We start from the raw sequence: 56,423 nt of genomic DNA on the forward strand, positions 1-56,423 counted from the left end.
TTTGTGAATAGTATTTTGGCTATCTGAAAATAAGCACACGTAATACATACCCATCCAACACCTACCATCTAGGTCAGGCGAGCTAGTGAATCCCAACGCTAAAAAAACATATTGATTAAAATTATAGTGTTCTTATTTCACGAGCAGGGTTACCCGCAACAACTGTATTTGCCTCTACATTTTTGGTAACGCCCGATCCCGCAGCAATAAAACTGTTACCCAAAATGATATGGGTTTGGTCTATTATCAATTTTTTTTAGAAAGTCTTTTAAGTATTCTGCTAATTATCAATTGGCATCAAGTACTATAGACTTACTCCATCTTGTATTTACATACCTCACAAAGGGGAGAAAAGCATGTCTCATCAGATTATTAAAGACTTACATAACCGTTATACGGCTAAAAAGTACGATGTGAACAAACGTATTTCATCAGCAGATATTGACGTAATTAAAGAAGCTATTCGCTTGTCTGCTTCTTCGATCAACTCTCAACCTTGGAAGTTTGTATTGGTAGAAAGTGACGAAGCAAAGCAGCGTTTACACGATACATTTGCTAACAAGCATCAATTCAATCAACTTCATGCAAAAGAAGCATCGCATACGCTGTTATTAGCTTATGATCCTAAATTTACTAAGGAGAAGTTTGTTAAACGTGTGGATGTCGAAGTGAGCTCTGGTCATTTACCAGCAGAGTTACGTGAGAGCTTTATGGGTGCTTATGCTTTTGCAGAAATGAATACAGATGAAAATGGCTATAATGGCAGCTGGACTAAAGCACAGGTTTACCTAGCACTGGGTAACATTATGCATACACTGGCGCGTTTAAATATTGCATCTACACCCATGGAAGGTGTTGACCCAGAGTTAATTGGCGAGAAGTTTAGCGAAGAGCTAGATGGCCATATTTGTGAAGTGGCACTTGCAATGGGTTACCCTGTTGAAGAAGAAGACTGGAACTTTGGCAAACCTAAAGCGCGTTTACCAGTTGAAGATATTATTGCTACTGTATAACGTGTTGCTATAAGTTAATTAGCCGAGAATCTTCTCGGCTTTTTATTTTTAGAATAAACCATACGCTTGTGTTTCTTCGTCTTCCTCTTGTGCTAATTGATCAGGTCTAAATATTGCGCTAGGATCTATTAAAACACTGTGTTTTTCGGCTAACTTTATTAGCCCTCGCATCATGCCTTTGGTTTGCGGGTCTATATCAAAGCCTACTTCGGTTAATTTATCGAGTGGCTTAATGTCTTCTTTTTTATAATCTATATTGTCCTCTACTTTATCTACTAGTAACCCGATATGTGGGTTGAGCCCGTCTTTAGTAGTAAAAACAATAATAGGTTTATAGTCGAGTGTTATTTGCTCTTTTGCCGCATCAAACACTCGTTGCAATTGCATAAAGCTATTGCGCTTTATACTCGCTACATATTTACTGGCTTGTTTATAGTCCTGCTCGCTATGAGCACTAACTGCGTGATCTGTTGCTGTAACTAGCGCTTGAAAAGGCTCATCAAATTTTTCTATGATAGTTTTTAGGTCACTGTTGTCGGTTTTAAACTCTTTATAAAATACGGCGATGTTGTGCAGCTGAATTTTATCGTTCGTTATTATCTGGCTCTGCTGCGCGATGCTTTTTTCAAATTGGCTAAACCAATCATTAAGCGAGGCTTGCCAGGTTCTTAGCTCATTAAGTGCTTTTTTATTACTTTGCTCTGTAGAGCTGCCATTTAAAATAACACCTAGGTCGAACACTGGCGTAGGTGTTTCCATGTAGTCTTTTACACCAATAAAGCTCTTATTGTTATTTGGCAATGTAGTAAGGTTATTATCAAACCGCTCGGTGAGTAAAATATCGAGAATTTTAAGTGAAATGGTTTTACAGCCCACTTGAAAGTTTATGAATTCCATACCTTTATCTTTAATTGCCTTGTAATGCTTTAAGGATAGAACAAAATGGATAAATAGCTTAAAGGTTGAGTGGTTTTTTAATTAGTGATTTAACAGCGAGTTTAAATTGCTGCTCTAATGCTTTTCTCCCACTTAGGCGGTGTTGTTTGATTAGCTGCTCATTATTGTGGTTTTGTAATACCATTTGTATCAGCAAGTGGCGATCTTCACTTTTAGTTGCCATTAGGCAGGACGGTGAGTGGTTAAATAAATACCATAGTTTTGGCGCGGTATTAAAGCGATTTATTGCACTAATTGCAGTGTTAATAGGTGGGCTGGGCACGCTAGATTCATCGAGAAATTTACTTATTAGCTCACTGACTAACTCACTGTCGAGTTGGCTAAAGTGCGTTAATAAACCATAAAACAAATCACTTTTAAATTGCTGAGCTAAGGTATGTAAGCCCTGCGGGGATGTGTCTAATGCTTTAACAACAAGGGCTGAGTGCTCACCGGTGCTTTTATCTCGCTGATAACCTAGCTTAACAGTACTAAAGCCCTGAGATTGCCAAAAACGTAAAAGCCCAGCTGTAGCCCCAAAACTTGCACCTATATAACTACAGGTGGGTGTTAGCTGATGCTGGCAATGCGCTAGCAATGCTTTACCTACGCCTTGTTGGTGCAGGTTAGGTGCAACAGCTATACGAATAACGCGTGCGCTTTGTTTTGTTAAATAGCTTGGCTGTGCGCTTAATTGCGCGAGTGATTGTGCCATTAAATGCCCTTGTGGGCGCCGCTCACCACTGATTACTTGCTTAGCTAACTCTGCATCCATACCGCCCTCAACAGCTATTAAACACACTCCCACAACATGCATGTCGCATCTACTAATAAACAGTCTTTGCGCTGGGGCATCAAGTAAGTGGCGTAAATCGTTAACACTGCTTTGATAATGGGCAAGTGCGAGCAGCGCAACTATTTGCTGCAGTAAAGACTCATTGTCAACGAGTTGCTGTTGAGTGACTTCAACGTGCTCAATGCTACTTAATGCGGGCGGGTATTCTTTATATTGTGCATCTAAAGCAAAGAGTGTGCGTACATGTTGCTCAAGAGGGTCGCTCTTGGCAAAACGTATAGGGTCTTCTAAGTTTACAACTTTTGCCGCTTTGTAATTTGCTTTAATATGTTGCGTAAAACGAATGGTATAGCCTCGGCCATTACCCTCGTAACCTACCAAGGTGCTTGCAAAGACTATACGCGGGTAGTGCTTTAACATGGCGAATAGTAGTGGTACAGGGATTGCGGCGGCTTCATCGACCAGTAATAGTTCACATTGCGGCAACTGATTAAGCAGTGCATCTGGGGCCATGTATTGTAAATTAGCTAAATGTTTTTGCTGAGCCTTGTATTCAACCTGTAAGGTTTTAGCTAAATGCTTAAAACAGCTATGGGTGGCTCTGAATTGTGTTGCGCATACAATGATTTTTTTATCATGTAATGCTGCGGCTGCAAGACCAAGCGCGGCTGATTTTCCTCGCCCTCTGTCGGCATTAATAATTAAAGGCCTGTTCGCGCGGCCTGTGGCCACCTTAATTATTTGTTCAACGCATTGTTGCTGCGCCTGATACTCAATTTTATTCGTTACATTGCTTTTGATCGGCGGCTGTTTAAAGTCAGTGTGTTCATCAAAGTGTATGACGGGTAGCGTTTGTAAAAGGCGAGAAAAACGTAAATTAAAATAGCTTTGCCGATTACTACTTCCATGAGATTGCACGCTTTTAAGTGCAGGGTCTTGCCAAGAGGCTAAACTTTGTAAGTCAGGCAGTAATAAAAATAACAAACCGCCTGCTTTTATGGTACCGGCAAGGGCAGCAAATTTATCGGGGTAAATGCCACTAAAGCCATCATAAACGGCATGAATAAACTCTTGTCCAAGTAGTTCATGGGTATGCTCAGGCCAACTTGAATTAGCAATGCCGCTGTTTGACAGCAGTTTTACATTATCTGAGTCTGTTAATGCGCTTAGTAGCTCGTAGCACCAATCGGCTTGGCCTGTGATAAGTACTAACTGACGATGTTTTGCGTCAGTTAGTTGCTGTGTTAATTGTTCAACATAGTGCTTATACAGCTTGAAGTCGTGCATATGCGGTCACTAGCCATTTGCTGCCAAGGTCGTCAAAGTTAACTTGTACACGCGATTGTGCGCCACTGCCTTCGTAATTTAGCACAGTGCCAATACCAAATTTAGCGTGCAGTACACGTTGACCTAAGTTAAACCCACTTTCTTCAAAAGCTGCATGGCTTACTGACGCGCTAAAGCGCCCAGCAGCAGGTGGTCGCGATACCTGCGTTTTAATACGAATTTCTTCTACGCAGTCTTCGGGTATTTCGCGTAAAAATCGCGATGGGCTGTGGTATTTCTCTTGGCCGTATAAACGGCGGCTTTCGGCATGGCTTATGTAAAGCTTGTCCATTGCACGGGTCATACCCACGTAACAGAGGCGGCGTTCTTCTTCTAAGCGCCCTGATTCTTCATTACTTTGCTGCGATGGGAACATACCTTCTTCAACGCCCACCATAAACACAAGTGGAAACTCTAATCCTTTAGCAGAGTGAAGAGTCATCATTTGTACAGCGTCTTCGTGCTCATCCGCTTGGCCTTCACCAGATTCGAGTGAGGTGTAGGCTAAAAAGCCCTGTAATGGTGAGCTAAACTCTTCTTCTTCAGGGAGCTCGTACTGATCGCATGCACTGATAAGCTCTTCTAAGTTTTCTACGCGAGCGCGGCCTTTTTCGCCTTTTTCAGCTTGATACATAGCCATTAAACCAGACGTTTGAATCGTGTATTTGGCTTGCTCTTGTAGTGTAAGGTCGCTAATTTTATCTTCTATGTGTTCGACCAACTCTACAAACTTTGTAACAGCGCTTGCCGCACGACCCGATAAATGCTGTTGTTCAACAATTGCTTTAGCCGCGTACCAAAGAGGCAGCGACTCAGCACGCGCACAGTCGCGTATATGGCTAAGAGTTTTATCGCCAATACCGCGCGCAGGGGTGTTAATTACACGCTCAAATGCGGCGTCGTCTTGGCGGTTTCCTACCAATCGTAAGTACGATAGCGCATCTTTAATTTCTTGACGTTCGAAGAAACGCATACCGCCGTAAATACGGTATTTTAAGCCTTCTTGAAGCATGGCTTCCTCGAGTACACGAGATTGCGCGTTACTGCGGTATAAAATGGCGGCGTCTTGCAGCGCATTACCGGCATTTAACCAGCTGCGTAGCTTACTACTTACAAAGCGGGCTTCGTCTAGCTCGTTAAAGGCTGCATAAATTGATATCGGCTCGCCTTCGTTGCCATCGGTCCACAAGCTTTTACCCATGCGCTCTGCATTGTTTTTTATAAGCGCATTAGATGCTTTTAGAATGGTTGCGGTTGAGCGATAGTTTTGCTCAAGGCGAATAGTTTCAGCATTAAAGTCTGTTAAAAAACGCTTTATATTTTCTATTTTAGCGCCGCGCCAACCGTAAATACTTTGGTCATCGTCGCCTACAATCATAATGCTTTGCGTATCGCCTGCAAGTAGCTTTAACCATGCGTATTGAATGGTATTGGTATCTTGGAATTCGTCTACCAGCATGTGGGCAAAGCGCTGCTGGTAATGGCGAAGTAGCGTAGGGTTATTTTTAAGAACCTCGTAGCTACGTAGCAGTATTTCTGCAAAATCGACTAAACCAGCGCGGTCACATGCTTCTTGATAGGCTGCATATACACGCAGCATCATTTGCTCGTTTATATCGTAGGCTTGAATATCTTTAGGACGCAGGGCTTCATCTTTCTTAGCGCTGATGTACCAGCCAAATTGTTTAGCTGGCCATTTTTTATCATCAATATTCATTGACTTTAATAAGCGCTTGATCATTCTTAGTTGATCGTCAGAGTCTAAAATTTGAAAGGCTTCTGGTAGGTTTGCTTCACGATGATGAGCGCGCAAAATACGGTGTGATAAACCATGGAATGTACCAATCCACATGCCTCCCACGGGGGCTTTTAGGGTTTCTTCAACACGGGTGCGCATTTCTTTAGCGGCTTTATTAGTAAAGGTAACCGCAAAAATACTATAAGCAGAAGCTTGCTCAACCTGCATTAACCACGCGATACGATGAACTAAAACACGTGTTTTACCCGAACCAGCACCTGCTAATACCAGCATGTTTTGTAGTGGGGCTGCAACGGCATCGCGTTGTTTGTCATTTAAGCCATCGAGTAATTCAGAAACGTCCATCGTTACGCCTTTTCAATCAATAATGAGAGGGAGTATAACAGGTGTTTTTGTTAGGCTAAATAAAATACTGTTTTTATGAACAGCTATTCTAAAAATACTTGTAAAACTAATTGCTTAGCTGTTTATTTATGCTGTTAAGTAACTGCAATTAAGAATAAAAATAATCAAATTGACCTATATTTAGTAAAAAACACTAAATCAGTTATTTTGTGCTAGTTTAACTAATTGATTTTTAAGCTTTAAAAAATTGGCATAAAGTGTGATAGTAAGTAAATAACTAAAATTTAAAATTAATTAACTACAGAGGTAAGTATGGCTGATCAAGGTTCTGGCGGTAATGTAATTGCGGCGTTGTGTAATATATTTTTTCCTGGTTTAGGGCAACTGGTACAAGGGCGTATTTTAGCTGCTATCTTCTTTGCGCTAGCTATTATAATTAGTTACGCACTTATTTATGTATTGGTAGGCTTTGTACTTGTGCCTATTATTTATTTATGGTCGATTATAGATGCTGCACGTTTTAGATCGCGAAGTTAGCTTTTATGCCACCTATTTAAATAGCGCCCATTGGCGCTATTTTGCGTTTTAGGGGCGGTGTTCAGGGCTATTTATGGGTATAATTAGTGCATTAGCGTTTTATAAGTAAAAATTATGGAATATCAATTTATACGTGACCCTATTAGCGGGCTGCGCATTAAAATAAGCAGCGAGCATGCCCTAATTGGCCGCTGGTTAAATGAAGAAATTGGCAAAGAAAAAGTGGCGATGGTACAAGCACTTATCAACTCAGTTAAAACAAGCTACGAGCCAATAACGTTAAAAGGCCAAGAAATAGACTTAATACTCTCTAAAGACGAAGCCTTATTTGAAGCCCATGCCCTACACCAAGACAGTGAAGACTTAGTTGCCTATCAAGATGATGACTTAATGCTTGAAGAAAATGGCCTAGTGAGTGGTTGTGGCTTTGAAGATTTTATAGATTTAATTGAATCTTGGGCTGACTTTAGCGGCTCAAAGTAAAACCAGAATTATTAAAATAGTGCTGATGCATTGCGCTTTTTTTATCTGTACTATTACACCAATCAAAAACGTCAGGAATGAATATGTCTGCCAATTTAAATAAGCTAGTCGTTATGCTAGAAATGCAAAATGCCATGAATACTAAGGTTCATGAGCAATGGTTTAGCCAAGGTTTTGAGTGGTATAGAGCCATTTGGGTAGAGTGTGCAGAAATGCTAGACCACTACGGTTGGAAGTGGTGGAAAAAGCAAACCCCAGATACTGAGCAAGTCATTTTAGAATTGGTTGATATATTTCATTTTGGTTTGTCATTAAGAATCGATGGAACAACACCCTACGAAGAATTAGCTAAACAGTTGGAGAAAGAACTTAGCGCGCCTCAAGCCGCAGAAGATTTTAAACAAACGCTTGAAGTATTAGCCGCTTCAGCAGTGGCTAACAAAACCTTTAACGCTGCTGCATTTGCAGGGTGTATGGCGCAAATAGGGATGGATATTGACGATTTATACCGGGGTTACGTAGGGAAAAATACGTTAAACTTTTTCCGCCAAGATCATGGCTACAAAGATGGCAGCTACATTAAAGTGTGGAACGGTCAAGAAGATAACGAGCATTTGGTTGAAGTCGTAAAAAGCCTTGATACCGAACATGCCGACTTTGCAAAGTTAGTATACCAAGGTTTGGAAGCTCGTTACCCAAAAAGCTAATTATATAATAGTGCGGTAGTCGGTTACGTTTAAGTAATCGGCTATTACATTATGTGGTTGCTTACTATCAGGGTTAGCAACCGCAAGTAAATGTTCTATGCCGTATTCTCGGGCTGCATTTAAAACAGGCACACTGTCATCAACAAACAAAGTGCGCTGCTTATTAAACCCTAAGTCTTTTTGTACTTGATGCCACAAACTTTGCTGCTCTTTACTCACGCCGTATTGGTGAGTCGACACCACGCCATCTAAATAATTATCTATCGCGGTGTGTTCAAATTTGAGCATGACGTTTTCAGGGTGGGCGTTAGTTAACAAAATCAGCTCTTTACCTGCTTTTTTTAACTCAGTTAAAAAGTGAGGCACATCTTCGCGTACTTTTATTAGGTGTTGGGTTTGACGTTTTAGTTCCATTATCGGCAACTTTAACTGTTCTTCCCAATAATCTAAACAATACCACTGTATTTGGCCACTTACCGCTTGGTAGCGTTTGTGCATATCGGCTTTTGCTTCATCAAGGGTGATATTGCGAGTGCGTGCAAGTTGTTCTGGAACAACGTTAAGCCAAAAGTGACTATCGAAATGCAAATCGAGTAATGTTCCGTCCATATCAAGTAAAACGGTATCGATTTTTGACCAATTTAGCATGGGCTTTTCCTTGTGAAAAGTTTATGATTAAGCACAACTGCCATGATAGCAAAATAACGCCAATGACACAGAAAAAGCACCCAACTCCACCGCAAATTATTAGTAATAATGTAGTTGCTAAAAGCCGTTTATTTACTGTTGAATCATTAGAGCTTAAGTTTTCTAATGACGAAGAGCGCCAGTATGAGCGAATACGCGGCGGTGGCCGTGGGGCAGTAATGATTGTGCCAATAACTGCGGACAACGAAATGCTACTGGTACGTGAATATTGTGCAGGCACGAACGACTACCAATTAGGTTTTCCTAAAGGCTTAATAGACCCAGGCGAAACGCCCCAACAAGCTGCAAACAGAGAGCTTAAAGAAGAAGTGGGTTTTGGCGCTGAATTTTTTGAGCCATTAAAAGTAGTATCAATGGCGCCAAGTTACTTTAACGCAACTATGCATATTTTATTTGCTAAGCAGCTATACCCGCAAACGTTAGAAGGGGATGAGCCTGAACCGCTAGTGGTTGTTAAGTGGCCATTAACAGATTGGCAGTCATTATTAGAGCAAGACGATTTTACCGAAGCTCGCAGTGTTGCCGCTTTGTTATTATTAAATAAGTATTTAGCGTCTGGAGCTGCAAATGAATAAACTACTAGAGCCTTGTATAGAGCTTGCACAACGAGCAGGCGATGCCATTATGGCTATTTATAAAAAAGATGATATTGGCCAACAAGAAAAGTCAGACGCTACGCCCGTCACAAAAGCAGACTTAGCGTCTAACGATGTGCTCGTTGCTGGTTTAAAAGACCTTGCGCCCGAGATTCCTATTATGTCAGAAGAGACGCCTATTCCGGCACTTGCCCAAAGACAAGACTGGCAACGCTATTGGTTATTAGATCCGATGGACGGCACGGGCGAGTTTATTTTAGAAAGTGGTGACTTTGCCGTTAATATTGCGCTTATTGAAAATAACCACCCCGTTTTAGGTGTGATCCATTGGCCAGCAAAAGGCATTACTTACTTTGCTACTGCTAATCAGGGGGCATTTAAACGAGAAAATGGTAGCGATACAAAAATGTCGGTAGCAACACCCGATAACCTAACGCTAGCAGTAAGCCGTAGACAAAAAATTGAAGCGGTCAGTCAGTATTTAAATACGCAATTTGCCACTATTGCTGTAGGCTCGTGCTCGCTAAAAGCATGTATTGTTGCCGAGGGTAAAGCTGACTGCTTTTTACGAATTGGCCCTACTGGCGAGTGGGATACCGGCGCGTCACAAGTGATTGTAGAAGAGGCGGGCGGGTGTATTACCGATGCAGAGTTTAACCCGCTTACATATAACCAGCGTGAGAGCACCGAAAATCCAGATTTTATTGTGATGGGACACCCAGATTGGGAGTTTCAAAAAATGATAAGCCCGCATCAAAGATAGCGATTTAAAGAGTGGTTTGATTGCTTTTTGTTCGGTTGAACGCAATTAACGAGTGAAAGCCTTGCAATATAAGTTTATTCCTATATTATAGCGCTCTCTTCGAAACAGGCTCGTTATTAACACGAAACTATTTCAAAGAAATTACAGGCGCGGGATGGAGCAGAATGATAAATCATTCGCCGGACTGCTTAAACCTGAAGTCGAAGGTCGTCGGTTAAAATCCGCCCCTTAGACTATAAACATACAGGCGCGGGATGGAGCAGCCTGGTAGCTCGTCGGGCTCATAACCCGAAGGTCGTCGGTTCAAATCCGGCTCCCGCAACCACTTTCCTTTATGGGTTTGAGGTTACTGTAAACTCTAACTTAAGAGATTAAATTAAGTAGTCGATAGACTTAAAATATACAGGCGCGGGATGGAGCAGCCTGGTAGCTCGTCGGGCTCATAACCCGAAGGTCGTCGGTTCAAATCCGGCTCCCGCAACCAATTTCCTTTAGGGGTTTGAGGTTACTGTAAAACGTTAGTTAAAGAAAAGCTTGTCGGTCTCAGCTCTTCATTAGCCAGCAAAGGTAGTCGTTTTAAATCCGGCTCCCGCAACCAATTTCCTTTAGGAAGTTGACAGCCACGTTGTAATGTAAGCAACGCTAAATAAGTATGCATATTTCAGGCGCGGGATGGAGCAGCCTGGTAGCTCGTCGGGCTCATAACCCGAAGGTCGTCGGTTCAAATCCGGCTCCCGCAACCACTGAAATACATAAAATGAAACGACACGCTTAAAGCGTGTTTTTTTATGCCTAAAATTCAGGGAAATGGATAGCTCGTCGGTCTCAGCTCTCCACAAGCCAGCAAAGGTGGTCGTTTTAAATTCGGCTCCCGCAACCACTGAAATACATAAAATGAAACGACACGCTTAAAGCGTGTTTTTTATGCCTAAAATTCAGTGAAATGAATAGCTCTTCGGTCTCAGCTTTCCATTAGCCAGCAAAGGTCGTCGGTTCCCTTCACAAGCTCTGGCTCCCGCAACCACAGAAATAACACCCCTCATAAACTTATGCCTTCCAAAATAGTGTTTTATACACGTTATAAATTTTCCAAAAAAAAGTGTTATTACTTAAAACTTTGTATAGTTTGTGTTAAAACGGCACAAATAATTTTGGGTGTGTTACACATGACTGAGCTTTACCACTGGTTTGATTTAATTGGCATTGCCGTGTTTGCTATTACGGGTACATTGGTTGCACATGAAAAGAAAATGGATGGTTTTGGTGTTGTAGTATTAGCTGCTGTAACAGCGATTGGAGGCGGTACGGTTCGTGACCTTATATTGGATGTTCCGGTATTTTGGTTACACGACCAAAGTTTTTTTTATGCTATTTTAGCAGCGGTATTTATTAGCACTCGGCTTATTAACAAGCAAAAGTCGATTCCACATTACACATTACAAATTGCCGATGCATTTGGGTTAGCATTTTTTTCGGTTATGGGTACCCAAAAAGCATTACTTGCCGGCATGCCAAATATGACCGCCATTATTATGGGTGTAATTACCGGTTGCTTTGGTGGCATGCTCCGAGATGTGCTGGCCCGTGAAATCCCTATGTTGCTAAAAGGCGAGCTATACGCAATTACCTGTATTGCAGGCGGTGTTGTTTATACTTTGGGTATTCACTTTGCGTTAGCGACTGAACTTGCCATGGTAATGGCAATGCTAACCACCTTATTGCTTCGTATTGCAGCTATTAAATGGCAAATCACAGTACACGTTTTTAAATATTCTGACTAAACTAATTAATTAAACCATTAATTAGGATAAGGAATGTCGCTAGCTCGCATTTATTCTCGTGCCCAAGTGGGTATAAACGCCCCTGAGGTTATTGTAGAGGTACACCTTGGTAATGGTTTGCCAGCTTTTCATATTGTAGGGCTTCCTGAGGCCTCAGTTAAAGAATCAAAAGATAGGGTGCGTAGCGCCCTAGAAAACTCTCAATTTGGTTTCCCCGATCAGCGCATTACCGTCAATTTAGCGCCTGCCGATTTACCTAAAGATGGTGGACGCTTTGACTTAGCTATTGCGGTAGGTATTTTAGTGGCCTCTGGGCAGGTTGTTTGCCCTGATATACATAAATATGAGTTTTACGGAGAGCTTGCACTCAATGGCGAAGTGCGTGGCGTAAATGCCATTTTGCCCTCTGTACTTGCAGCAAAAGAGCAAAACCGCTGCTGCTTTTTACCTTTTACCAACGACAGCCTCGCAAGTTTGGTGAACGGCGTTAAACGCAAAGCGGTTAATTCATTACAAGAAGTGTGGGGTGATTTATTAAATCAGCAGCCTTTACCTTTAAATATTGAATACCCTGATTGCGCCCAGTCTCCCGACTTTTTGCTCGATTTAAGTGATGTTAAAGGCCAACCCGGTGCTAAGCGAGTGCTAGAAATAGCCGCAGCTGGAGGTCATAACTTACTTTTTTTAGGGCCACCTGGAACGGGTAAATCAATGCTTGCTCAGCGAATGGCAACCATAATGCCAACTATGTCTGACGATGAGGCGATATCAACCGCTGCACTTTACTCTATTATTGGTCAATCTATCGATTTAAATAATTGGCGCCAGCGGCCGTTTCGAAACCCCCACCACACTTGCTCAGCAGTTGCTTTAGTCGGTGGCTCTTCAAACCCTAAGCCGGGTGAAATTTCACTTGCGCATAACGGGGTGTTGTTTTTAGACGAGCTTCCAGAATTTGAACGTAAGGTGCTTGATTCTCTGCGTGAGCCTATGGAAACCGGCTCTGTGGTTATCTCCCGTGCTGCAAGGCAAATGGAGTTTCCGGCGCAGTTTCAGCTAATAGCTGCACTTAACCCTAGCCCAACGGGGTGCCATAATGATAAGCGAGCAACACCTGACCAAGTTATGCGTTATTTATCTCGCGTCTCAGGCCCATTTATCGACCGCATCGATTTGCAAATTGAGCTACCCCGTTTAACCAGTGTTGAGCTGCAAAGTACTCAGCCCGAGGAAAGCAGTGCTCAAGTTAGGCAGAGGGTTGAAGCTGCATACCATATACAGTTAAAGCGCCAAGGTAAGGTTAACGCGCGTTTAAATAACAAAGAAATGAATATACATTGTGAGCTTGCGCCTGCTGAGTTGCAGTTTTTAGCACGAGCCAGCGAAAAACTGTCGTTATCACCGCGCTCTTATCATAGGGTCATTAAAGTGGCACGTACGATTAGTGATTTAAAAGGCGCAGAACACATTAGTTTAGAAGAGCTAAAAGAGGCGCTAAATTACCGCGCTTTCGAGCGGTTGCTAGCGCAGTTAACTAAATAATACCGAACCGCAATAAGGCTTAATTATTGTAAGGTGTTAAGCTCGGCGTATTTTTACTATGTTAAAACTTTAATGCGCTAAATTGACAGCATATAGCCTTTGCCACGCACGGTTACAATGCGTTTTTGGTCTTTTTCATCGTAGAGCTTTTTACGCAAACGGCCAATTAAAACATCCACAGTGCGATCATTTGGGCTCCAATCGGGCTGACCTATTTCTTCTGATATTTTCTCACGCGAGGTGGCTTTGCCTGCGTTGCTAATTAAACAAATTAGCACTTTGTGTTCGGCTTCGGTTAAGCGCGATTCAGTGCCTGATGAGGTAATTAATGTTCGATTGTCGGGGTGAAGTTTAAAGTCGGCGTATTCTATAAATTCTTCGCTTTCGTCATCGTCTTGATTAATTGCAATGCGTTTATAAAGCGCACGCATGCGTAGTTCAAGCTCTAATAAGTCAACAGGCTTGCAAATATAATCATCAGCGCCTTGGGCAAGCCCTGCAATACGATCGGCTTGTGAGTCGCGGCTGGATAAAACAATGACGCCGATATCGGTCAAAGTGTTGAGCTCTTTGGCAAGCTGCAACCCATCACGCTTGGGTAATACAATATCAATAATGGCAAGAGAAATAGCACTGCGCAGGTTTACGCGTTGCCTAACTATGTTTAGGGCATCAGCACCTGTGGAGTCTATTTCTATCGAAAATTCGGTGTCTGTAAAGTGATTTTGGATGCGCTTAACGAGTAGCTCGTCGTCTTCAACCAATAAAACGTTAATTGCCATAGGACTTATTTTTGTATATTTATAGCTCTGTATGGTAGCACCAATCGTTTAATGCTGAGAAGAGGGGGCTGTAACTTTTCGGTAACTTTATGTTTCAAATATAAAAGGCGCCTCATAAAGCACCTGTTTATGGGGTTAAGCTCAGCACACCTAGTAAAATGTGCTGAGCGCTGTATTACTTACCTGAGTACATAGCATCCCACCACTGTGGTTCGCCTTTTAGATGTTTATCAAAATAAGCAAGCATAGTGTTCCACCAATCAAAGCGCTTATCACGAGCAAAAATTTGATGGTCGGCGCCTTTGTATTCAATTAGATCTACATCTTTATTTAAGAGCTTTAAGGCAGTATACATGGTTAAACTCTCGCCAATAGGTACATTGGTATCGCTATCGCCATGTAAAAGCAGCAAAGGTGTTGTTACTTTATCGGCATGAAATACAGGGCTGTGCTCGCTGTACAGTTTAGCGTTATTCCATGGAAAGCTATTTTTAGAGGCTTCGCCTGAGTATAAATACCCCCACCAACCTTCGCCCCAATATGAGGTTAAGTTTGATATGCCCGCGTGCGCAATAGATGCACTAAACATGTCTGTTTTGGTAGCAAGTATCATGGTCATGAACCCCCCGTATGAGGCGCCTAAATTACCCACTTTTTTGCTATCAACAAAATCGTATTTTTTCAAAAAGGCTTGGGTTCCTTGTATTATATCGCTAGCGGTATAATCGCCCCAGGCATTGACGTGCTGTGCAGAGAACTTTTGTCCAAACCCTGTTGCTCCTGTGGGCTGTAATACATAAACAACATAGCCATTTTCTGCCCATAAGTTGAACGGGTATCGACCTGTAAAGCCACGAGTAACAGGTGAAGTACCGCCGTAGTAATATACAAGTGCAGGGTGTTTTTTAGTTTTATCTAGGTTAGTAGGTAGGTATACACGCCCTGTTATTTCTACGCCGTCTTTATTTGTGAAATTAAACTCTTCTAGGGTTGGGATTTGTGTATTAGCGTAAGCAAGCGGCTTAGAATCCCAAATAAGATCTGTTTTGTTTTTACTAATATTTAAGCGCTTAAGCTGCTGCGGCGTAGATGCTGTGGTACCGCTTAGTAGTACTTGCGGGTTTCTCTCGTGCGAATAGCTAAACTGCTCGACGATATCTAGACCTGTATTAAGCTTTTTAAAGCGCTGTTTGCTTAAGTCGAATAAATACAAAGGTTGAGTATCTTGCTCGGTTACTTTTATAAGCGCATCGCCGTTATCAAGTACATGTAATTCACCTATAGCGGGGTCAAACTGTTTACTTAGCGCTTTTACGTTTTTACCGTTATCGCTAAGTAAGTACAACTGACCGTCGTAATTATTAGCTAACATCCCTTTTGGAAGGGCGCGGCCCGCGCCATTTTTAAAGTCTGGGCCAGCAACAACGTAAACATCTTTGTTGGCGTACTTTGCATGATTAAAGGTTTTAAATTTACCAAAAGACGTTATTTTGTTCGATTGTAAGTCAAGCTCCACCAGTTCAGTTTCTGGATGGGTGCTGGCTTGCATAACCATAACTTGGCGGCTCATGAGTACCTTGCTACGATTAGTGTGCGCATCTTCAAAGCTATGCGAAATTGGCCCTTGGCTAAGCGCTTTAATTAAGCCGCTGTGTGTATCTAGCATATAAAGTTGGCTTACGTTACGTGCGTATGACCACCTATCTTGAAGCCCCTTGTAATGCTTAGTTAAGCTGTTGTTGTCTTCGGGTGATTTAGACCAACTGAAAATGAGGCTGCTGTTATCATAAAAATTAAAGTTACTCGCGCCTTCTAGCCCTTCGGCTAAGGTTTTAATACTGAGGTTTTTACGGTTTAGCTGTTTTAGCTCATTCCCTAACGTATAAACTAAAAATTTGTTATCGGGACTCCACGCTATATTGCTTGGCTGTTGGCCTTCAAAGCGATACAAGGTTTGATTTTGGCTATTTTTAAGCTCGGTTACCACGTTTGCCTGGTTAGCTGTTTTATTTGAATAGCTGCGTGTGCTGGTAACATATTGTTTAGCATCGGGCGCTAAAGAAAGCCCACTAACCGTGGGGGCATCAAAAAGCTGAACGGCAGAAAGTCGCTGAGTTGTAGAGGTGTTAATTGTAATGTTGTCAGTGTCGGCGTTGGGTTCAAAATCGAGGGAAACGTTGTTCCAGTTAGCCACTTGTTGCGCCACTAAAATCACACTATGAGAGCCATTCGTTAACGATAAAGAGTAAGTGTGGTTATCCCCTTTTTGAAGCTTAGCATCGATAAATAACTGAGCGCTCTCTACTCCTTTTATAGTTAATGTGCCTTGGCTAAAGCGCCTTGTTTCAATATTGAACTTAAGCGCTTGTAGGCCACCTAAAGTCAGTGCGTTTACTTTATTAAACGGCTGCCAGCTATGCTTTTTACCAAATACAGACACGCTTTGCGTATTACGCTGCAGCTGCTCTAATAAGTTATTAATAATGGCTTGGCCGTGTGGCGTTTGAAATGGCTTAACTTGCATGTTTTCGCCTAAAGGGCCAATAAACTCGATATTTGATTTATCAAGCGGGGCTGCTATTGCTGTCAAACTGAAGCTGCCAAGAGCAAAAAAGGTAGCTGCTTGTTTTAGTAATTTATTTTTTGTGGTCCAAGGTGAGCTAATTCTCATATTTGTGCCTATTATTGATAGTTATTTGGCCAAATATAGCATGTATTGTTACCATGCCCATATGTTCAACTCATCGGAGAAAAAGTGACTTTACTGATTGTGTACATGGTTGCTGCCATTGTCATTTCTTTTTTATGTTCTGTAATGGAAGCAGTGTTGTTGAGTATTTCGCCAAGTTACGTGGCGCTTTTACGTAAAAACCAACCAGAACTTGCTAAGCAACTCGAAAAGCTAAAAAATAATGTAGATCAACCGCTTGCTGCAATACTAACGCTCAACACGGTTGCTCATACTGCGGGAGCTGCTGGCGTGGGCGCGCAAGCGGCTGTGGTTTTTTCAGATGCGGCGGTTGGTATTGCCTCTGCGATAATGACACTCTTAGTATTGGTACTTTCAGAGATTATTCCCAAAACGTTAGGGGCCAACTATTGGCGTGCTTTAACGCCTAGCGTCACTTACTCTTTACGTTTTTTAGTGATATCGCTAAAGCCATTTGTGTGGTTCGCCCAAAAGCTCACTAATTTAATGGGGGCTAAGCACGATGAGGCTTTTTATATTCGCCAAGAAATAGAAGCCATGGCAGATATAGGCACCGAAACAGGGGCGATCCATGAAGATGAGTCTGAAATCATTCGCAACCTTTTACACTTTAGGCATGCTAAATTAAGCGATTTAATGACGCCGCGCACTGTGCTTTATAAAGTACATAAAGGGTTAACAGTCGATCAATACATGAGCGAGCACGGCTCGTCATCGTTTTCGCGGGTGTTGGTGTTTGATAAAGACGCTGATGACATTATCGGCTTTGTGCATAAAAACGATATTATGCTGGCTTATCATCGCTTAGGCACCGACTATAAAATTAGTAAATTAGTTAAGCCTATCCATACGGTGCCCGAAGGGCATAATGTGTCGTCGTTACTACAAACCTTGCTTAAGCAGCGCACTCACATATGTTTAATTGTTGATGAATACGGTGATGTACAAGGCATTGTAACCCTAGAGGATATGATAGAAGCACTTATGGGGCTAGAAATTGTTGATGAACGTGACCAATCGACCAATATGCGTATGGTTGCTAAGCAGCGCTGGCGACAACGTTTAGCAAGCAGTAAGCATATAGTAAGTGAAGATGATAATTCGCCCCGAGATAAAAACTAGTTACCTCGGGGAGAAGGCTAGCGTTTAATTGTGCCCCCCGTACTATTTACCCAATTTATTGCCCACTCTATAAATTCGTCTTTGGCTTTAGGGCAGGTAAATAAAAATCCTTGCATGGCTAAATTAGTACGGTAATTTTTTAAATAGAGTGACTCCTCTGCGCGCTCAACCCCCTCAGCCACCAGGGCTAGTTGCTCTTGACATGCAATATCAACGAGTGAGCTCACCACTACTTGCGAGAACTGATCTGTTTCAATATTACTAATAAGTGTACGGTCAATTTTTATTTCAGTAAAAGGGAGGCGTTTGAGCTGGTTCATATTGGTAAAGCCCACCCCAAAGTCATCTAATGATATACCAAAGCCATGCATTCTTAATCTGTTTAGCGTTTCTAGCTGAGAAAGGCTAGATAGCGCGTGTTGCTCGGTTATCTCTAAAATAATATCACTTGGTGATAACTCATTGAGCTGTAAAATAAGCATTAGCTTATTAGGGCAGCTTAAATCATCTAATTGCGTAGGTGATAGGTTAAAAGCCAGTTTTAGGTGCGCGGCAATACTTGTGCGTATGGCTTTTAAATCGCTGGTGGCTTGTTCAAATAAGCTAAAGGTAATTTGATTAATTAATCCGCATTGCTCCGATAATGAAATAAAGCGGTTGGGTGCGATGATTTCGCCAGTATCCGTTTTAACTATGCGCGCTAATACTTCAATACTTTCTATTTCACTGGTTTGAGAATTTATTTTGGGCTGATAGTAAGGTGTTATTTCGTTTAATTTTATTGCCTCATGCAATGCTTTTTCTGAGATAGAAGTATGGGAATGTTCGTTGTGCACGGCTAAGTGTTTTGCTTTTTGTAAAACAGTTTTTACTTGATTAAGTTGCACGGGTTTAGCTAAATTTGCGACTAAGTGAATATTGCTATGACGCGCTAAATTTGCAGCCAAATTAATAACCTTGTGATCCATCTCCGAAATTATAACTACTGCACCTGTAAAATTAAGCTCGCCTAGTTTTCTTATAAACTCCATACCATCCATTTCGGGCATGTTTAGGTCTGTAAATACAATGTCGTAAAAGTTTATATCGTCAGTTACATGAGTCAGCGCTTGCTGAGCACTCAGGCATTTTGTAACTTTATTCGAGACTCCTAGCTCATTTAAAATGGCCTCCATAACAATTAAAATCGCCTTAGAGTCATCCACAACTAAAATATTGGGTACCGAAATCGACATGCTCTATCCTTGTAACTACTTAATATATTAGTACTGTAAAAGTAGCTTCTGATCAGCCTTTTGTCAGCTTAGTTTTATATAAATTTTTAACTTCCTAGTGCTATTGTGCTTATAGTCTGTAGCAATTCGTGTTTTTTTAATTCATCGGTATACTAGCGCTATTGTTTTAACTGGTTTTAGTCATGATAAAAATCGACCTCATGCTTGCAGAGCAACCATTAACCCTTATGGTATCTGGGCAAAAAATAGTACAAATATTCCATAATCAACAAGCTATAGCATTTGAAAACCCTAAGGATAATTATGTTGAATTTGCTTTATCTAACCAAAGAATAGGTATAGATAGCTCGCAGATTCAGGAGCAATCACTTTCGTTATTTGTAGATGGTGTGTTTGCTACACAGCTTGCTTTACCTGCGCCGGTAAATAGCCAGCCCAAAAAAGGCTTTTTAGGGCTCGCGGCACTGGGCTTTAAATTATTTAAAAGTGCAAAAGTAATTAAAGTAGCGCTGGCCGGTGCATCGGTTGCTGGCTATGCGTGGCTATTTAGCATTGAGTTTGCGCTGATGCTTATTGCGTGTTTAGTCGTGCATGAGTACGGACACGTAAGAGCCATGAAATACTTTGGCATAAAAACCAAAGGTATTTACCTTATTCCCTTTGTAGGCGGGTTGGCTGTTAGCGATGATAAAATAACAACGCGCTGGCAAGATGTAGTTATATCATTAATGGGTCCTGCGTTTGGTTTGTTTACATCAGTGCTAGGTGTAGTGCTTTATTACGCCACCGAGATGGAGATATTTGCAGGTGTTGCGGTATTAAGCGCACTACTTAACTTATTTAATCTATTACCCATTTTACCGCTTGATGGCGGCCATGTACTAAAAAGTATCAGCTTTTCAATGCGCTCTTGGGTCGGTTTAAGTGTGTGTTTACTCGGTGTGTTATTTGGCTTATGGCTTAGTTATACATTTGGCTTAATGTTACTGGTGTTCTTTTTGTTTGTTGGCGCACTAGAAATTGTATTTGAATGGCGAGGCCGACATTACTCGCATTTATTGCCGCTTGATAAATACGGCCAAGGTTTTTCAGCTGCTATGTACGCTATTGTAGTTGCAGGCCATGTGGCAGTAATGATGCACTTTGCCGATTCAGAGAATCCAATACTTAGCCTGCCGATGACTATTTTATCGAGTTAATAGTTATACGCGCAGTATCCCTAAATACTGCGCGTAATGAGGGTTTAGTAAAAGCTCAACACGAGTGATACAAACACCCCTGTAACAAATAGCTGCACTACACAAAACCCCATAATATCTTTTGCTTTTAAGCCTGCTATTGCCAGTACAGGTAGCGCCCAAAAGGGTTGAATTAGATTAGTCCACGCATCACCCCAGGCAACTGCCATAGCAACGCGTGATATATCGGCGCCCAGCTCTTGCGCTGCGGGTATAACAATAGGTGCTTGTACTGCCCATTGGCCGCCGCCAGAAGGTACAAACATATTTACCAGGCCTGCACTTATAAAGCTAAAAAATGGCAAGCTATCGGCATCTGCTACGGCAATAAAACCATGCGATATTTGCTGGGCTAAACCGCTGTCGACCATAACGGCCATAATACCTGCATAAAACGGAAATTGAATAACAATACCTGCGCCGCTAGGAATTGCTTGTTGTAAGCTATTAAGTAAGTTATGGGGTGTTTGGTGTAATGTAATGGCTAAAAACAAAAACATCGCAATAACGCTATTGAGGTTTAGGCTACCGCCTGCAATTACAAAGTAATACGCCAAATAACACAGGCCGAGCAAGCCAATTGCTATGCCTAGCAGTTTACTGTGTTCTAAATGTTGAGCAGGGCGGGTTACATTTTCATTATTAGCGGGGATCTCTTTTATTAGCGCAGGGTCTACATACACGCTGTTTTTATCACTGGGTAGCATGTAGCGGTTAACCAGCGGCATAATGATAAATAAGCCAATGAGTATGGCTATGTTAAAACCAGCAAACAGGGTTTGTTCAGTACCAATTATACCAATGCTACTTTGTGAAAAGTGGCCTTGCGTGGCTATAGTGAGCGGTATAGAGCCGGCTAAACCGCCATGCCATACTACGAAGCCCGAATAGGCACTGGCGACTAACAGCCTGTAATCAACCTTGGTTTGCTTAGCAATGGCTTTCGCAAATAAAGCGCCAATCACTAAGCCAAACCCCCAATTTAACCAACTTGCTAATAACGAAATAAGCGTGACTAAAATTATTGCTTTTGGCGGAGTATTGGCAAGTGTAGCTAGTTTTTCTAATAGTTTACTTACAGGCGATGTACTTGCCAGCATATAGCCTGTGATTAGCACTAACAGCATTTGCATAGCAAAGCTTAGTAGGTTCCAGAAACCATTACCCCATGCGTTGATAACTTCAATACTTGTGGCGGGAGTAAATAGGCATGCCCCTAGCAAGGTAATAATGCTTAGCAATATTACAAATATAAAAGGGTCGGGTAAGTAGCGCTCTACTAATTTGGTAAACGGTGTGGCAATTTTATTAAGCATAATGTGTCTGTGTGTTTTTTCGTCCTCTTATAATTAATCATGCTATAAAGGTATTAGCAAACCCACATTTAGTCTTATATTTGTAGGATCTGCTTATTTTCTAGGGTGGGAAAGCTGTAATCTACAGCGGTTTACAGATCTTTACTTAAAAGCTTAAACGTTGCTTAAATGCATGGCTTACAGTAACGTACTGTTTATAGATAATTTACTAACAAAAATTTGTATTATGCTGGGAATATTTAAGAGGCTAACGCTACTTCTTCGTGCTCATATCGATCAGCTGAGTTGGCAAGCGGTGATGCTCGCGATACTTGCTCATATGTTAGTGACTTGGGGGCTACTGCTTATTGCAAATGAGCAAGCGCTTACTTCGTTTAGCACCTATTTTTACTACTATACAGTCACTACTTCAACTGTGGGTTACGGCGATTTTAGTCCAACTAGCGAGCTAGGTCGTTGGGTGGTGGCATTAATACAAATTCCGTTTGGATTAGCTTTATTTGGCGTTCTGTTAGGAAAAACAGGGCAAACAGTGACTTACTTAATTAGGCGCGCTATGACTGGTGATAAAAACTTTGCTCACAGTAACAACCATATTATTATTTTTGGCTGGCACGATACCCGAACAAAAAAAATGATTGATTATATTCTTGCCGATACTAAACGTACTGATCGCCGTATTTTATTGGCGGTAACTGAGCAAATGGAGCACCCATTTTTAACCAACGAAAATGTCGACTTTGCCCGCCTTACCAGTTTTACCGATTTAGAAGAACTTGAACGTGTTGCTATAAATCGTGCCGACAAAATTATTATTGATGGGCAAGATGACAACCAAACATTTACAACAGCATTGCGTATTAGCCGCTTAGTCAAAAGTGAATGTCACATTAGTGCGCATTTCTTAGATGAAACTAAGGTCGATATGCTACTAGAGCACTGCCAAAATGTGGAATGTAGCAGTGCTAAGTCGGCTGAGATTTTAGTGCGCTCAATGCAAGACCCTGGCTCTAGCCGAGTACAAGAAGAGCTATTATCTACGTTACATGGCGACACGCAGTTTAGCTTAGCTATTCCTAGTGGGTGTGATGAAATGGAGTTTGGTACTTTGTTTCACCATTTTAAGCATGACTATAATGCGATTTTGTTAGGGGTAGCGCACAATTTAAGCGCGCAAAATATGGATTTAAACCCACCGCTTGACTACAAAGTAAATGCAGGCGATATACTTCATTATATTGCGCTTGAGCGTGTGCTAACAAATGAAGTTGATTGGCAAAGCTTGGCAAAATAACCAAGGCCTAGATTAAATAATGAATGAAGTAGTATTTTTAATAATTATTTTAAGTGCTTATATTTTACCCGTGGTAATTGTGGTTAATAGTAAGCGCACCCAAGGCCACGAAAAAAATGGCTGGTTATTAGGCGTAATTATTTTTTCGTGGTTGGGGCTTTTTATGTATTTTACTATTGTGCCCAAGCAGGGGCATAAAAAAAGAAAGAAGAATAAACCATCGTAGACCTATTCTAGCTGCTTGAGTTTGTGCTCAACCAGCGGGTCATCCGGCACAATTTGTTGAGCAACTTCTAATAACTGAATAGCATCATTTGGGTGTTCATCTTGATGTTTAAGTGCGACATCAATAAGCGGCTGAATATCTATTTTGGCCTGATGCTCTTGCACATGCTCTTCTTTTTCATCTGCTAAAATTTGATGTGCCGTACTTAATAACGCCAAGCGGTGAGGCGAGCTCGCGTTTGCTTTATTTAGGCTTTGGTAATACTCCTCCTTTAGTCGCAAGGTTTTAGTTTGCAAACGAAACTGCGCTATATCAATTTGCTGGTGGCGAATAAAATCAACGGCTACTTGTTTGTAAAAGCCAAACTTAGTGAGGTAGCTGGCATGAGTGCCGTGCCCCATACCAAATACACGTAAATGAGTAAGTTGAGGGTATCGTTTTGCATGTAAGCGGTCTATTTTATTGGTGGGGTCATAAATTATGTAACCCTTAGCATGGCCTAAATCAACATCGTTATATTCACTTTGCCAATCAAACTGCTGCGCAAGCTCAGTGCTTGAGCGGTTATCCCACGGCACTATTTCAGTGTTTTTGGTGCTAACTGGGTGAAAAAATAGTACTTGATCAAGCTTTAATAATTTAGCAAATGCACCCACAGCAAAACCACCGCGGCTAAGGCCATAGCCTAATCGGCACTTGAATGGGCTAAGTAGTGTCGATAACTGCTCTAAAAAGAAAATTAAATTACGGCTTCTAAACCAATTACTTTTGCCTAAATGCTGAAACGCAATAATATTAACATTTTGTTTTTGCGCTAAGTGATAGCCCCAAGGGGCAAAGTCATCGGTTAGATCGTGTTCTTGGAGGTTGGTGCCCGCGGGTGAGAAAGTAAAAAGCAGGGGCTTACTTAAATCAACAAATTCGTATTTTACGTACACATCGCCGAGTAGGTCACTGCCAGACATGGGCAGCCTAGTTTGTTGTTCATCACGGCAAAGCGTTAACCATTCATCTAACCAATACAGTAGTTTCATTAATCCCCCAATTATAACTCGCGGGGGATCGTATCAAACACGGATAAATGAGGTCAAACATAGTCAAAACTACCCTCTTAAACATTCGGATATTATTATGGCTAATTGCTCATAGCTATTATTTGCTCCCAATCGTTTTGAGTGACTGGCATAACTGATAGTCGGCCTGCCTTTTTAAGGGCTAGTTCGTTAATTGCCTCGTTAGCTTTAATGTCTTTTAAACTCACCCGTTTATTTAAATGGCATTTATAGGTTACCTCAACAACAAACCAGCGAGGGTTGTCGGGCGTTGCTTTCGCATCGTAATAATCGCTATTTAAATCAAACTGGGTTGGATCAGGATAAGATTCTTTAGTAACGGTTGCTATACCCACAACGCCTACGTGTTTACAACTAGAGTGATAAATGAATACTAAGTCTCCTAGTTTTATATCATCGCGCATAAAGTTACGTGCTTGGTAATTACGCACACCTTCCCACAAGGTGGTTTGCAGTGGCGCTTTTTTTAAATCATCAATCGAAAAAGCGTCGGGCTCAGTTTTAAATAGCCAATAATTCATAGCCTTACTCATTTAGTTAGATTTACATACATGTATTGTATAGTATCATTAACTTATCTGGGGATTGAGAGAACAGCAAATGAGCCAAGTATTAGATGATTTATTGTCGTTATTGTCACTTGAAGAAATTGAACAGGGTTTATATCGCGGTCAAAGCCAGGATTTAGGGTTTAGAGCGGTATTTGGTGGTCAAGTTATGGGGCAGGCATTATCTGCAGCAAAAGAAACACTACCAAAAGGACGCGTTGTTCATTCATTACACTCTTACTTTTTACGCCCTGGCGATGCGGCAAAGCCGATTGTTTATGATGTAGAAACTATACGCGATGGTAAAAGTTTTAGTACTCGACGTGTGAGCGCCATTCAATATGGTAAACCGATTTTTTATATGACCGCATCGTTTCAAGGGGAAGAAGACGGCTTATCGCATCAAGCAACTATGCCTAATGTACCGCCCCCTGAAGAACTGCGCTCATCGCTTGAGTTTTACCAAGAAAACGCCCATCACATACCCGAGGCTATTCGTAATAAATTTATACGGGAAATGCCCATTGAAATGCGCCCGGTGACTTTTCATAATCCGTTTAAACCTGAGGTTATTGAACCAGTAAAACATATTTGGATTAAAGCCAATGGCGATATGCCAGATGACCAACGTATTCATAATTACTTATTAGCGTATGCCTCTGACTTTGAGTTTTTACCTACTGCATTACAGCCGCATGGCGTATCGTTTATGCAGCCAAATATGCAAGTGGCAACGATTGACCATGCGATGTGGTTCCACCGCCCATTTAGGATGGACGATTGGATTTTATACACCATAGACAGCCCAAGCGCTAGCTCTGGGCGAGGCTTAGTGAGAGGGCAGTTTTTTGACCGCCAAGGTAATTTAGTCGCATCAACTATTCAAGAAGGGGTGATGCGCCAGCGCTAAGTTAATAACGCTATTTACTATTATTTATAGTGCGTTGTGAGCGCTTAGGTTAAACAACGAAACTTACAAAAAAGCCTCAATATTATGAATATTGAGGCTTTTTAATGGTATTTAGTTAATATGTTTAGCGTTAGTTACATTGATCTTGCACTATGTCGCTAACCGACTGCCATATACGAGCCGGTAGTAAGGTTTTTAAGTACATGTATATTTCGCACAGCTGTGTGCTGCCGTGAATACCATTCTCACCATCGGTAATTAACAGCTCACCGCGTAAATTGTCTATAAAACTTACCAGCACTTTTTTATCAAAAAACTCTGGTGTTTTTATCCCATGCAAGGTGCCCAAACGGTTTGCCAGCACTTGGCTTTCTCGCTCAAGCTCAGCCTTTTCAATACCGTTACTGGTTTGAATAAAGCCCACAACAATAGCGTAGCGTTGCAATGTAAAGCTAAGCGACCTTCCTAGCATTTCAAGTTTAGCTAACGAATCATTCGTGTTAGTAACATGAATGCTATCGCCATCGAGCTCAATTAAGTTTTGATCGCTAAAGTTAGCCAAAATACGGCTTATGTAGTTTTCCTCTAGTGGCTGTAAATACCACTCTTTGGCAAACAGAGGGTAAAAAGCCGACACTAACTTTTGGCATTGCTCAACCGTACTACTGTGTTGCTTAAATAAGTGCAAAGCAATCAGGCTTGGCACGGCAAATAAGTGCAAAATATTATTACGGTAATAGTTAAATAAAGTTTTTTCTTTATCGTTAATTGCAATAATTTCACCAAATTCATCGCTAATAACATCAAACTTATTAAGCTTAATAGCGTGTGTTAATAGCTGCTCTGGTGTTTCATCGGGTGCAGTTACTTTATTACTATAGCTTGCATCGCGTTGTAAGCGCAGGTAAAAATCAAGCTGTGCTAATAGCTTAGGTTTACTTAGTGCGTGCTTGTCATTAACTAGCAAAATCATAGCCAGTAAATTCACGGCATTAAGGGCTGCAGCATTATTAATTTTTACCATTACTTGGTCGGTAAGCGCCGCCACTTGCGGACCTAGCCATTGTGGCTTTTGTACATCAGTTGAGTGTACAGCATCGCGCCAATCAGGTTGGTTATCGTTTAAGTATTGGTTGATAGAAATAGGGTCGCCAAAGTTTAGGTAACCACGGCCATAGTTTTTAAGGTTTTTAATGGCTTTAAAAATACCAAAAACTGACTCGCCTTTTTTATCTTTACCGGCAAGCTCTTTTAAATAAGTATTAATTTCCATTACATGTTCGTAGCCAATGTATACCGGCACAATAGATACAGGGCGATCTATGCCGCGTAGCATGGCTTGCAACGTCATCGCAAGCATACCGGTTTTTGGCGGTAGTAATCGGCCAGTGCGGCTGCGCCCACCCTCAGTGTAAAACTTAACTGAGTAGCCTTTAATAAATAGCTGGCTTAAATATTCTTTAAATACGGCAGAGTAAAGTTTATTACCGGCAAACGAGCGGCGAATAAAAAATGCCCCTGAACGACGAAAAATACCGCCGGCAGGGAAAAAGTTAAGATTAATACCCGCGGCAATATGCGGCGGCACCAAACCTTGATGGTATATAGCATAGGTAAGTAACAAATAATCCATGTGGCTACGATGGCACGGCATATAGATTATCTCGTGACCTTTATTGGTAAGCTCATGGATTTGCTCGGTGTACTTTATATCTATACCGTTGTAGAGCTTAGTCCATAGCCAGGTTAAAATTCTGTCGCCTACACGTATCATCGCCTCAGAATAATTAGCCGCTATTTCATCTAGTAGCTTTAATGCGTTTTGGCGTGCTTCTGCTTGACTTATCCCTTTTGACTTTGCTTCATCTTGAATCGCTTTTTTTATAGTAGGTGAAGCTAAAAGTGAGTTAAATAATTGCTCACGCGAGGGCATTTTAGGGCCGGTAGCGGCCAGTTTTTGACGCTTAAAGTGCACACGAGCAACACGCAATAGTTTTTGTGGTAGCTCGTTAACATCGGCTTTTTCATTCACAATAAGTGATAAATCGAGCGGTTGGCTAAAGCGAATAAAATTATCTCGCCCAGAAAACAACACAACAAAAAACTTTCTAAACCAGCTAGGCGTAAGCGAGTGGGTAATTAAGGTACGAATTCCCGGCTTTTCTTTACCTGGGTCGCGTCCCCATAAAATAGTGACTGGCACCACCTGTACATTCTTTTGACCGCTATTTAGTAAATGTTCAATTATTTGTTTACCCTGAGAGAGGGCCGCAGTCGGCTTAGCGGTATCGCCAAATAACGGTGGTGGGTTTTTAATACCTATAAAACGTTCAAGCTCTTGGTTTCCTAGAGTCTGATAGTCGCATGGGTTAGGCAAGCCATGCTTTTTACATACATTAGTAAGGGCAGCTAAATCGAAGCGCGAATTTAACCGAACTATATAAAAAGTAGGATGCTCCGGATTTAGGTCATATTGTTCTATTGGGCTTTGGGGAAGGACCTTACTTTTTACCAAAACACGGCTTACGCAGCTAGTAAGAAAATTCAAACAATAATTTAATAAACGCATCGACTCACCATATTGAGAGTATTAAAAGCAAAATTAGCGCATAGGATACCATAATATCTATAAAATCCTGTAATTTGCGTAATCGGTTAAATTATAAGCTTAGGACTGATTCGGTGCTGAGCAGTTCAATTATAGCTATAAATAACTGGCGGCGGTTATTTGCACAGCTTTGCCCCCGTAATTAAATTGCAATTAGTTGTTGCATTTATCACCAATATCACTATAATACGCAGGCTTTCAAGATTCCTCTGGAACTTGAAGGGATAAATTAAGCTTGGATTTCAAGCTAATAAACAGGAGTTCCGATTTGGAGCTCATCGTAGATATAAATTAACAACCGGCATCTTAATTATTAAGATTGTTTCGGTCGTTTTTTTATGCTCTTTAAATGCTCTTTATATTGAGGTTTAAGAATGTCAAATCAACGCATTCGTATTCGCCTAAAAGCTTTTGACCACCGTTTGATTGACCAATCAACGGCGGAAATCGTGGAAACTGCGAAACGCACAGGCGCACAAGTACGTGGTCCAATCCCACTACCTACACGCTTTGAACGTTTTACTGTACTAACTTCACCGCACGTAAACAAAGATGCGCGTGATCAGTACGAGATCCGCACCCATAAACGTCTGATCGACATCGTAGAACCAACTGACAAGACTGTTGACGCATTAATGCGTTTAGATCTTGCTGCTGGTGTTGATGTTCAAATCAGCCTGGGTTAATCGAAAGATTAGAGAGGTTATAGGAAAATGGCATTAGGTCTAGTCGGTCGTAAAGTGGGTATGACACGTATCTTCACTGAAGATGGTGTATCTATCCCTGTGACAGTTATCGAAGCGACTCCTAACCGCATTGCTCAGATCAAATCTGACGCAACAGACGGTTATAACGCGCTTCAAGTAACCGCAGGCACTAAAAAAGCAAGCCGTGTAAACAAAGCAGCAGCGGGTCATTTCGCTAAAGCTGGTGTTGAAGCGGGTCGCGGTCTGTGGGAATTCCGCCTAAATGGTGGTGAAGGCGATTTTGAAGTAGGCGCTGAGCTTACTGTTGAATTATTCAACGAAATCAACAAAGTTGACGTAACCGGTACTTCTAAAGGTAAAGGTTTCCAAGGTGGTGTTAAGCGCTGGAATTTCAGCATGCAAGACGCTACACATGGTAACTCTCTATCTCACCGTGCTCCTGGTTCAATCGGTCAAAACCAATCACCTGGTAAGGTGTTTAAAGGTAAGAAAATGGCCGGTCATATGGGTGCTGAGCGTGTAACGACTCAAAACTTAGAACTAGTTCGCGTTGACGCTGAGCGTAACTTGCTTTTAGTTAAAGGTGCAGTACCTGGCGCTATCGGCGGTGACGTTATCGTTAAACCAGCTGTTAAAGCATAAGTCCTGGAGATTTAGTGATGGAATTAGCAATTAAAGACGCTTCTGGCGCTCTTGAAGTTTCTGAAGCTACTTTTGGACGTGAGTTTAACGAAGCATTAGTACACCAAGTAGTTGTTGCATACGCAGCAGGTGCTCGTCAAGGTACTCGTGCTCAGAAGACACGTTCTGAAGTAAGCGGTGGTGGTAAAAAACCATGGGCTCAAAAAGGTACTGGCCGTGCACGTGCTGGTACAATCCGTAGCCCAATTTGGCGTTCAGGTGGCGTTAGCTTCGCAGCTAAACCACAAGACCACAGCCAAAAAGTAAACCGTAAAATGTACCGCGGTGCGATCAAAAGCATCTTATCTGAATTAGTTCGTCAAGAGCGTTTAATCGTTGTTGAAAGCTTTGGTTTAGAAGCACCAAAAACTAAAGAACTAGTTTCTAAGCTTAAAGAACTTGAGCTTAAAGATGTTCTTATCGTGACTGAAGAAGTAGATGAAAATCTTTTCTTATCGGCACGTAACCTGTACAAGGTTGACACGCGTGATGTAGCTGGTATCGATCCTGTAAGCTTAATTGCTTTCGACAAGGTACTTATTACAGCTGCTGCTGTTAAGCAACTTGAGGAGGCGCTAGCATGATCCGTGAAGAACGTCTTTTAAAAGTGATCCTTGCTCCACATATCTCTGAAAAAAGCACAATTGCTGCTGAAGAAAACAACACGATTGTTTTCAAAGTAACAAATGATGCAACTAAAGCTGAAATTAAAGCGGCAGTTGAGAAGCTTTTTGAAGTAGAAGTAACGGGTGTTCGCACACTTAACGTTAAGGGTAAAACAAAACGTACTGGCATGCGTTTCGGTCGTCGTAGCGACTGGAAGAAAGCTTACGTTACTCTTAAAGAAGGTAGCGAGCTAGACTTTGTCGGCGGCGCCGAGTAATAAGGGGAGTTAGAATTATGGCACTTCAAAAGTGTAAACCAACTTCTGCGGGTCGTCGTCACCTAGTTAAAGTGGTTAACCCAGATTTACATAAGGGTAAACCTTACGCTCCACTTTTAGAGAAAAACTCTAAATCAGGTGGTCGTAATAACAACGGTCGTATTACGGTTCGTCACATTGGTGGTGGTCATAAGCATCATTACCGTGTAATCGATTTTAAACGTACTAAAGATGGCATTCCTGCTACTGTTGAGCGTTTAGAATATGATCCAAATCGTAGCGCAAACATCGCTCTTGTATTATATGCAGACGGTGAGCGTCGTTACATTATCGCACCAAAAGGCTTAAAAGCTGGCGATGCAATCCAGTCTGGTGTTGATGCACCAATTAAGACTGGTAATGCATTACCTATGCGTAATATGCCTGTAGGTTCGACTGTTCACAACGTAGAATTAAAACCAGGTAAAGGTGCTCAAATTGCACGTTCTGCTGGTGCATACGTTCAAATCCTTGCGCGTGATGGTCAATACGTAACATTACGTCTTCGTTCTGGCGAAGTTCGTAAAGTACAATCTGATTGTCGTGCAACACTTGGTGAAGTAGGCAATGCTGAGCATATGCTTCGTTCACTTGGTAAAGCAGGTGCAAATCGCTGGCGTGGTATCCGTCCGACAGTTCGTGGTGTTGCCATGAACCCGGTAGATCACCCACACGGTGGTGGTGAAGGTCGTACATCTGGTGGTCGTCATCCTGTGTCTCCATGGGGTAAGCCGACTAAAGGTGCTAAGACACGTAAGAACAAGCGTACTGATAAATTCATCGTACGTCGTCGTACTAAATAATAGTTGAGGAATAGCCATGCCACGTTCTCTCAAGAAGGGTCCATTTATAGACCTACACTTGCTGAAGAAGGTAGAGAAAGCGTTGGAAAGCGGTGACAAGAAGCCAATTAAAACTTGGAGCCGTCGTTCAATGATCATACCTAACATGATCGGATTGACCATCGCTGTCCATAATGGTCGTCAGCACGTTCCTGTGTTTATCACAGACGAAATGATCGGTCACAAACTGGGTGAATTTGCACCAACTCGCACTTACCGCGGCCATGCTGCGGATAAGAAAGCGAAGAAACGTTAAGAGGGGAATGATAAATGCAAGCATTAGCTAAACATAAATTCGCCTCTGGTTCGGCGCAAAAAGCACGTCTAGTTGCAGATCAGATCCGCGGATTACCTGTCGATCGCGCTCTAGAAATCCTGGCGTACAGCCCTAAGAAAGCGGCTGTATTAGTTAAAAAAGTACTTGAGTCTGCTATTGCTAACGCAGAGCATAACGAAGGTGCTGACATTGATGAGCTTCGTGTAGCTACGATTTTTGTGGACGATGGTCCTACAATGAAACGTATTATGCCACGTGCTAAAGGACGCGCAGACCGCATCCTTAAGCGTACAAGCCACATCACTGTTGTGGTTTCAGATAGCTAGGAGTATAAGTAATGGGACAAAAAGTTCATCCTACTGGTATTCGCCTAGGTATATCTAAACCTTGGGTTTCTACCTGGTACGCGAGTTCTAAAGATTTCTCTGATCAGCTTTTTGGCGATCACAAAGTACGTACTTTCCTTACTAAGGAATTAAAAGCGGCTTCTGTGTCTAAAATCGTTATTGAGCGTCCAGCTAAATCTATCCGTGTAACAATTCATACGGCTCGTCCGGGTGTTGTTATCGGTAAAAAAGGCGAAGACGTAGAAAAATTACGTCAAGCGGTAACTAAGATTGCTGGTGTACCTGCTCAGATTAATATTTCTGAAGTACGTAAACCAGAATTAGATGCACAATTAGTTGCAGACGGCATTGCCTCTCAGCTAGAGCGTCGTGTTATGTTCCGTCGCGCTATGAAGCGTTCGGTACAAAATGCAATGCGCATCGGTTCTAAAGGGATCAAAGTTGAAGTTAGCGGTCGTCTTGGCGGCGCAGAAATCGCACGTTCAGAATGGTATCGTGAAGGTCGTGTACCTCTACATACTCTTCGTGCTGATATCGACTACGCAACTTCTGAAGCCTTAACCACTTATGGTATCATTGGTGTTAAAGTTTGGATCTTCAAAGGCGAAGTTATTGGTGGTTTACCACTAGTACAAGAGCAAGAGAAGCCAGCTAAACGCGCACCAAAGAAAGCCAAAAAAAGTGCTAAGTAGAGGTAGCGAGTAATGTTACAGCCAAAACGTACAAAATTCCGTAAAATGCACAAAGGCCGCAACCGCGGTTTAGCGCAAAACGGTAACAAAGTAAGCTTCGGTACTTTCGGTTTGAAAGCTACTGGTCGTGGCCGCATGACTGCTCGTCAAATCGAAGCAGCTCGTCGTGCTATGACGCGTCACGTGAAACGTCAAGGTAAAATCTGGATCCGTGTCTTCCCTGACAAGCCGATCACAGAAAAGCCTCTTGAAGTTCGTATGGGTAAAGGTAAAGGTTCTGTTGAATATTGGGTTGCTGAAATTCAGCCTGGTAAAGTACTTTACGAAATGGAAGGTGTTTCTGAAGAGCTTGCTCGTGAAGCATTTGACCTTGCAGCTCGTAAACTGCCATTCAAAACAACTTTCGTAACTCGGACGGTAATGTGATGAAAGCAAGCGAACTAAAAGACAAAAGCGTAGAAGAGCTAAATGCTGAACTTCTAGGACTTCTTCGTGAGCAGTTCAACCTGCGCATGCAAGCAAGCACTGGTCAGTTAGCTCAGACACACACGCTAAGAACAGTACGTCGCGATATCGCGCGTGTAAAAACAATTATTAACCAGAAGGCAGGTCAATAATGAGCGATAAAATTCGTACTCTTCAAGGCCGTGTAGTAAGCGACAAGATGGAAAAATCTTTCACTGTTGCTATCGCACGTTACGTGAAGCACCCAATCTATGGGAAATTCATCAAACGTACTACTAAGCTACACGTACATGACGAAAACAACACAGCAAAAGCGGGTGACGTAGTTACTATCCGTGAATGCGCGCCAATTTCTAAGAATAAATCTTGGACTTTAGTAGACGTTGTTTCTAGTCCAAAACAAGCTTAATTTTTAAATTAAGTAAGTTTTGTAAAAAGCCCTGGCATTAGCCGGGGCTTTTTGTGTGTAAAGAAAGAAGCGATAAGCGGTAAGTTTTTAGCTGTAAGCTGCTCAAAGTGAATATGAGCACCGCAGTTTGGCCTGAGCCTAGGGCATTTCTTAGAATAAAAGAGCCATTAATACGCAATAGTCTAAATACCAACCTGCATTAATAGTAAGCTGAATTGAAGGGGGAACAGTCACTGCTGACATTAAAATTGCTTACAACGCACTATCGGGGTTTTAAATTAATAAATCTGTGTCTTTGTGAAAGCAGGGCTATAACAAAAGATATTACTATGCACACGGCAGAGCCTACCACTATGAAGCGGTTCTCGATACGACTAACCTGCCTTTCTCCTACAATTTGATAGGTCACATCTCCCTCTATAAAGCGCTCGCCTTGGTATTGCTGAGTGATATTAAATGCTAAAAAGTCATCTAGCTTTGCTTGATAGGTGAAGTAGGTTTGTGGATAAAAAATTTCATATGCTGCACATAACCACGCTATCAGCCCGCACATAAATAAAGTCAGGCTCATAATTAAAGTGATGTTTGAGGGCGTATCTTTAGTTGAATTTATAGGTAGGCATTTGTCAAAACAGGTTTGGCCATAGCAAAGTTTAAGCTTTTCAATCACCTCAGCTGAAGGGATAAACTGTCCATTTTCAAGCTTTGAAAGGTACGACTGTTGAATTCCAATTTCACGCGCTGCAAAAGCTTGCGTCCACTTTTTATTTGCTCTAAGGCGCTTCAACTCCATTCCTAATGCTTGCATACCCTTTGCTCTTATTTGATTAGTTAAGCGTTTTATTATCGCTAAAATTTGTATTTATAAATAGCCTAAAAGCGCATATTCATGCTTATTAATATAAAGAATATTATGAATATTAATAGCTTATGTTCACTTTAACAAAATATAAGGTATGCTCAATTCGATTTTAATAAGGAGATATAATATGTCTAATAAATTCACTAGTGCTATTTTAGTGCTTATCAGTTCACTGTTTTTTACAAACTCTAGTTACGCAGAGCCTGTTTTTGCAATTAAAGCCAGTATTTATAAATTACAGAATGAGATTACGGTAGATAGTAAAATAGAACAGGCTTTAAAAAACCTAAGCCCCACGCATCAGCCTCAGCTACTCACGCTATTAAATAAAAGTGCAATGATAGAAATTGGTGATGATACTCAAATGACGGCGCTTGAAGTAAAGCCAAACGCAGAGGGAACGCACTTTAACGCCAGCCTGAAGTTAAAAGAGCAGATTGGTGGCAAGTGGGAATCTATTTCTTCTTTTATGCCGCAAATCCCAAATGGGCAAACAGTGTATTTAAGCCGCACCTTTACAGATAAAGTATGGCTGATAAAAATTACAGGCAAGCGCTACGAATCAATAGCGCGTGCAGAGCAGGCCTTAAATCAAAAGTAGTGCCTGCTAATTTACCGCACAGGCGAGTGGCTGAAAAAAAAGTTTAATATAAGTTTGCTGGTAAAGAATAGCGGGCACGTTAGTATGCGCTATTAAAGGTACAAGGAGTGTAAAATGACTAAGCAAACAGTGTTGATTATAGGTAATTGCCCCGTCGAAAAGGATGTAAGTAAAGCCTTAAGCAGCTTTGATAGAGTGGTGCGCTTTAATATGTGTGCAAATATGCCTGCAAACTTAGGCCAAAAATGTACTGATTTATGGCTAGTAGGAAGAGGTAAGCAAGGCGCAATGCTTTGCGCAGCGTTTCCATGTATAGATATAACGCAGCTGAAAAATGTCATGATCACCGACCCAAAACCTAGCTTATTTACCCAACCTTTTTATAAGCTAATTAACCGCAGGGGCTGTATTGACCATGGTGATGAAATAATACGTAAATATAGCCCGCACGCCAACGTGAGTCGCATCGCCCAGCACGATAAAACAGCATTATTAAAACACTTATATACGTTTGGTAAACCTGCTTTTAGAGCTAAAACACCCAGTTCAGGAATGTTAGCCATAGAGTACTTTTTAAAGCAGCAAGCACAGGTGTATATTATCGGCTTTGGTTTTAAGGGCTGGAAGCGTCATCCGTGGGATTTAGAAAAGCGGTATGTGGAGTCACTTATTGCTGAGCAAAAAGTTCAGGTATTAAAAAGCCCCAGTTAATGCTGGGGCTAAAAGTTATTACCAAATCATCTCAACAAATTCAGGGTGATCGATATATGGGTTGCGATTCCCCTGAAACTCAAAAGCTGCTTGGTTTCGGTCAAGCTCCATTTGGCTAACAGGGTCGGCGTTATGCCAGTTTAGTAGCATAGCTACCACCCAACTCTCGAATACTTGATTACTAGTACCGTTAAGGACTGCATTACTGGCGGTTGTGTTGTTTTGCCACGAGCCAATTACGTTCTCATAGCGAGTTGCCATGTAAAAGTATGCGCGTGCAAAGTCGCCTTTAAATTCATCAATGGGTTCAAAAACCGTTCCTGTGTAATTTAATGAACTAGTGGCACTGCCTAATTTACTGCCATTTGTTGATGTGAACGTTGCGCTTGCTACTTCACCAAACGGGAAGTTACTGCGTTTTGAATTAACATACCCATCGGTAGCGTAGATGTGGTGCACGTCTGAATTCATTGGTTCAACAGTGCCACCAAACCAGCTTTTAGGGAATGAATGCTCACGGTTATAGCAATCGGCTTCACTGTTATACGTACCACACTGATCGCTCACCGCGGTATAGGTATAGCTGTCGCTACCATTTGGCTTTTCACTATACATATCTAAAATACTGTTATCGTTTTCAAAGTATTTATCGCGTGCTGAGGAGTCGTAAAAATTCCAAATAGCTGAGTAACCTTGCGAGCTGTGATTTTTGATAATGTTATAAAGCTCAGTTTTTAATGCATAGCCCGATAAACCCTGAGTTGTTACGTAGTAACCTGTGGGTGTTGGGTTAGTGCCGCCACCAGTATCACCGCCAGAGCCACTGCCTAGCTCAAACGTGGTGCTATCAGTGCTGCTAAAGCTTGCACCGCTTGCAAGCTCTGTAGAGCCATAAGTTAGGCTATAGCTACCGTTACCAACATTACAGCACATACCGTCGCCATAACTGTCGCTCATAACTAAAGAGTAAGTACCATCAGTTAAACAAACTTGCTCATTGTATTGCGTATTTGAGGCGTAGCCACTGCCGTTTGCGATACCGCTACCTTGGCTGTTATTAATCACCCAGCTGGTTTCGCTGCCGTAGTTATCGGTATTAAGTGTTAAGGTAAGGCTATGGTCGTTACAGCTGCCTGAAGCGCCACCGTCTGTATTAGGCAAAAAGTTATCTACATAAACGGTTTCATTGCCGTCAAAGCCGCTCATATCGTAAAAACGTAAACCCACATTAATGGTTTTGTTACTGCTTGGCGTATAGCTGTGGCTAATAGTTTGCCATTGGTTAGTTTGTGCTTGGTTAGAGTACCCTTGGTAGCCATCTACATAAAGGCGAGCTCTTATATTTCCTTCAGTGTGATATACATCCACGGAGAAATCATATGTTTTGCCAGCTTCCACACTGACTTGTTGTAATAAGTCGGTATTGCTTTGCGAGCCGGTGGTTACGTTAACAGCTGCTGCGCTGTTTGCGTTATTTATGATATTGGTCGAGCGCGATACATTAATGCCGCTATCAATGGTAGTCCATGCGTCAGGGGTATTCCCTGTCCACTGCTCAAAGCCGCCATTTGTGATATTGGCCATTGCTGGGGTGGCGGCAATGAGTAATGCCGTGCTAAGTAATTTATTTTTGTATGTCCCGTGTGACATGATTGTTCCTATTTTTATAGTTGAGTAAATAACATACACTATCTGCGTTAGGTTACAAAATTGTTAAATGAAAAATTAATAAAATAGCAATAATAAGCCTTTAAGCTGTTTTTGAAGGTCTTAATATAAATTAATAACTAAATGGAATAACAAAGCAGATTCTATTCTTTTTTTCTCACCGCATAGCCCGCTATCCTGCACACTAATAAAACCTCAGCAGAGTTACTCTGGGTGGGGTAAAACTCATTTTGAACAGCGCATAACGTGGGCTGTATGTAATTTTCAGGGTTATGGGGAACAAATTCATGTTGTTAGGTCAACTTAACGCAGCGGCAAGCCCGCTAACGCAAGAGCAAGTACAAAAGCTGCAAGGCTTAGTGGCAGAACTTAATCCGATTCAGCAGGCGTGGGTAAGTGGTTACTTAGCAGCAAATGCAAACGCGTCAGCTCTTGGTGGGCAAACGCCTACGGCCGCTGCAGGCGATGCTGCACCGTTAACTATTTTGTATGGCTCGCAAACGGGTAATGCAAAAGGTGTGGCGACTAAGCTTAAAGAGCAAGCAGAGTCGCGCGGTTTAGCTGTAAAACTTGTGAGCATGTCTGACTACAAACCTACAGCCCTGAAAAAAGAAAAGTTTTTAACCGTTGTTGTATCTACCTACGGTGAGGGTGAACCACCTGAAGACGCTGAAACATTGTATGAGTTTTTAACCACCAAAAAAGCACCTAAGCTTGATGGTGTTAAAGTCGCCGTACTTGGTTTAGGTGATTCTAGCTATGAGTTTTTCTGTCAAACAGCAAAAGACTTTGAAGCGCGTTTAAACAAACTTGGCGCAGAAACTATTTTCCAACGTGCCGACCTAGATGTTGATTATGATGACGAAGCAGCCACGTGGATCACTGGTGCACTTGATGCATTCGAACCTGATTTAAAAGCACAGCAAGACGCAGCAGGCGGGCAAGTCGTTTCTATGCCATTTGGTGCGCCAACAGCGGCAGCAAGCCAATACACTAAGCAAAACCCATTTGCGGCAGAGCTTGTTACCGTACAAAAAATTACAGGGCGTGATTCTACTAAAGATGTTCGCCATGTTGAGATTTCGCTTGAAGGTTCAGACATTACCTACTTACCTGGTGACTCATTAGGTGTGTACTTTTTAAATGACGAAGCGCGTGTAGATGAGCTACTAACACACACGCAAATCGATGCAAGTGCACAGGTAAAAGTGGGCGAAGAGTCATTGTCTATTCGCGATGCATTAATCGAAAAGTTAGAGCTTACTCAGTCATATCCTGGCTTTGTAGAAAAATACGCAGTTGCAACGGGCACACCTGAGCTACTTAAGCTTGTAGAAGATAAAGCTGCGATGCGTGAATACATTGAACCCCGTCAAATCTTTGATGTAGTGGCACAAAATCCTGCAAAAATAGATGCACAAACTTTAGTTGATTGCCTACGTAAACTACAAGCGCGCTTGTACTCAATCGCTTCAAGCCAAAGCGAGGTTGAAGAAGAAGTGCACTTAACGGTAGGGTTAGTTGAGTTTGACGCCTTTGGCAGCGAACATTTAGGCGGATGCTCTGGTTATTTAGCGCGTCGTGCTGAAGAAGGGTGTAAAGTTAAAGTATTCAGTGAGCATAACGATAACTTCCGCTTACCTAGCGATGATAATACCCCCATTATTATGGTTGGCCCAGGTACCGGTATTGCGCCATTCCGTGCATTTTTACAAGAGCGTGACTCGCGAGAAGCACAAGGCAAAAATTGGCTGTTTTTCGGTAACCCACACTTTACACAAGACTTCTTGTACCAAGTAGAAATTCAGGGTTATTTAAAATCAGGCTTATTAAGCAAAGTTGACGTTGCATTTAGCCGTGACCAAGCCGAAAAAGTATACGTTCAAGACAAACTACGCAAAAACTCAAAAGAAATTTTTGAGTGGCTAGAAGCGGGTGCTCATTTTTATGTGTGTGGCGATGCAAACCGCATGGCAAAAGATGTACACAATGCCTTAGTTGATATCATCAGCGAAAACACCGGTAAAAGCTACGAAGACGCCGAGCAATATTTAAAAGACTTACGTAGCGCTAACCGCTATCAGAAAGACGTGTATTAATCACGTTTCTTATTTTATTAACAGCTAGCAGCCGTCACTGTAACAAATTTAGGATTTAAAATGAGCGAACAAGATAAAAACGTAAAACTTTCTGATAACGAACGTTTAAAAAGAGAAAGTAACTTTTTACGTGGCACCATAGAGCAAGATTTAAAAGATGAAATTACCGGTGGTTTTACAGCCGATAACTTCCAACTTATACGTTTTCACGGTATGTACCAGCAAGATGACCGCGATATACGCCCAGAGCGTGCAAAGCAAAAGCTAGAGCCGTTGCACAATGTAATGCTACGTGCACGTATGCCAGGCGGTATCATCAAGCCAGAGCAATGGCTTGCAATTGATAAATTTGCCGATGAAAAAACAAGCTACGGCAGTATTCGTTTAACAACACGTCAAACGTTTCAATTTCATGGTGTATTAAAGCCAAATATTAAAGGCATGCACCAAATGCTAAATAGCGTTGGCATTGACTCTATAGCAACTGCAGGTGACGTAAACCGTAACGTACTATGTACAACTAACCCTGTTGAGTCAGAGCTGCACCAAGAAGCGTACGAGTGGGCTGCAAAAATTTCTGAGCATTTATTACCAAAAACAAAAGCATACGCTGAAATTTGGTTAAATGGCGAAAAGGCAGAAACCACAGAAGAGCCAATTTTAGGCTCAACGTATTTACCGCGTAAGTTTAAAACCACGGTCACTATTCCGCCTAACAACGAAGTTGATGTGCATGCGAACGACTTAAACTTTGTCGCTATTGCAGAGGATGGCAAGCTTGTGGGCTTTAACGTACTCGTAGGTGGTGGCCTTGCTATGACTCACGGTGATACGGCTACGTATCCGCGAAAAGCAGATGACTTTGGTTTTATCCCACTTGAGCACACACTGAAAATTGCTGAGCACGTTGTATCAGTGCAGCGCGATTGGGGTAACCGCTCAAACCGTAAAAATGCAAAAACTAAATACACACTAGACCGCGTTGGCACAGATGTATTTAAAGCGGAAGTAGAAAAACGTGCTGGTGTAAGCTTTGCGCCAAGTCGCCCTTATGAGTTTACTCACCGTGGCGACCGTATCGGTTGGGTAGAAGGCATTGATGGTAAACACCATTTAACGCTATTTATTCAAAGCGGCCGTATTTTAGATTACCCAGGTAAGCCATTAAAAACAGGTTGTCGTAAAATTGCAGAAGTGCACCAAGGCGATATGCGCATGACGGCTAACCAAAACTTAATTATTGCTGGGGTACCTGCCGATCAAAAAGCAGTCATTGAAGAAATTGCTCGTAACCACGGCCTAATTGATGACAAAGACACTGAGCAACGTAAAAACTCAATGGCATGTGTAGCATTACCAACGTGTCCGCTTGCTATGGCTGAAGCTGAGCGTTACTTACCCAGCTTAATTGAAAAAACCGAAGCGCTACTTGCTAAGCATGGCATACCTGATGACAGTATTATTATGCGTGTTGTAGGTTGCCCTAACGGTTGTGGCCGCGCAATGCTTGCAGAAGCCGGTTTAGTAGGTAAAGGCCCTGGTAAATACAACGTTTACCTAGGAGGTAATTTAGAAGGTACACGCATTCCAAAACTGTACCTAGAAAACGTAGGTGAAGATGTTTACCTAGACGCGTTTGATAAGCTAATTGGCCAGTGGGCAAGCGAGCGAAACGACGGTGAATGTTTTGGTGACTTTGTAATTCGCAAAGGCATTGTTGCTGAAGTAAAAGTATCAGTAACCGATTTTCACGCTTAAATTAAATACCCACGCAGCGCGTGGGTGAGGTTTAAAATTGACCATGAGTGAATTTAAAAACATATTACAGCTTGATAAGCAAAGCCAAGCGGCATTGCTTGCAGATGCAAACGGCATACTAGCACCAATGAGTGCGGAGCAGCGTGTTGCATGGGCGCTAGAGCACTTACCGGATACCGCTTTTTTATCATCAAGTTTTGGTATTCAAGCGGCGGTAATGCTGCATTTAGTAACATCGCAGCGTCCTGATATTCCTGTGGTATTAACCGATACAGGTTATTTATTTCCAGAGACGTATCAGTTTATTGAACAAATGACTACGCGTTTATCACTTAATTTAAAAGTGTATAAAGCCGAGCTAAGCCCAGCGTGGCAAGAAGCTAAGTACGGTAAATTGTGGGAACAAGGCGAAGCCGGTATTAAGCAATATAATCAGCTTAATAAAGTTGAGCCAATGACACGTGCATTAAAAGAAATAGGTGCAGGTACCTGGTTTAGTGGCCTGCGCCGTGACCAATCATCGACCCGAGCAGACAAACAATTTGTCGAAATAAGCCGAGGTACGGTAAAAGTATACCCAATTATTGAATGGTCAAACCGCGATGTATACCAATACCTTACTAAGCATGATTTACCTTACCACCCGTTATGGGAGCAAGGTTATGTGTCGATGGGTGATGTGCACACTACGCGTAAACTAGAGCCGGGTATGAGCGAAGAAGAAACGCGCTTTTTTGGTTTAAACCGCGAATGCGGGCTGCATATTGACGGCGACGGTATTTAAAAAAGCGAATACTAAACAACTATTTAAACGCAACTTAGGTTGCGTTTTTTATTGCAAAAAAATTGCCTGATTAAGAATTTTTTATTAGAATTGTTTTTCAAGGATTCATTTTTAAGCAGGAACGCTATGAAATACTTCACCTACTTGGCAATATCAGTCATGATCATTGCTGTTATCTCTTTGTTTTACCTTAAAAAGCCTGATGGCCAAACGTGGCTTTCTGGTTCGTTAATTAGTGCTGAATCTCACAAAATTAAAGAAAAAATGGTCGCGTTATCTACTAATACGCTTAATCAGGCTGTGCAAGGTGCAAAGCAAGCGGGCGATAAAATTGCGCAAAGTGTAAACAGTGATGCCGCAACAATTAAACCAGGTAGCAAAATTTATAAGTGGCAAGATACAAACGGCCAATGGCATTTTTCTGATACGCCTAATGAAGATGGTAAAAGCATTGAGGTAACACTTGATGCCCGTGATGTAACGGTTGTAGCTGCAGAAGATACTTCAATTCTAAGCAGTGCGAACACTTCAAAAAAGAGTATCCAGCCACCTACACCTACCGTTTACAACGCTGAATCTATTCAAAAACTGTTTGAAGATGCCGAAAAGGCAAAGCAAAAATTAGAGCAACGCAGTAAAGAAATACAAAGTATAGGTGGGTACTAGGCAAGTATAATTTGCTTGTAAAAAGCGATGAAATATTCGCGCATAAAAAAGCCTAGCAACTGCTAGGCTTTTTAGTTTTAAGTATATGATTAGTCAAGCATATTACGTAAAACGTATTGTAGAATGCCGCCGTGTTTGTAGTAATCCCACTCTTTAGGGGTATCTATACGTACATCGGCACTAAAGCTGACTTTTTTCCCCTCAGCATTAGTGGCAATAATGCTCACTTCATTCGTTTTATCGTACAAACCTTCAATATCAAATTGCTCTTGGCCAGTTAGGTTTAATGATTCGTGGCTTTCACCCTCTTTAAACTGTAAAGGCAGAACACCCATACCAATAAGGTTAGAGCGGTGAATACGCTCATAACTTTGTGCAACCACCGCTTTTACACCTAATAAAAGCGAGCCTTTTGCTGCCCAATCGCGTGATGACCCAGTACCGTACTCTTTACCCGCTAACACAATTAATGGTGTGTTACTTTTTTCATATTCCATTGCGGCATCGTAAATGCTGGCAAGTTTGTCATCAGGTTGGGTGCGAGTAACGCCACCTTCAGTACCTGGGGCGAGTAAGTTTTTAAGCCTAACATTTGCAAATGTGCCTCGCATCATCACTTCGTGGTTACCACGGCGAGAACCATACGAGTTAAACTGCGCTTTTTCTACGCCTTTTTCCTGTAAGTAAATACCGGCTGGCGCTTCAGCTTTAATTGCCCCCGCAGGAGAGATATGATCTGTTGTTACTGAATCGCCAAGTTTAGCCAAACAACGCGCCCCTTCAATTGTTGGCACGCCTGGTGGCTCAACGCTCATGCCCTCAAAGAATGGTGCTTTTTTGATGTAAGTTGACCCCTCATCCCAATCGTAGAGCTTACCATCAGGTATTTGAATTTTTTGCCAACGGCTGTCGCCTTCGTATACGTTAGCATAGCTTTTTTCGAACATTTCTTTGGTTACCGTTTTTTGTACTAGTTCGTTGACTTCGCTTACGCTTGGCCAAATGTTTTTAAGGTAAATATCGTTACCGTTTTCATCTTGCGCAAGTGGCTCGTTATATACATCTATGTCTGTACGCCCTGCAATTGCATACGCTACCACAAGTGGAGGCGAGGCTAAAAAGTTCATTTTAACGTCTTGGTGTATACGCCCTTCAAAGTTACGGTTACCCGATAAAATAGAGCTTACAACCAATTTGTGTTTTTGAATAGCTTCGCTAATTTCATCTGCAAGCGGGCCTGAGTTACCTATACACGTGGTACAGCCATAACCGACCAAATTAAAGCCTAATGCCTCTAGGTCATCCATTAGGTCGGCTTTTTCAAGGTAGTCGGTGACCACTTGTGAGCCCGGTGCAAGCGATGTTTTAACCCAAGGTTTTACGTTAATACCTAGCTGCTTGGCTTTTTTAGCTACTAAGCCTGCGGCTAAAATTACACTGGGGTTAGAAGTGTTTGTACAGCTTGTAATGGCGGCAATAACACAGGCACCGTCGTTTAGCTCAAATTCTTGGCCTTTAAATTTTACTTTGGCTGCCCCCATAAACTGCGCTTCGTCTACTGGTTCATCTGGGTTAGTGGTTGGGCCTTCACTTTCAATGCGTGCTTCTTCAATATCGCTTTTATCACGACGCGCCATACGCTCATCTTGGAAACCTTTAAGGTGCTGGCCTATCACATCACCAGCTTTATCAAGTGTAATTCTGTCTTGTGGGCGCTTAGGACCTGCAAGGCTTGGCACTACATCGTCTAATTTAAGCTCTAGGGTATCGGTGTAATGCGCTTCGTCGCCTTCATGGCGCCATAAGCCTTGGTGTTTAGCGTAGTCTTCAATCAGTTTAAGGTGATCTTCATCGCGGTTTGTTAAACGCAGGTAGTTAATGGTTTCATCATCAATTGGGAAAATACCACATGTTGCACCGTACTCTGGCGCCATGTTAGCAATAGTTGCTCTATCAGCTAGCGGTAAATCAGCTAGGCCGTCACCATAAAATTCAACAAATTTACCCACCACTCCATGGTTTCGTAGCATTTCGGTAACGGTAAGTACTAAATCGGTAGCAGTGGTACCCTCGGGTAAACGGCCATTTAATTTAAAGCCCACCACTTGAGGAATAAGTAAGCTAATCGGTTGTCCAAGCATGGCGGCTTCGGCTTCGATACCGCCTACGCCCCAGCCTAGCACACCTAAGCCATTAATCATGGTGGTGTGCGAATCAGTCCCTACTAGGGTGTCTGGGTAGGCTATTGATTTTCCGTTCTTATTGTCGTTAAAAACAACACGCGCTAAAAACTCCAAGTTTACTTGGTGAACAATACCTGTAGCAGGTGGGACTACCTTTAAATTATCAAAAGCAGTTTGCCCCCAGCGTAAAAATTCGTAGCGTTCTTTGTTACGCTCGTACTCTAGCTTGGCATTTAAATCAAACGCACCGTCGTCACCGTAGCCATCTACTTGTACAGAATGATCTATTACAAGTTCAGCAGGAGAAAGCGGGTTTATTTTTGCAGGATCGCCCCCTAGCTTTTCCATTGCATCACGCATAGCGGCTAAATCAACAATGGCGGGAACACCTGTAAAATCTTGCATGACAACACGGGCGGGTGTAAAAGCCACCTCAGCTGAGGGTTTTGCTTTAGGGTCCCAGTCAAGGAGGGCCTGAATGTCTTGTTCTTTTATATTTACACCATCTTCATTGCGTAGCAGGTTTTCTAGTAATACTTTGAGAGAAAAGGGCAATCGCTTTGCTTTGTCGCCTAATCCTTTAAGTGAGTGAATATGGTATTGCTCGCCATTAATCGTTAATTGTTGTTGGGTGTCGAAACTATTCATTTTTTGCCCCTTTGATAGTTAGGATTATGTCCTTGATAAAATAACGTGTTTATTTGCCATTAGTTTGCAAAGTGCATACCAGAGATAATAAATATGACAAATCAGGCTAAAAAGCAGGTTGTGCAATGCATGTTTTTTAGACAGTCTTAGTATAGAAGTGCTACCTAAAATTGTTTTTTCAAGTAGCAAAAAATGAGTTTAAAAAAGGAGGTAAGGTTAGTTTAACCAACCTTGCTGTTTGCTTTTTATGCTTAAATATAAAAGCAAAAACGCAATAACAATCACTAAAATAGGCATAAACACTGCGCTTATCCCCAGCATTTTAATGCTATTTATCACAAAGAAGTTATAAAACTGCTGAATAAATATCGCTACCAACGATAGCGCAAATGTAGGTGTTGCAAGCGCATTTTTGGCCAGTAGTAGTATGCAGCCAAGGGTGCCACCTAATACCGCTACAGCAAATGCAATGGTCGACCACAAAGGCACGTTTGAATAGGCAGCTTGTTGATCTAGCGGGAGTTTACTTATCATTTCGGGGGTCATCATAAGGTGCATTACAAATGCAAAAACACCTAGTAAATTCCAAATAAGTGCTGCCCATAGGGCGGGTTTAAACCAATTAGGGGTGACGGAGGTTGCCATATTATTACCTTGTTTTTATTGTAATTTACGAGGTAATTAAAGAGCAAAAAGGCTCACTGTTCAAGCGAGCCTATACATATAATAAAAATGGCACAAAGCGCTAATGGCTAGCCAAATGAGATAGGGCGGCGCCCTGTTTTTTCATCAACCTTTGGTTTTTTAGTGCGTTTTCTTTTATTTTTTGCAGGCTTTTGCGCTGTTTCATTGGGCGCTTTTTCTACCTGCGGCTGGGTTGTTACCACTGGGCGCTCTACAGGGGTTGCATCTTCACTTAAAGTGAGTTGAAAAAGCTCGCCATCAAATTCAAGTACATCGCCACTGTATAATTTTTTCCGTTTTATTGTACATATTTCATGGTTAACCCCAACATAACCTTCAGCTATAAGGTTTTTAGCTTGACCGCCACCTTCTACTAAATCGAGTACTTTTAGTAATTTACAAAGCTCTATGGGCTCTTCTTCAAGTTCAATTTCTATATATTCTTCTGACATGGTTATCTCTGTTGGTGGCGCATAAGCAGCAAGTATAAAGGCTTGCACTGTTTTTTGCACCTAGCAAGCGCGCCCTAGCGGGATAAAAAAAGTGTGATAAATATAAAACTTTTTCAACTTTAAAAAAACTGCAGCATTTGATGCGTATGCTCTGGCAAAAATTTGGTGTGCTATTTGCTATTGCTTTGGCAAATAAAAAGTGTACCTACATAAATGGTAAGAATTTAACCGTTTTAATTGTTTAGGTCTGCATATAATTGGAGCAGTAAATGGGCATTAGATTAGCAATGAAAAAAGAGCTAATGGGCTTAGATAATTCAGATATGCTGACAGCAGATGATGTAAGAGCTCACCTGGCTAACTCGGTAAAAACAGAAAAAGAGAAAGATGAACGCGGTTTTTCGGTTATTTCTAAGTTCAATGATACGCACAGTCGGCTAATTAGTGGTGATCCACTTAAAAAATCAAAGTTAGAATTTGAACGTCATCGCTTATTTAACGAAGTTTTATACACTCGACAAAGTGTTGATGCATGGTTGGATAGCCAAACACGTTAATTTTGCTATCAATAGTTACTTCTACTAGACTACATTTGTAATCAATAGGGGTAACTATGAAAAGTGGAATTTTAATTTGTGCGTGGGTACTTCTATTAACTGCGTGCCAACAACCAACTGTTTATGTTTTTAGCGAAAACTTGCAAGAGGAGCAACGCAAACAGCTAGACGCTGCACTAAATGCACAAAACCTCCCTTTTGAATACGTAGAGCTAGATATCCCATCGGATTTTGGTGAAGCCACATTGCTTTTATCAAGTGATAAAATTTACCAAAAAGAGACAGAGCAGCTAGCTACTATTATGCAGGGGCTAGGTTACGAGCCACAAGTTAACTATACAACGCGATCAAATCATTTTTATGGCGATGGCAATATAGGCTTTTATTTAAAAAATGCAGATAGCAATAGCCAATTTGTTATGCCTAAGCAGCTAAGAACAACCCAATGCAGCGACGATAAATACAATGATTTAGTGGTCAAATTTGTAAATGAGCATGTTGATTTTACGCTACCCAGTGGTGCAGTAGTGAGACTGAAGTGGGAGTATTTATATGGTTATGTTGTTATTTATTATAAATCCTACTCGCAAACATACAGCCACTCACAGCCATTGGTAAATACACCCTTTGGGGCTAAACCATCCGATACTTACACATTTACGGCACACGTAAATAATCCCGGTTGGCTTGATTGCTCATTGCAGATTGTTTATATGGATTGATCTAACCGTGGGTTTCTATGTGCTCACTAAGTTTAGCAATGCGTAAGCTCATGCCCTCTATAATTCGGTCTTTAATTTTTTCGCGTATCACATTTGGTAAGCGAGTCAGTGCTTCTGGGGTAATGGCAAGTACTATGGTGTCGGTTTTAGCGCGAGCGCTCGTACTGCGCTCGCGGTTATTTATAAATGCGCCTTCACCGATAAACTCACCGGGCTCTATAGTTCCAAGCTCCAGCAAGTGGTTATGTTTAAAAACAAGTAACGCACCACTTAATACAATGTATAAGCGTTTGTCGTTATCGTATTGTTTAAATAAATACTGATGCTGGTTAACTAAATACAATAACCCAAACGACTCTAGTAGCACTTGGCGTTCAGCAAGGGTGAATTCTTTAAAAAAGTGCAATCTATTCACTATTTCCATTTGTTTAAATAATGGAATGTGTTCTATTAATTTCATCCTAAGGCCAACGAGTAACAGTTAGAAACTAGTTAATATTGCGCTCTTTTAATTTGCGGGTCAACGTGTTGCGCCCCCAGCCAATTTTTATGGCTGCATCTTGTTTATGGCCAGAGCAATTAGCTAATGCTGTTTTTATCAGGCGAGTTTCAAGTTGTGCTTGAATATCAGGCCAAATATTTTCTTTACCTTGCTTAAGCTCTTGGTTGAGCCATTGCTGAAACGCATCAAGCCAATCACCTTCTTGTTGAACAGGCGCCGCATCAATGATCTCTGGTGGTAGGTCTTGCTCACTTACTAATTCACCAGGGGCCATAACGGTTAACCAGCGACAGGTATTTTCGAGTTGGCGCACATTACCAGGCCAGCTAAATAGCCTAAGTTGCTCTGTGGCTTTTGGGCTGAGAACTTTACTTTCTACTTGTAGGTCTTTTGCGCTTTTGTGTAAAAAGTGTTGCGCTAAGCGTTCGATGTCTTCGGTTCTTTCTCTAAGAGCTGGTAAACGAAGGCGCACAACGTTTAAACGATGAAATAAATCGTCCCTAAATTTACCCTGTTTTACCAAATCTTCTAAATTTTGATGCGTTGCAGCAATAATGCGTACATCAACCTTAATACTTTGGTGTCCGCCCACACGGTAAAACTCACCATCGGCGAGTACGCGTAATAAACGTGTTTGCACATCCAGTGGCATATCGCCTATTTCATCTAAAAACAGTGTGCCGCCATTGGCTTGTTCAAAGCGGCCTTTACGAACGCTATCGGCACCCGTAAATGCGCCTTTTTCGTGGCCAAATAACTCAGACTCCACAAGCTCTTTTGGAATAGCGGCCATGTTTAATGCAATAAACTGGTTTTCTTTACGCGGGCTGTGGTTATGTAAAGCACTGGCCACAAGCTCTTTACCTGTGCCTGACTCACCATTAATGAGTACACTCATACTTGAAGCCGAAAGTTTACCTATCGCTCTGAACACTTCCTGCATCGCAGGGGCTTCGCCAATAATATGGGCACTTTTAGGTGGGGCTTGTTTACGTTTGGTTTTTTTAGTTGAGTTTGCTCTGCAGGCGCTTTCGATTAAGGCCACTGCTTCGTTTAAATCAAAGGGTTTGGCTAAGTACTCAAACGCGCCTTTTTGAAACGCGTTAACTGCAGAGTCTAAATCTGAGTGCGCGGTCATTATAATAACCGGCAGCCCAGGGTTTTGCTCTGCTATCAGTTCAAGCAGTGCCATGCCATCCATGCCTGGCATCCGTACGTCAGATACCAGCACGGTTGGCTGGCTAAATTTTAGCGCACTTAACACGTCTTGCGCATTGGCGAAGCTTTCTGCTTCAAATCCTGCACGTGTTAGCGCCTTTTCTAATACAAAGCGAATTGATGCGTCATCATCTACAAGCCAAACTGTTTTCATGCCAACTCCAAAACATTAATCTGCAAAAGGCAGATAGATATTAAATTCAGTATGGCCAGGCCAGCTATCGCAGTCTATATAACCATCGTGCTGATCGATGAGCGTTTGTGCGATTGAAAGCCCTAGCCCTGAGCCACCTTCTTTGTTGGTGATCATCGGGTAAAACAATGTCTCGCGAACGCTAGGGTCTATGCCTGGTCCATTATCAGAAACCTGGATCAACAAGGCTTTTTTAGGGGCTTTTCCGGGGCGGCGATATTGATGATTAATGCGGGTCTTTATTTTTATCTCACCGCCATCCACTAACGCCTGTTGAGCATTACGAACTATGTTAAGTACTACTTGCTGAACTTTGCCTTGGTCTATAAACACATCTGGAATACTTGGATCGTAGTCTTTAACTAGATTAATATTTTTACAGTTATCTAATGTGCTTAATTTGACAACCGACTCAAGTGTTTGGTGAATATTGCCATACGACTTTTGCGGAAGCTGATTTGGCCCAAGTAGCCTATCAACTAATTCACGTAATCGGTCTGCTTGCTCAATTATAAGTTCAGCGCATTCGTCCCTTTCTTGTTGATCCACCTCGTACTGCAATAACTGCGCCGCTCCGCGTATTCCTCCTAAAGGATTTTTAATTTCGTGAGCAAGTCCTCTAATCAAATTTCGCGCTGCTTGATATTGATGCATTTGATTAGAGGCTTTGTCGTGTTTTATTTCTTCATCGGTTTTACGACACTCGAGCAAAATATAGCGCTCGTTTTCAAATTTAACTTGGCGTGATGTAATGGCTATTTTCGCATGTCGAGAATCTATAAAGACCACGTCAGCTCTGTGCTGGCTGCAATCTACACCATCAATAAGTGAGTACTGAGCTATGCGTTCTAAATCCACAGAGTGGTAATTAAATAAGCTGTTAAAGGTCTGCCCAATAATGCGTTTTTTACCCAGGCCAAGTAGCTCGCTAGTGCTGGTATTGGCATAAACAAGGATAAAATTTTTATCAAGTAACATGACCGATGTTGTTTGGTTTTGCCAAATGGCATTAAGAAGTTCGGGGCTGAAATTTTGATTGTTTGGCATCTTTGCACCACTTTAGTGCGTTAATATTTGCAAGCAAGTTTTGATCAGTAAATACTGCTGCGCTAATTTTATTATCTGAGTCATTGTACTTAGTTTATAGCCTTTCTTTGCATAACAAAGGTGCTAGGCTGACTGATAGCAATGGCTTGATTTTGTTTGTTATAAAGTTTGAGATACAAAGTATGAGTGCCGTTTTCAACATTCCGTATAGCAAATGTTGATAAACCGCTTGCAGGCCCATACGCATTACCGTTTAAAAATAGCTGTACAGTAAAGCCTGCCTCAAAACGCGGTGTTATTCGGCTTGTGACGTACACTGAGCCTGTGTTCTCGCGCACAGTTTGGTTATGAGTAGGTGACGATATCATAATTTGAAAACGATTAAGGCGCGTTGGTTGTAGTGAATCAGGGGTGTGTTTATCGGCATCAGACAAAGTAAGATCTTGGCTATTTAATTTTATTTCATGCGCGCCGCTGCGTGGTGTATCTGAGAACACTAAAACACCATTTTTATCTTTCCAAGCATAAATCTTATCATTGCCTGCGTAACTATAAATGCTTAATCCTAAAGCAAAAAATAGTAATAATATCCTGTAATTCACATTGCTACCCTGCATCTTTTGTAATTACATAACTTTAGTGGAGATAACCCTAATTTACCATAAAAAAAAGCCCGCTAAGCGGGCTTGAGAACACACATTTATTATCTTATCGATAATTTACTCTACAGCGTATTAAACGCTGTAGTACATTTCAAACTCAACTGGGTGAGTTGTCATGTTAAGCTTTTCAACTTCTTGAGATTTAAGAGCAATGTAAGCGTCGATTAAATCATCGGTAAATACGCCACCTTGCGTTAAGAATTCACGATCAGCACTTAGTGCTTCTAGCGCTTCTTCTAAAGAAGATGCAACTTGTGGAATTTCTGCTGCTTCTTCTGCAGGTAGGTCATATAAATCCTTATCCATAGCATCGCCAGGGTGGATTTTGTTTTTAATACCGTCAAGGCCAGCCATTAGCATTGAAGCAAATGCTAGGTAAGGGTTAGCTGTTGGATCAGGGAAACGTACTTCTATACGACGACCCTTTTCAGATGGTACTACTGGGATACGGATTGATGCAGAGCGGTTACGCGCAGAGTATGCAAGCATTACTGGCGCTTCAAAACCCGGTACTAAACGTTTGTACGAGTTAGTAGAAGCGTTTGCAAATGCGTTAATTGCTTTAGCATGCTTAATAATACCGCCAATGTAGTAAAGTGCATCTTCAGAAAGACCGCCGTACTTATCACCAGCAAAAAGGTTAACACCGTCTTTTGCTAAAGATTGGTGACAGTGCATACCAGAGCCGTTATCACCTACAACAGGCTTAGGCATAAATGTGGCTGTTTTTCCGTAAAGGTGAGCCATGTTATGGATAACATATTTCATCTCTTGGATTTCATCCGCTTTTAATACCATTGTATTAAAGCGAGTCGCGATTTCGTTTTGACCAGCTGTAGCAACTTCGTGGTGGTGCGCTTCTACTACTTGGCCTAGCTCTTCAAGTACTAAACACGTAGCTGAACGCCAATCTTGTGAAGAGTCAACAGGTGAACAAGGGAAGTAACCACCTTTAACACCTGGACGGTGGCCAGTGTTACCACCTTCATACTCTTTGTCTGAGTTCCATGCTGCTTCAACAGCATCAATTTTGTACATAGAACCAGACATATCTGACTTGTATTTAACATCATCAAATAGGAAGAATTCTGGCTCAGGGCCAAATAAAACAGTGTCTGCGATACCGGTAGATTTCATGTACTCTTCAGCGCGCTTAGCAACCGAACGAGGGTCACGCTCGTAACCTTGTAATGTAGATGGTTCTACAACATCACAACGCACGATAAGCGTTGCTTCTTCTGTAAATGGGTCTAATTTTACTGAATCAGCAACAGGCATAAGTACCATGTCTGATTCGTTAATGCCTTTCCAACCTGCAATTGAAGAGCCGTCGAACATTTTGCCGTCTTCAAAAAAATCTTCATCTACTTGGTGATGAGGAATAGAAACATGTTGTTCTTTACCTCGAGTATCAGTAAAGCGTAAATCAATGAACTTAACGTCATTTTCTTTAATAAAATCTAAAACCGATTGTGACATGTGTCCTCCAACTGTTGGGTTTTATTATTGCTGCATTAAATGCTTTGGGTTTAGGTAAGCCGATTTTATGCCATTATTTTAACTTGCTGTTTATAAAGACTAAAATTGTTATTGCACAAAAGTGGTCATGCACTTTGCACTTTTGTGGTGCGTAAAATATCCATATTGGTGCAAAAATTTCACGCTTTATTCTGCACGTATTTTAATCACCTAAATCAGCTTAACTTAAATAGTAAATAGTGCCAAAGCAAACAACAAATTAGCTAAAAAACGACAATTTATGTAATTTTCCGAAATTTATTTCATATAATTGTCATATAAAAAACAGATACTTAGTAAAAGTATTGAGAAAGTTTTTAAAATTATATTGGATAAACTTTCATCCATGTCATTAATGAGGGATAATATGCGCCCTTTTAAATCCTATGCTGGGACATCTGGTGAAAACGCAGATGAGTGCGTAGATCTTGCAGGATCAATGAGAATAAACTTCTCTGAGTAAAAATATGAGCATCGAACAGTTAAGAAATATAGCGATTATCGCGCACGTTGACCACGGTAAAACAACGTTGGTTGACAAACTACTTGAGCAATCAGGTACATTAGAAACACGCGGCGGTAACGAAGAGCGTGTGATGGACTCAAACGACATTGAGAAAGAACGTGGTATTACCATTTTGGCTAAAAATACGGCCATTTCATGGAAAGATTACCATATCAATATCGTAGATACCCCGGGACACGCCGATTTTGGTGGTGAAGTTGAACGCGTACTTTCGATGGCTGACTCAGTATTATTACTTGTTGATGCTCAAGAAGGTCCAATGCCGCAAACGCGTTTCGTAACGCAAAAAGCATTTGCGCAAGGCTTAAAGCCAATTGTTGTTATCAATAAAATTGACAAACCAGGTGCACGCCCTGATTGGGTTATGGATCAAATCTTTGATTTATTTGATAACCTAGGTGCAACTGATGAACAGTTAGATTTTAAAGTAATCTACGCTTCAGCAATCAACGGCTGGGCTACATTAGATTTAGACGAGCCGTCTGACAACATGGAACCTATGTTCCAAATGATTGTTGACGAAGTATCACCACCAGAAGCTGATCCTGAAGGTGATTTCCAAATGCAAATCTCTCAGCTTGATTACAACTCTTATAAAGGTGTAATTGGTGTTGGTCGTATTAAGCGTGGTTCTGTTGCGCCAAACCAACAAGTGACTATCATCAGTGCTGATGGTACAACTCGTAACGGTAAAATTGGTTCAGTGCAAAGCTACTTAGGCCTTGAGCGTATTGAAACTGACCGTGGTTACGCAGGTAATATCGTAACAGTAACGGGTATTGGTGAGCTTAAAATTTCAGACACAGTGTGTGCACCTAACAATGTTGAAGCGCTACCTCCACTAAGTGTTGATGAGCCTACAGTAACAATGACGTTCTCTGTAAATACATCACCGTTTGCTGGTAAAGAAGGTAAATTTGTAACCTCACGTAACATTCTTGAGCGTTTACAAAACGAGCTTGTACACAACGTTGCACTTCGTGTTGAAGAAACGGATAACCCAGATAGCTTCCGTGTATCTGGCCGTGGTGAATTACACCTTGGTATCTTAATCGAAAACATGCGTCGTGAAGGTTACGAGCTAGCTGTATCACGTCCTGAAGTTATTCTACGTGAAGTAGACGGTGTACTAGAAGAACCGTACGAAACAGTAACAATTGACTGTGAAGAAGAACACCAAGGTTCTATCATGGAGCAAATTGGTCTTCGTAAAGGTGAACTTACCGACATGTCTCCAGATGGTAAAGGCCGTATGCGTATGGACTTTATGATCCCAAGCCGTGGTTTAATCGGTTTCCAAACTGATTTCATGACGCTTACCTCTGGTTCAGGTCTTATGTACCATACGTTCGATCACTACGGTCCTCATAAAGGTGGTACTATTGGCTCACGTAAGAACGGTGTAATGATTGCAAATGCAACTGGTAAAGCACTTACTAATGCATTATTCAACCTACAAGAGCGTGGTAAATTATTCATCGGTCACGGTGTTGAAGTTTACGAAGGTATGGTTATCGGTATTCATAGCCGTGATAACGACCTAACAGTTAACGCACTTAAAGGTAAGCAACTTACTAACGTTCGTGCATCTGGTACAGATGAAGCGCAAACACTTACGCCACCATTGAACTACACACTTGAGCAAGCGCTTGAGTTTATCGATGATGACGAGTTAGTAGAAGTAACACCTGAGAACATCCGTATTCGTAAACGTCACTTAACTGAAAGTGAGCGTAAGCGTGCGGGTCGTGCTGCTAAAGCTTAATTGCCTTTAGAATAAGCATAGTAAAAGCCGCTGTATTGCAAAATACAGCGGCTTTTTTGTTTTTAAAGTAGAGAAGCTTTCAGTTTTTAGTTATTAGTATTGAGATCTAAAGGGCAATGCCTCTTATCCTCTTTGTGAATAATTCACTTAAAAAATATTTGCACAAAGAGAAGGGAGTGAGCAGTAAAAGAGTCATAGCTGAAATACTCGATAATGCAAAGTATCTGTAATTGATGCTAGGATATTTTTTCGTTGAGTTTCGCTGCGCTCAACCCAACCTACGTTTTCAATTATTTTGTTAGTGGTTACTTACTTTTTGGCAGCAGAGTAATTTTGCCAAATACGTCTGCATCTATAAAACCACGGTTTCTGTCGCCGTTTACTGGCTGTACTTCGTGAGAGCCCATAAAGTGCTCACGCACCTTGCTGCCATCGTTATCGCAATACGCGAGCATAAAACCAATGACGTGTTTTTCACTTAGCGTAATGGGTGTGTTTACAGCGCCTTCTTGGTAATCGTTAGGGTAGAGCTTTATAGCGACTTCCCAGGTGATGTTATAGGGCGCTTTGGTATTGCGCTTCCAGTTACTGATTAGGTGGTCGGTATACAAATGGGCCTTTTTATCGGGGCCGTAATCGGCAGCCTGATTATCAAGACCAATATGATAAGCCATTGCAGTATGGTTAAATTGGTGAATCCCACCCGAGGCATCGCTGTCGATAAAAATTTCCAGCGCATCGTCATCCCAATATTTTACGGTCGGGTCTGGGTGCGTATCAATAAGTACATCGTCAGTTATATCCGCTTGTAAATACAGGTAGTTTTTATCCCACAATAGGCGGTAACGGCCTTTAAAGTCGGCCTCTGATGTGGGCAAGGTGCCATCCATTAAATGAGGCA

General features: G+C 41.7%; 55 protein-coding genes, 3 tRNA genes and 1 pseudogene (1 of these 59 running past the window's edge). 36 read left to right on the top strand and 23 right to left on the bottom strand.

What is annotated here, in order from left to right; genetic code table 11:
• Window positions 1-121: 121 nt before the first annotated feature.
• Window positions 122-217: pseudogene (locus AN393_RS20540) on the bottom strand (sugar O-acetyltransferase); the annotation flags it as partial.
• A 139-nt stretch (window positions 218-356) separates the two neighbouring features.
• On the opposite strand from AN393_RS20540, the gene AN393_RS06980 reads away from it, so the two are divergent.
• Window positions 357-1,013, top strand: a complete 657-nt coding sequence (locus tag AN393_RS06980) for an NAD(P)H-dependent oxidoreductase (protein WP_055016903.1) — start codon at window positions 357-359, stop codon at window positions 1,011-1,013.
• Window positions 1,014-1,061: 48 nt separating this feature from the next.
• Here the strand turns inward: AN393_RS06980 and AN393_RS06985 are convergent, their stop codons facing one another.
• From AN393_RS06985 to uvrD, 3 genes are read right to left on the bottom strand one after another with little or no spacing between them, the layout of a single operon-like run.
• Window positions 1,062-1,910, bottom strand: a complete 849-nt coding sequence (locus tag AN393_RS06985; protein ID WP_055017701.1) for a hypothetical protein — start codon at window positions 1,908-1,910, stop codon at window positions 1,062-1,064.
• Between the two features lie 58 nt (window positions 1,911-1,968).
• Window positions 1,969-4,032 (bottom strand): GNAT family N-acetyltransferase, encoded by a 2,064-nt coding sequence (locus AN393_RS06990; RefSeq protein ID WP_055017702.1) that lies wholly within the window; start codon window positions 4,030-4,032, stop codon window positions 1,969-1,971.
• Window positions 4,010-6,175 (bottom strand): DNA helicase II, encoded by a 2,166-nt coding sequence (uvrD, locus tag AN393_RS06995; RefSeq protein ID WP_055016900.1) that lies wholly within the window; start codon window positions 6,173-6,175, stop codon window positions 4,010-4,012. Before uvrD ends, AN393_RS06990 begins: the two co-directional genes overlap by 23 nt.
• Window positions 6,176-6,487: 312 nt before the next feature.
• Between uvrD and AN393_RS07000 the strand changes: the two genes are divergently transcribed.
• From AN393_RS07000 to AN393_RS07010, 3 genes are all read left to right on the top strand, one after another.
• Window positions 6,488-6,712: a hypothetical protein gene (locus AN393_RS07000; RefSeq protein ID WP_004588664.1), complete on the top strand. Its 225-nt coding sequence runs from the start codon at window positions 6,488-6,490 to the stop codon at window positions 6,710-6,712.
• A 114-nt stretch (window positions 6,713-6,826) separates the two neighbouring features.
• A complete protein-coding gene (locus AN393_RS07005; RefSeq protein WP_055016899.1) occupies window positions 6,827-7,195 on the top strand; it encodes a YacL family protein in 369 nt (122 codons plus the stop codon).
• A gap of 83 nt (window positions 7,196-7,278) precedes the next feature.
• Entirely contained in the window at window positions 7,279-7,902 is a 624-nt protein-coding gene (locus tag AN393_RS07010) for a dUTP diphosphatase (RefSeq protein ID WP_055016898.1), read from the top strand.
• Here the strand turns inward: AN393_RS07010 and yrfG are convergent, their stop codons facing one another.
• Window positions 7,903-8,550, bottom strand: a complete 648-nt coding sequence (gene yrfG / locus AN393_RS07015) for a GMP/IMP nucleotidase (RefSeq protein WP_055016897.1) — start codon at window positions 8,548-8,550, stop codon at window positions 7,903-7,905.
• A gap of 62 nt (window positions 8,551-8,612) precedes the next feature.
• On the opposite strand from yrfG, the gene nudE reads away from it, so the two are divergent.
• The 7 genes from nudE to AN393_RS07050 all read left to right on the top strand — a co-directional run bounded on the left by nudE (window position 8,613) and on the right by AN393_RS07050 (window position 13,292).
• The gene (gene nudE, locus AN393_RS07020) at window positions 8,613-9,185 is read left to right on the top strand and encodes an ADP compounds hydrolase NudE (protein WP_029772216.1); all 573 of its coding nucleotides are present in this window, start codon (window positions 8,613-8,615) and stop codon (window positions 9,183-9,185) included.
• Window positions 9,178-9,969: a 3'(2'),5'-bisphosphate nucleotidase CysQ gene (gene cysQ / locus AN393_RS07025; RefSeq protein ID WP_055016896.1), complete on the top strand. Its 792-nt coding sequence runs from the start codon at window positions 9,178-9,180 to the stop codon at window positions 9,967-9,969. The genes nudE and cysQ overlap by 8 nt, the downstream gene beginning before the upstream one ends.
• 248 nt (window positions 9,970-10,217) lie before the next feature.
• A tRNA-Met gene (locus AN393_RS07030) sits at window positions 10,218-10,294 on the top strand.
• An 82-nt stretch (window positions 10,295-10,376) separates the two neighbouring features.
• Window positions 10,377-10,453 (top strand) — tRNA-Met (locus AN393_RS07035).
• Window positions 10,454-10,635: 182 nt separating this feature from the next.
• Window positions 10,636-10,712 (top strand) — tRNA-Met (locus tag AN393_RS07040).
• 423 nt (window positions 10,713-11,135) lie between these two features.
• Window positions 11,136-11,750: a trimeric intracellular cation channel family protein gene (locus AN393_RS07045; protein ID WP_055017703.1), complete on the top strand. Its 615-nt coding sequence runs from the start codon at window positions 11,136-11,138 to the stop codon at window positions 11,748-11,750.
• 33 nt (window positions 11,751-11,783) lie between these two features.
• The gene (locus AN393_RS07050; RefSeq protein WP_055017704.1) at window positions 11,784-13,292 is read left to right on the top strand and encodes a YifB family Mg chelatase-like AAA ATPase; all 1,509 of its coding nucleotides are present in this window, start codon (window positions 11,784-11,786) and stop codon (window positions 13,290-13,292) included.
• 77 nt (window positions 13,293-13,369) lie between these two features.
• Here AN393_RS07050 and AN393_RS07055 read toward each other — a convergent pair whose 3' ends face one another.
• Together AN393_RS07055 and AN393_RS07060 are read right to left on the bottom strand one after the other, a co-directional pair.
• A complete protein-coding gene (locus tag AN393_RS07055; RefSeq protein WP_055016531.1) occupies window positions 13,370-14,074 on the bottom strand; it encodes a response regulator transcription factor in 705 nt (234 codons plus the stop codon).
• A 175-nt stretch (window positions 14,075-14,249) separates the two neighbouring features.
• Window positions 14,250-16,745 (bottom strand): S9 family peptidase, encoded by a 2,496-nt coding sequence (locus tag AN393_RS07060; RefSeq protein WP_055017705.1) that lies wholly within the window; start codon window positions 16,743-16,745, stop codon window positions 14,250-14,252.
• A gap of 84 nt (window positions 16,746-16,829) precedes the next feature.
• On the opposite strand from AN393_RS07060, the gene AN393_RS07065 reads away from it, so the two are divergent.
• Window positions 16,830-17,906 carry a CNNM domain-containing protein gene (locus AN393_RS07065; protein ID WP_055017706.1) on the top strand — a complete coding sequence of 359 codons (1,077 nt, stop codon included), beginning with the start codon at window positions 16,830-16,832 and terminating at the stop codon, window positions 17,904-17,906.
• Between the two features lie 17 nt (window positions 17,907-17,923).
• Here the strand turns inward: AN393_RS07065 and AN393_RS07070 are convergent, their stop codons facing one another.
• Complete coding sequence (locus AN393_RS07070; RefSeq protein ID WP_055017707.1) at window positions 17,924-19,141, bottom strand: EAL domain-containing protein; 1,218 nt, start codon at window positions 19,139-19,141, stop codon at window positions 17,924-17,926.
• 182 nt (window positions 19,142-19,323) lie between these two features.
• Between AN393_RS07070 and AN393_RS07075 the strand changes: the two genes are divergently transcribed.
• The gene (locus AN393_RS07075) at window positions 19,324-20,340 is read left to right on the top strand and encodes a metalloprotease (protein ID WP_055016527.1); all 1,017 of its coding nucleotides are present in this window, start codon (window positions 19,324-19,326) and stop codon (window positions 20,338-20,340) included.
• 44 nt (window positions 20,341-20,384) lie between these two features.
• Here the strand turns inward: AN393_RS07075 and AN393_RS07080 are convergent, their stop codons facing one another.
• On the bottom strand, window positions 20,385-21,695 hold the full coding sequence (locus AN393_RS07080) for a short-chain fatty acid transporter (RefSeq protein ID WP_055017708.1): 1,311 nt from the start codon (window positions 21,693-21,695) through the stop codon (window positions 20,385-20,387).
• Window positions 21,696-21,921: 226 nt separating this feature from the next.
• Here AN393_RS07080 and AN393_RS07085 point away from each other — a divergent pair, with 226 nt between their 5' ends.
• Window positions 21,922-22,989 (top strand): potassium channel family protein, encoded by a 1,068-nt coding sequence (locus AN393_RS07085; protein WP_055017752.1) that lies wholly within the window; start codon window positions 21,922-21,924, stop codon window positions 22,987-22,989.
• Window positions 22,990-23,008: 19 nt separating this feature from the next.
• Window positions 23,009-23,215, top strand: a complete 207-nt coding sequence (locus tag AN393_RS07090; protein ID WP_055016525.1) for a PLDc N-terminal domain-containing protein — start codon at window positions 23,009-23,011, stop codon at window positions 23,213-23,215.
• Window positions 23,216-23,217: 2 nt separating this feature from the next.
• Here AN393_RS07090 and AN393_RS07095 read toward each other — a convergent pair whose 3' ends face one another.
• Together AN393_RS07095 and AN393_RS07100 are read right to left on the bottom strand one after the other, a co-directional pair.
• Window positions 23,218-24,249 carry a hypothetical protein gene (locus tag AN393_RS07095; RefSeq protein WP_055016524.1) on the bottom strand — a complete coding sequence of 344 codons (1,032 nt, stop codon included), beginning with the start codon at window positions 24,247-24,249 and terminating at the stop codon, window positions 23,218-23,220.
• A gap of 101 nt (window positions 24,250-24,350) precedes the next feature.
• Window positions 24,351-24,809 carry an EVE domain-containing protein gene (locus tag AN393_RS07100; RefSeq protein ID WP_055017709.1) on the bottom strand — a complete coding sequence of 153 codons (459 nt, stop codon included), beginning with the start codon at window positions 24,807-24,809 and terminating at the stop codon, window positions 24,351-24,353.
• Window positions 24,810-24,888: 79 nt separating this feature from the next.
• Here AN393_RS07100 and tesB point away from each other — a divergent pair, with 79 nt between their 5' ends.
• Entirely contained in the window at window positions 24,889-25,746 is an 858-nt protein-coding gene (gene tesB / locus AN393_RS07105) for an acyl-CoA thioesterase II (RefSeq protein ID WP_055016522.1), read from the top strand.
• 130 nt (window positions 25,747-25,876) lie between these two features.
• On the opposite strand, the gene plsB is transcribed toward tesB, so the two are convergent.
• Window positions 25,877-28,315, bottom strand: coding sequence for a glycerol-3-phosphate 1-O-acyltransferase PlsB (gene plsB / locus AN393_RS07110; protein ID WP_055017710.1), 2,439 nt, complete (start codon window positions 28,313-28,315; stop codon window positions 25,877-25,879).
• Between the two features lie 413 nt (window positions 28,316-28,728).
• Between plsB and rpsJ the strand changes: the two genes are divergently transcribed.
• The 11 genes from rpsJ to rpsQ are packed head-to-tail and all read left to right on the top strand — an operon-like array spanning window position 28,729 to window position 33,696.
• Window positions 28,729-29,040, top strand: a complete 312-nt coding sequence (gene rpsJ, locus AN393_RS07115) for a 30S ribosomal protein S10 (protein WP_002957900.1) — start codon at window positions 28,729-28,731, stop codon at window positions 29,038-29,040.
• Window positions 29,041-29,067: 27 nt separating this feature from the next.
• A complete protein-coding gene (gene rplC, locus AN393_RS07120; RefSeq protein ID WP_004588685.1) occupies window positions 29,068-29,703 on the top strand; it encodes a 50S ribosomal protein L3 in 636 nt (211 codons plus the stop codon).
• 17 nt (window positions 29,704-29,720) lie between these two features.
• The gene (gene rplD, locus AN393_RS07125) at window positions 29,721-30,326 is read left to right on the top strand and encodes a 50S ribosomal protein L4 (protein WP_004588686.1); all 606 of its coding nucleotides are present in this window, start codon (window positions 29,721-29,723) and stop codon (window positions 30,324-30,326) included.
• Window positions 30,323-30,625, top strand: a complete 303-nt coding sequence (gene rplW, locus AN393_RS07130) for a 50S ribosomal protein L23 (RefSeq protein WP_004588687.1) — start codon at window positions 30,323-30,325, stop codon at window positions 30,623-30,625. The genes rplD and rplW overlap by 4 nt, the downstream gene beginning before the upstream one ends.
• Before the next feature lie 17 nt (window positions 30,626-30,642).
• The gene (rplB, locus tag AN393_RS07135) at window positions 30,643-31,467 is read left to right on the top strand and encodes a 50S ribosomal protein L2 (RefSeq protein ID WP_055017711.1); all 825 of its coding nucleotides are present in this window, start codon (window positions 30,643-30,645) and stop codon (window positions 31,465-31,467) included.
• Window positions 31,468-31,483: 16 nt separating this feature from the next.
• A complete protein-coding gene (gene rpsS / locus AN393_RS07140; RefSeq protein ID WP_010376377.1) occupies window positions 31,484-31,762 on the top strand; it encodes a 30S ribosomal protein S19 in 279 nt (92 codons plus the stop codon).
• 14 nt (window positions 31,763-31,776) lie between these two features.
• Window positions 31,777-32,109 carry a 50S ribosomal protein L22 gene (gene rplV, locus AN393_RS07145; RefSeq protein WP_055016519.1) on the top strand — a complete coding sequence of 111 codons (333 nt, stop codon included), beginning with the start codon at window positions 31,777-31,779 and terminating at the stop codon, window positions 32,107-32,109.
• An 11-nt stretch (window positions 32,110-32,120) separates the two neighbouring features.
• Window positions 32,121-32,822 (top strand): 30S ribosomal protein S3, encoded by a 702-nt coding sequence (rpsC, locus tag AN393_RS07150; RefSeq protein WP_004588691.1) that lies wholly within the window; start codon window positions 32,121-32,123, stop codon window positions 32,820-32,822.
• A 12-nt stretch (window positions 32,823-32,834) separates the two neighbouring features.
• Window positions 32,835-33,248, top strand: coding sequence for a 50S ribosomal protein L16 (gene rplP / locus AN393_RS07155; protein WP_002957890.1), 414 nt, complete (start codon window positions 32,835-32,837; stop codon window positions 33,246-33,248).
• On the top strand, window positions 33,248-33,439 hold the full coding sequence (gene rpmC, locus AN393_RS07160; protein WP_004588692.1) for a 50S ribosomal protein L29: 192 nt from the start codon (window positions 33,248-33,250) through the stop codon (window positions 33,437-33,439). Before rplP ends, rpmC begins: the two co-directional genes overlap by 1 nt.
• Window positions 33,439-33,696 carry a 30S ribosomal protein S17 gene (rpsQ, locus tag AN393_RS07165; RefSeq protein ID WP_004588693.1) on the top strand — a complete coding sequence of 86 codons (258 nt, stop codon included), beginning with the start codon at window positions 33,439-33,441 and terminating at the stop codon, window positions 33,694-33,696. Before rpmC ends, rpsQ begins: the two co-directional genes overlap by 1 nt.
• A 262-nt stretch (window positions 33,697-33,958) precedes the next feature.
• On the opposite strand, the gene AN393_RS07170 is transcribed toward rpsQ, so the two are convergent.
• Entirely contained in the window at window positions 33,959-34,504 is a 546-nt protein-coding gene (locus tag AN393_RS07170) for a helix-turn-helix domain-containing protein (RefSeq protein ID WP_055017712.1), read from the bottom strand.
• 181 nt (window positions 34,505-34,685) lie between these two features.
• On the opposite strand from AN393_RS07170, the gene AN393_RS07175 reads away from it, so the two are divergent.
• Window positions 34,686-35,159 carry a hypothetical protein gene (locus AN393_RS07175; protein ID WP_055017713.1) on the top strand — a complete coding sequence of 158 codons (474 nt, stop codon included), beginning with the start codon at window positions 34,686-34,688 and terminating at the stop codon, window positions 35,157-35,159.
• Window positions 35,160-35,273: 114 nt separating this feature from the next.
• On the top strand, window positions 35,274-35,870 hold the full coding sequence (locus tag AN393_RS07180) for a hypothetical protein (RefSeq protein ID WP_055017714.1): 597 nt from the start codon (window positions 35,274-35,276) through the stop codon (window positions 35,868-35,870).
• 18 nt (window positions 35,871-35,888) lie between these two features.
• Here the strand turns inward: AN393_RS07180 and AN393_RS07185 are convergent, their stop codons facing one another.
• Window positions 35,889-37,520, bottom strand: coding sequence for an endonuclease (locus AN393_RS07185; protein ID WP_055016515.1), 1,632 nt, complete (start codon window positions 37,518-37,520; stop codon window positions 35,889-35,891).
• Between the two features lie 305 nt (window positions 37,521-37,825).
• On the opposite strand from AN393_RS07185, the gene AN393_RS07190 reads away from it, so the two are divergent.
• From AN393_RS07190 to AN393_RS07205, 4 genes are all read left to right on the top strand, one after another.
• Window positions 37,826-39,637 (top strand): assimilatory sulfite reductase (NADPH) flavoprotein subunit, encoded by a 1,812-nt coding sequence (locus AN393_RS07190; RefSeq protein WP_055017715.1) that lies wholly within the window; start codon window positions 37,826-37,828, stop codon window positions 39,635-39,637.
• A 60-nt stretch (window positions 39,638-39,697) separates the two neighbouring features.
• A complete protein-coding gene (cysI, locus tag AN393_RS07195; protein WP_055017716.1) occupies window positions 39,698-41,395 on the top strand; it encodes an assimilatory sulfite reductase (NADPH) hemoprotein subunit in 1,698 nt (565 codons plus the stop codon).
• A gap of 43 nt (window positions 41,396-41,438) precedes the next feature.
• Window positions 41,439-42,179, top strand: a complete 741-nt coding sequence (locus AN393_RS07200; RefSeq protein ID WP_055017717.1) for a phosphoadenylyl-sulfate reductase — start codon at window positions 41,439-41,441, stop codon at window positions 42,177-42,179.
• A 126-nt stretch (window positions 42,180-42,305) separates the two neighbouring features.
• Window positions 42,306-42,845 (top strand): DUF4124 domain-containing protein, encoded by a 540-nt coding sequence (locus tag AN393_RS07205; RefSeq protein ID WP_055017718.1) that lies wholly within the window; start codon window positions 42,306-42,308, stop codon window positions 42,843-42,845.
• A gap of 89 nt (window positions 42,846-42,934) precedes the next feature.
• Here the strand turns inward: AN393_RS07205 and acnA are convergent, their stop codons facing one another.
• The 3 genes from acnA to AN393_RS07220 all read right to left on the bottom strand — a co-directional run bounded on the left by acnA (window position 42,935) and on the right by AN393_RS07220 (window position 46,812).
• Complete coding sequence (gene acnA / locus AN393_RS07210) at window positions 42,935-45,676, bottom strand: aconitate hydratase AcnA (RefSeq protein ID WP_055017719.1); 2,742 nt, start codon at window positions 45,674-45,676, stop codon at window positions 42,935-42,937.
• 216 nt (window positions 45,677-45,892) lie between these two features.
• Window positions 45,893-46,321, bottom strand: coding sequence for a hypothetical protein (locus AN393_RS07215; RefSeq protein ID WP_055016509.1), 429 nt, complete (start codon window positions 46,319-46,321; stop codon window positions 45,893-45,895).
• Window positions 46,322-46,428: 107 nt separating this feature from the next.
• Window positions 46,429-46,812, bottom strand: coding sequence for an RNA-binding S4 domain-containing protein (locus tag AN393_RS07220; protein WP_055016532.1), 384 nt, complete (start codon window positions 46,810-46,812; stop codon window positions 46,429-46,431).
• Between the two features lie 269 nt (window positions 46,813-47,081).
• Here AN393_RS07220 and AN393_RS07225 point away from each other — a divergent pair, with 269 nt between their 5' ends.
• Window positions 47,082-47,369, top strand: a complete 288-nt coding sequence (locus tag AN393_RS07225) for a hypothetical protein (RefSeq protein WP_055016508.1) — start codon at window positions 47,082-47,084, stop codon at window positions 47,367-47,369.
• Between the two features lie 56 nt (window positions 47,370-47,425).
• On the top strand, window positions 47,426-48,091 hold the full coding sequence (locus AN393_RS07230) for a hypothetical protein (RefSeq protein WP_055017720.1): 666 nt from the start codon (window positions 47,426-47,428) through the stop codon (window positions 48,089-48,091).
• A 1-nt stretch (window position 48,092) separates the two neighbouring features.
• Here AN393_RS07230 and AN393_RS07235 read toward each other — a convergent pair whose 3' ends face one another.
• The 5 genes from AN393_RS07235 to glnA all read right to left on the bottom strand — a co-directional run bounded on the left by AN393_RS07235 (window position 48,093) and on the right by glnA (window position 53,192).
• On the bottom strand, window positions 48,093-48,551 hold the full coding sequence (locus AN393_RS07235; protein WP_055017721.1) for a cyclic nucleotide-binding domain-containing protein: 459 nt from the start codon (window positions 48,549-48,551) through the stop codon (window positions 48,093-48,095).
• A 28-nt stretch (window positions 48,552-48,579) separates the two neighbouring features.
• Window positions 48,580-49,965 carry a nitrogen regulation protein NR(I) gene (gene ntrC, locus AN393_RS07240; RefSeq protein ID WP_055016505.1) on the bottom strand — a complete coding sequence of 462 codons (1,386 nt, stop codon included), beginning with the start codon at window positions 49,963-49,965 and terminating at the stop codon, window positions 48,580-48,582.
• A gap of 15 nt (window positions 49,966-49,980) precedes the next feature.
• On the bottom strand, window positions 49,981-51,051 hold the full coding sequence (gene glnL, locus AN393_RS07245; RefSeq protein WP_055017722.1) for a nitrogen regulation protein NR(II): 1,071 nt from the start codon (window positions 51,049-51,051) through the stop codon (window positions 49,981-49,983).
• Between the two features lie 89 nt (window positions 51,052-51,140).
• Window positions 51,141-51,653: a DUF4124 domain-containing protein gene (locus tag AN393_RS07250; RefSeq protein WP_146258065.1), complete on the bottom strand. Its 513-nt coding sequence runs from the start codon at window positions 51,651-51,653 to the stop codon at window positions 51,141-51,143.
• A 132-nt stretch (window positions 51,654-51,785) separates the two neighbouring features.
• On the bottom strand, window positions 51,786-53,192 hold the full coding sequence (gene glnA / locus AN393_RS07255) for a glutamate--ammonia ligase (protein WP_055016502.1): 1,407 nt from the start codon (window positions 53,190-53,192) through the stop codon (window positions 51,786-51,788).
• 506 nt (window positions 53,193-53,698) lie between these two features.
• Between glnA and typA the strand changes: the two genes are divergently transcribed.
• Window positions 53,699-55,522, top strand: a complete 1,824-nt coding sequence (gene typA, locus AN393_RS07260; protein WP_055016501.1) for a translational GTPase TypA — start codon at window positions 53,699-53,701, stop codon at window positions 55,520-55,522.
• 305 nt (window positions 55,523-55,827) lie between these two features.
• Here the strand turns inward: typA and AN393_RS07265 are convergent, their stop codons facing one another.
• Window positions 55,828-56,423, bottom strand: partial view of a CBM9 family sugar-binding protein gene (locus AN393_RS07265; RefSeq protein ID WP_055017724.1) — the 3' portion only. 136 nt of this gene lie beyond the right edge of the window; only the last 596 of its 732 coding nucleotides appear in the window; its start codon lies off the right edge, out of view — the gene reads right to left on this strand; its stop codon occupies window positions 55,828-55,830.

The organism is Pseudoalteromonas sp. P1-25 (assembly GCF_001401805.1).
GTDB lineage: Bacteria > Pseudomonadota > Gammaproteobacteria > Enterobacterales > Alteromonadaceae > Pseudoalteromonas.

What these genes read in the sequence shown, in the direction of transcription:
- AN393_RS07235 (WP_055017721.1), bottom strand. Translation starts at nt 48,551, where the DNA reads ATGAAATTAATAGAACACATTCCATTATTTAAACAAATGGAAATAGTG.
- cysQ (WP_055016896.1), top strand. Translation starts at nt 9,178, where the DNA reads ATGAATAAACTACTAGAGCCTTGTATAGAGCTTGCACAACGAGCAGGC.
- yrfG (WP_055016897.1), bottom strand. Translation starts at nt 8,550, where the DNA reads ATGCTAAATTGGTCAAAAATCGATACCGTTTTACTTGATATGGACGGA.
- rplB (WP_055017711.1), top strand. Translation starts at nt 30,643, where the DNA reads ATGGCACTTCAAAAGTGTAAACCAACTTCTGCGGGTCGTCGTCACCTA.
- AN393_RS07190 (WP_055017715.1), top strand. Translation starts at nt 37,826, where the DNA reads ATGTTGTTAGGTCAACTTAACGCAGCGGCAAGCCCGCTAACGCAAGAG.
- AN393_RS07005 (WP_055016899.1), top strand. Translation starts at nt 6,827, where the DNA reads ATGGAATATCAATTTATACGTGACCCTATTAGCGGGCTGCGCATTAAA.
- ntrC (WP_055016505.1), bottom strand. Translation starts at nt 49,965, where the DNA reads ATGAAAACAGTTTGGCTTGTAGATGATGACGCATCAATTCGCTTTGTA.
- AN393_RS07170 (WP_055017712.1), bottom strand. Translation starts at nt 34,504, where the DNA reads ATGCAAGCATTAGGAATGGAGTTGAAGCGCCTTAGAGCAAATAAAAAG.
- AN393_RS07100 (WP_055017709.1), bottom strand. Translation starts at nt 24,809, where the DNA reads ATGAATTATTGGCTATTTAAAACTGAGCCCGACGCTTTTTCGATTGAT.
- cysI (WP_055017716.1), top strand. Translation starts at nt 39,698, where the DNA reads ATGAGCGAACAAGATAAAAACGTAAAACTTTCTGATAACGAACGTTTA.
- rplP (WP_002957890.1), top strand. Translation starts at nt 32,835, where the DNA reads ATGTTACAGCCAAAACGTACAAAATTCCGTAAAATGCACAAAGGCCGC.
- AN393_RS07200 (WP_055017717.1), top strand. Translation starts at nt 41,439, where the DNA reads ATGAGTGAATTTAAAAACATATTACAGCTTGATAAGCAAAGCCAAGCG.
- AN393_RS07085 (WP_055017752.1), top strand. Translation starts at nt 21,922, where the DNA reads ATGCTGGGAATATTTAAGAGGCTAACGCTACTTCTTCGTGCTCATATC.
- AN393_RS07080 (WP_055017708.1), bottom strand. Translation starts at nt 21,695, where the DNA reads ATGCTTAATAAAATTGCCACACCGTTTACCAAATTAGTAGAGCGCTAC.
- AN393_RS07205 (WP_055017718.1), top strand. Translation starts at nt 42,306, where the DNA reads ATGAAATACTTCACCTACTTGGCAATATCAGTCATGATCATTGCTGTT.
- AN393_RS07000 (WP_004588664.1), top strand. Translation starts at nt 6,488, where the DNA reads ATGGCTGATCAAGGTTCTGGCGGTAATGTAATTGCGGCGTTGTGTAAT.
- AN393_RS07045 (WP_055017703.1), top strand. Translation starts at nt 11,136, where the DNA reads ATGACTGAGCTTTACCACTGGTTTGATTTAATTGGCATTGCCGTGTTT.
- rpsJ (WP_002957900.1), top strand. Translation starts at nt 28,729, where the DNA reads ATGTCAAATCAACGCATTCGTATTCGCCTAAAAGCTTTTGACCACCGT.
- AN393_RS07060 (WP_055017705.1), bottom strand. Translation starts at nt 16,745, where the DNA reads ATGAGAATTAGCTCACCTTGGACCACAAAAAATAAATTACTAAAACAA.
- AN393_RS07220 (WP_055016532.1), bottom strand. Translation starts at nt 46,812, where the DNA reads ATGTCAGAAGAATATATAGAAATTGAACTTGAAGAAGAGCCCATAGAG.
- AN393_RS07075 (WP_055016527.1), top strand. Translation starts at nt 19,324, where the DNA reads ATGATAAAAATCGACCTCATGCTTGCAGAGCAACCATTAACCCTTATG.
- rpmC (WP_004588692.1), top strand. Translation starts at nt 33,248, where the DNA reads ATGAAAGCAAGCGAACTAAAAGACAAAAGCGTAGAAGAGCTAAATGCT.
- rplC (WP_004588685.1), top strand. Translation starts at nt 29,068, where the DNA reads ATGGCATTAGGTCTAGTCGGTCGTAAAGTGGGTATGACACGTATCTTC.
- typA (WP_055016501.1), top strand. Translation starts at nt 53,699, where the DNA reads ATGAGCATCGAACAGTTAAGAAATATAGCGATTATCGCGCACGTTGAC.
- rpsQ (WP_004588693.1), top strand. Translation starts at nt 33,439, where the DNA reads ATGAGCGATAAAATTCGTACTCTTCAAGGCCGTGTAGTAAGCGACAAG.
- AN393_RS07230 (WP_055017720.1), top strand. Translation starts at nt 47,426, where the DNA reads ATGAAAAGTGGAATTTTAATTTGTGCGTGGGTACTTCTATTAACTGCG.
- AN393_RS07090 (WP_055016525.1), top strand. Translation starts at nt 23,009, where the DNA reads ATGAATGAAGTAGTATTTTTAATAATTATTTTAAGTGCTTATATTTTA.
- plsB (WP_055017710.1), bottom strand. Translation starts at nt 28,315, where the DNA reads ATGCGTTTATTAAATTATTGTTTGAATTTTCTTACTAGCTGCGTAAGC.
- rpsC (WP_004588691.1), top strand. Translation starts at nt 32,121, where the DNA reads ATGGGACAAAAAGTTCATCCTACTGGTATTCGCCTAGGTATATCTAAA.
- AN393_RS07215 (WP_055016509.1), bottom strand. Translation starts at nt 46,321, where the DNA reads ATGGCAACCTCCGTCACCCCTAATTGGTTTAAACCCGCCCTATGGGCA.
- rpsS (WP_010376377.1), top strand. Translation starts at nt 31,484, where the DNA reads ATGCCACGTTCTCTCAAGAAGGGTCCATTTATAGACCTACACTTGCTG.
- AN393_RS07070 (WP_055017707.1), bottom strand. Translation starts at nt 19,141, where the DNA reads ATGTCGATTTCGGTACCCAATATTTTAGTTGTGGATGACTCTAAGGCG.
- rplV (WP_055016519.1), top strand. Translation starts at nt 31,777, where the DNA reads ATGCAAGCATTAGCTAAACATAAATTCGCCTCTGGTTCGGCGCAAAAA.
- AN393_RS07095 (WP_055016524.1), bottom strand. Translation starts at nt 24,249, where the DNA reads ATGAAACTACTGTATTGGTTAGATGAATGGTTAACGCTTTGCCGTGAT.
- tesB (WP_055016522.1), top strand. Translation starts at nt 24,889, where the DNA reads ATGAGCCAAGTATTAGATGATTTATTGTCGTTATTGTCACTTGAAGAA.
- nudE (WP_029772216.1), top strand. Translation starts at nt 8,613, where the DNA reads ATGACACAGAAAAAGCACCCAACTCCACCGCAAATTATTAGTAATAAT.
- AN393_RS07185 (WP_055016515.1), bottom strand. Translation starts at nt 37,520, where the DNA reads ATGTCACACGGGACATACAAAAATAAATTACTTAGCACGGCATTACTC.
- rplD (WP_004588686.1), top strand. Translation starts at nt 29,721, where the DNA reads ATGGAATTAGCAATTAAAGACGCTTCTGGCGCTCTTGAAGTTTCTGAA.
- uvrD (WP_055016900.1), bottom strand. Translation starts at nt 6,175, where the DNA reads ATGGACGTTTCTGAATTACTCGATGGCTTAAATGACAAACAACGCGAT.
- AN393_RS07010 (WP_055016898.1), top strand. Translation starts at nt 7,279, where the DNA reads ATGTCTGCCAATTTAAATAAGCTAGTCGTTATGCTAGAAATGCAAAAT.
- glnA (WP_055016502.1), bottom strand. Translation starts at nt 53,192, where the DNA reads ATGTCACAATCGGTTTTAGATTTTATTAAAGAAAATGACGTTAAGTTC.
- acnA (WP_055017719.1), bottom strand. Translation starts at nt 45,676, where the DNA reads ATGAATAGTTTCGACACCCAACAACAATTAACGATTAATGGCGAGCAA.
- AN393_RS06985 (WP_055017701.1), bottom strand. Translation starts at nt 1,910, where the DNA reads ATGGAATTCATAAACTTTCAAGTGGGCTGTAAAACCATTTCACTTAAA.
- AN393_RS06980 (WP_055016903.1), top strand. Translation starts at nt 357, where the DNA reads ATGTCTCATCAGATTATTAAAGACTTACATAACCGTTATACGGCTAAA.
- glnL (WP_055017722.1), bottom strand. Translation starts at nt 51,051, where the DNA reads ATGCCAAACAATCAAAATTTCAGCCCCGAACTTCTTAATGCCATTTGG.
- AN393_RS07175 (WP_055017713.1), top strand. Translation starts at nt 34,686, where the DNA reads ATGTCTAATAAATTCACTAGTGCTATTTTAGTGCTTATCAGTTCACTG.
- rplW (WP_004588687.1), top strand. Translation starts at nt 30,323, where the DNA reads ATGATCCGTGAAGAACGTCTTTTAAAAGTGATCCTTGCTCCACATATC.
- AN393_RS07055 (WP_055016531.1), bottom strand. Translation starts at nt 14,074, where the DNA reads ATGGCAATTAACGTTTTATTGGTTGAAGACGACGAGCTACTCGTTAAG.
- AN393_RS07225 (WP_055016508.1), top strand. Translation starts at nt 47,082, where the DNA reads ATGGGCATTAGATTAGCAATGAAAAAAGAGCTAATGGGCTTAGATAAT.
- AN393_RS07180 (WP_055017714.1), top strand. Translation starts at nt 35,274, where the DNA reads ATGACTAAGCAAACAGTGTTGATTATAGGTAATTGCCCCGTCGAAAAG.
- AN393_RS06990 (WP_055017702.1), bottom strand. Translation starts at nt 4,032, where the DNA reads ATGCACGACTTCAAGCTGTATAAGCACTATGTTGAACAATTAACACAG.
- AN393_RS07050 (WP_055017704.1), top strand. Translation starts at nt 11,784, where the DNA reads ATGTCGCTAGCTCGCATTTATTCTCGTGCCCAAGTGGGTATAAACGCC.